This window comes from Hoeflea phototrophica DFL-43, assembly GCF_000154705.2.
Classification (GTDB): domain Bacteria; phylum Pseudomonadota; class Alphaproteobacteria; order Rhizobiales; family Rhizobiaceae; genus Hoeflea; species Hoeflea phototrophica.
The window spans coordinates 1,035,191-1,092,257 of record NZ_CM002917.1 but is presented as its reverse complement, the minus strand read 5'-3'; the positions used below and the strand labels follow the sequence as shown (position 1 = coordinate 1,092,257).

The window sequence follows — 57,067 nt, the reverse complement described above, 5'->3', positions numbered from 1 at the left end:
CAGGATGGAGCTCGAACCGAACACCAGGTCGACGCGCGATGCGGTCCACTTGACGGCGTTGGTCTTGCGGTCACGGATCTCGTAAGAGCCATTGCCTGCAGGAGCCCACTTGTTGGCCATGTCGGTGAGGTTGACGAAGAAGTCCGTCGTGAGCGCACCTTCACGGTCGGTGAAGACCCCATGCTTGGTACCGCCATAATTGGTGCCAATGACGCGCATGCCGCCGACCAGTACAGTCATTTCCGGCGCGGTCAGACCCATCAGCTGGGTGCGGTCGAGCATCATCTCTTCCGCGCTGACAACGTAGTCCTTCTTGAGCCAGTTGCGGTAACCGTCCGCGAGCGGCTCGAGCACGTCGAAGGACGCCGCGTCGGTCATTTCATCCGTTGCATCACCACGGCCCGGAGAAAAAGGAACCGAGACGTCAAAGCCGGCTGCCTTGGCGGCCTTTTCGACACCGACATTGCCGGCAAGCACGATCACGTCGGCCAGGCTTGCACCGGCGTCAGCGGCGATCGGCTCAAGTACAGCAAGAACCTTGGCGAGACGTGCCGGTTCATTGCCTTCCCAGTCCTTCTGCGGAGCGAGACGGATGCGGGCCCCGTTCGCGCCTCCGCGCAGGTCCGACTGGCGGAAGGTACGGGCGCTGTCCCAGGCCGTCGCCACCATTTCGGAGACAGACAAGCCGGACGTGGCGATCTTCGCCTTGACCGCATCGACATCATAGCCGGTGGGTCCTGCCGGGATCATGTCCTGCCAGATCAGATCCTCCTGAGGCACATCAGGGCCGAGGTAGCGGATCTTCGGACCCATGTCGCGATGGGTCAGCTTGAACCAGGCGCGGGCAAAGGTGTCCTTGAAGTACTCCGGATCAGCCATGAACTTCTCGCAGATGGCGCGGTAGGTCGGATCCATCTTCATGGCCATGTCGGCATCGGTCATCATCGGCATGCGGCGAACCGACGGATCGGTCGCGTCGACCGGCTTATGCTCTTCCTTGATGCCGATCGGCTGCCACTGGTTTGCACCGGCAGGGCTCTTGGTCAGTTCCCACTCATAGCCGAACAGCAGCTCGAAATAGCCCATGTCGAACTTGGTCGGATGGGTTGTCCAGGCGCCTTCGATGCCGGAGGTGACGGCATTGGTTGCCTTGCCCGCCAGGCTTGGATTGATCCAGCCCAGGCCCTGGTTCTCGATGTCGGCGGCTTCCGGCTCAGCACCCAGCGCATTCGCATCGCCATTGCCGTGTGCCTTGCCGACGGTGTGACCACCAGCAGCGAGGGCAGCGGTTTCCTCATCGTTCATGGCCATGCGGGCGAAGGTTTCGCGGACCTGGGCGGCAGTCTTCAGCGGGTCAGGCTGACCGTTGACGCCTTCCGGGTTGACGTAGATCAGACCCATCTGAACCGCAGCCAGTGGATTTTCCATCGTGTCGGGCTTGGCCACGTCCTGATAGCGTGTATCGGATGGCGCAAGCCATTCCTTTTCGGCACCCCAATAGGTGTCGGTTTCGGGATGCCAGATATCCTCGCGGCCGAAGCCGAAGCCAAAGGTCTTCAGGCCCATGGATTCATAGGCAATGTTGCCTGCGAGCAGGATAAGGTCTGCCCAGGACAGCTTGTTTCCGTACTTCTTCTTGATCGGCCACAAAAGGCGGCGCGCCTTGTCCAGGTTGCCGTTGTCCGGCCAGGAGTTGAGCGGAGCGAAACGGATATTGCCGCCGCCGCCGCCGCCACGGCCATCAGCCAGACGGTAGGAACCGGCAGAGTGCCAAGCCAGACGGATCATCAAGCCACCGTAGTGACCATAGTCTGCCGGCCACCAGTCCTGGCTCTCGGTCATCAGGGCATGGAGGTCTTTCTTCAGGGCGTCGAAATCCAGCTTCTTGAGCTCTTCACGGTAGTTGAAGGCCTTGCCCAGCGGATCGGTCTTGGTGTCGTGCTGATGCAGTATGTCAAGGTTCAGGGCCTTGGGCCACCAGTCAGTCACAGTCGTGCCAGTCGCCGTCATACCGCCGTGCATGACGGGGCACTTCCCAGCGCTGTCATTGAGGTCTTTCATGTGTGTTCCCATGTCCCGTCTCCAGTCGAATTGCAGGGTTTTGTAGGTTGGGGGCACACTTCGAAGGGATCTCTGTCACAAGACCGCTTCGCGCGCCGCTCCCCGCGGATCATAAATATTAGCGCATGTTCACGCTGTCAGGTTTGATGGTGGTCAATCATGAAGTGCTCGATCTGGGGCGACCAACGCACCATCCTCCCGGCAGGTGTTGTTTTGAACGATTCCAATCTGGCCGACTCTGGCGATAATTTCCAATTGTATTTTCAAGTTTTAATGATAATTTTTTCCTATGATAACGCTGAAGCAATTGACCTATTTCGAAGCCCTCGCCCACACGCTCCATTTCGGCCGAGCGGCGGAACGCGCCAATGTCTCCCAGCCGGCCCTTTCGGCGCAGATAGCCGAACTCGAGAACCGTCTTGGCTGCCGTCTTGTGGAGCGCACCCGCGGCGCAATCGTGCTGAGCGAGAGCGGCCAGCGGCTGCTGCCGGCGTTCCGCAGGGTTCTCGCCGAGGTCCGTTCGATCGAGGAACAGGTACAGCAGACCACCGGACTGCTGACCGGGCGAATGCGGATCGGAATGATCCCGACGATTGCGCCCTATCTGCTTCCAGCGCTGGCGCCCGAATTGACAAAGCGTTTTCCGCAGCTTGATTTCGGGGTACGTGAAGCGATCACGGAAACGCTGGTCTCACAGCTGCGCAATGGTGATCTCGATGCGGTGATCGCCGCACTTCCGATCAAGGAAACCGGCCTAAGCCACCGGGTGTTATTTGAGGACCGATTCGTCATGGCCGTGTCGAACAATGACCGGGACATTCTCGATTCACCGCTCAACCGCCACAAGGCTGCCTTCGACCGGCTGCTGCTGTTGGAGGAAGGCCACTGCCTGCGTGATCAGGCGCTGTCGGTCTGCCAGGAGCACAGCGATGTGGCACTGGTCAATTTCGGCGCGACATCGCTGACGACGTTGCTGCAGATGGTGGCGCACGGGATGGGCCGCACGCTGTTGCCGGAAATCGCACTCTCCGCTGAAAGTCCGCGGCTCGGCGACATCCGCTTCGTGCCCTTTGCGCCGCCGGCGCCATCGCGCGAGATTGCCGTGTTCTTTCGCAGCGCCAGCGAACGCCAGGCAGACTACGAGGCGTTTGCGGATGTTGCCGCCGAGATCGGCAACGATATCCTGAAAGCCGGAAGGCCGGGCATGAGACTGACGGCCTGATGCTTCAGGCGATGTGGACCGCCAGCAGCACCCATTGCGCCAGATTGATCAGCAGGCTGACAATGAACAGGCGTCGCCGGATGCCGACCCGGTTTGAGGTGACATGGACATAGGCATGGGCGGCACGGGACAGAACGAATGCCCAGGCCACAACCACCGCTGCCGTACCTGCGCCGCCGGTCAGAAAGAGCGAGATGCAGGCCACATAGAACAGCACCGGCAGTTCGAACTGGTTGGCAAGATTGCGGGCAACCGAGGCGCTCGGTTCCGGCTCGACAAACGGCACCTTGAAATCCGACGCCTTGGCGGTACCGGCCTTGACCGCACCCACACGGCGCACAGACACCAGCACATAGATGGCGTAGGTGAGAAGAACCTGGGCCATGATCGGCCAGAAAATTGCGGTGGATGTGGTCATCGGGCTTTACCAGTTTTATTGGATATCAAAGCCGCTTGGTACTTGGCCGAGCACCTCATGGCAAATCACAACAATGATGCGCCTGTGCCGGCTCAGGAAAATGTGGTCGAGCATGGTGTCGCTCAGGGTGACCTGAGCTGATCTCGCCAGCGCTTCCCGCGACCGATCCAAATCGCTGCGATCAAGATGGAAGCGATTGCGATGGTGAGATACTTGCCGATGGTCAACCAGCGCAGAACCGGCACCAGTTCTGCGTTCAGAGCGAACTCGAGCGCGGCCGGACCAAACATCGTGTCGGCAACGGCGTTTTCCACATAATCAAAGCCCAGATAGCCCAACGCCAAGGCGAAAACCAGGCGAAGCCCGATGCGCGTCAGGCGTGGCGGAGTTGTTTCGCCGCTGGATGTTTTCAACCCCGCAAAGCCGAGAAACACAAGACTTGCTGCCAGCATCGGCGGGAACAGCAAATCCGAACCTTGATGCATCGACAGATAGGCGGTTGATGCACTTTTTTCGCCATCCGCAATGGCCTCAGCCTGTTGCGCCTTGAAGGCAGCATGCAGCGCTTGCGCGCCCCCAAGGTCATAGCCGAGCACCACCACGTCCGGCAGATCCATATTGTTGATCTCACGGCTGATGCCCGGGGCTTCAACCACTGCCATATGGACAAACAGAATGGCCGTCAGCCCACACAGAAGCCAGCCGGGCCATAGACGTTTCATTAGATGGAGCCGGGGTAATTCGGACTTTCGCGGGTGATCGTGACATCATGAGTGTGGCTTTCGCGCAGGCTTGCACCCGAAATGCGAACAAAAGTCGCGCGATCATGGAAGGCCTTGAGATCGGCAGCGCCGACATAGCCCATGGCAGCCTTCAAACCGCCGGCGAGCTGATGCAGAACACCCGAAACCGGCCCCTTGTAAGGCACCTGCCCCTCGATGCCTTCGGGCACCAGCTTCAAGGTGTCACGAACCTCGGCCTGAAAGTAACGGTCCGCAGATCCGCGCGCCATGGCGCCGACAGATCCCATGCCGCGATAGGCCTTGAACGAGCGGCCCTGGTGCAGATAGACCTCGCCCGGGCTTTCATCCGTGCCTGCGAGCAGCGAACCGATCATCGAGGCCGAGGCGCCGGCGGCAATCGCCTTGGCCAGGTCGCCCGAATACTTGATGCCGCCATCGGCGATCACCGGGATGTCATGCTTTTGCGCCTCTTCGACCGCGCTCATGATGGCGCTGAGCTGCGGCACCCCAACGCCGGCCACAATGCGGGTGGTGCAGATCGAACCCGGCCCGATGCCGACCTTGACCGCATCTGCACCTGCATCAATCAGCGCCCTTGTTCCTTCGGCCGTTGCCACATTGCCGGCCATGATGCGCACCGAGTTGGAGAGCTTCTTGGCACGGGTCACGGCATCGAGCACGCGCTGGGAATGGCCGTGCGCGGTGTCAATCACCAAGAGGTCGACGCCAGCAGCAATGAGGCGTTCGGCGCGCTCGAAACCGTCCTCGCCGACGGAAGTGGCCGCGGCGGCGCGCAAGCGGCCCTGGCTGTCCTTGGACGCGTGCGGATTGAGCTGCGACTTTTCGATGTCCTTGACCGTGATCAGGCCGACACAGCGTCCGTCGCCATCTACCACCACGAGCTTCTCGATGCGGTGGCTGTGCAACAAGCGCTTGGCTTCGGTCTGCTCGACGCTCTCCGTGACGGTGACCAGATTCTCATGGGTCATCAACTCACGGATTTTCTGTTTCGGGTCGGATGCAAAGCGGACATCCCGGTTGGTCAGGATACCGACCAGGTGACCGGGACCCGAGCTGTCGCCACCGCGGTGCTCGACCACGGGGATGCCCGAGATGCCATGGGCTTTCATCAGCGCCAACGCTTCCGACAGGGCCGCATCCGGACTGATGGTGACCGGATTGACGACCATGCCGCTTTCGAACTTCTTGACCTGATGAACCTGCTCGGCCTGCTCTTCCGGCGTGAGATTGCGGTGAATGACGCCGATGCCGCCGGCCTGCGCCATGGCGATGGCCAGCCGCGCCTCGGTTACCGTATCCATGGCCGATGAGATGATCGGCAGATTGAGTTCGAAATCACGGGCAATGCGGGTCGCGATGTTGACCTGCCCGGGCATGACTTCGGAATGGCCGGGCTGCAGCAGCACGTCGTCAAAGGTTAGTGCTTCCGCACCGGTAATGGATTGAATGATGGTCGCCATCGCCTGTCGTTTCCGTATGTTCGGGGCTGCGAAAACAGGCAGCCCGGGGCTTTTCGGTATCATGCGTTGGCAGCGGCAGGTACCACGCTTCCATGTCACTTGAAAGACCCTGATTGGATTTGGTCACCGAAATCCGCTGCAGTGCACATGGCAACCGGGCCGGAAGCAAAAAACCCGGACATTGCTGCCCGGGTTTTGAGGTTTTGGGTTTTGGTCTGCGGCTCTTACAGATCGAGCTGATAGGTTTCCGGGATGAAGCGGTAGCCTTCGCCGATCTTCTCGATGTAGCCGACAGACGGGAAAGGCATGTGGTACCCGACAAAGGCGAGCCGGTCCGCGGCGATCATGTCGAACACTGCTTTGCGGGTGCCGGCGGCACCGGCCTTGTCCATGTCGAAACGGACTTCCCAGTCGGGCCGCTGCAGCGAGAGCACAAAATGGTTGGCGGTGTCGGCGGTCAGCATCAGCTTGCGTCCGCCCGATTCAAGACCATAGATCATGTGACCGGGGGTATGACCGAAGGCCGCCATCGCGGTGATGCCGGGCACAACCGAACCGCCATCGCCAAGAAAAGTCATCTTCTCGGCCATCGGGACGACCTTGCTGACCACATTCTTGTGCGTGTTTTCCGCCGGTGTGCCGACGCGGTCCTCGGACGACCAGAAATCATACTCGGTCTGACCGGTGACATAACGTGCATTGGGATAGGCCGGAGCGCCGGCTTCCATCAGGCCGTTGACGTGGTCGCCATGCATATGGGTGATCACCACAATGGTGACCTGGTCAGGCGTGTAACCGGAGGCCTGCAGGTTCGCGAAGGTCTGGCCAACGCCACCTTCCCGACCGCCTTCACCATTGCCGGTGTCGAACAGGATCAGGTCGGTTCCGGTGTTAACCAGCGTCGGTGCAAAGCTGAACTGCATCTTGTCGACGGGCAGATAGGTCTCGGTCAGCAGCGCCTCGACATCGGACTGGGATGTATTCATGCCGAAAATGCCGTGTGGATTCTCAACGATGCGATGGCCATCGGAGAGCACGGTGACCTCGAAATCACCCAGCGAAAACCGTTTGAAGGCAGCAGGCTGGGCAGCAGCCATAGCAACCTGTGCCTGGGCAGCGCGAACCATGATTTGCGGTGCGGCAAGGGCACCCGCTCCCAGGGCGGTTGCCTTGAACAGCGAGCGGCGGGAAAGACGTGATGTAAACGACATTATTTGATCCTCCAGATCCGGAATGGTAGCACGGAGATGGCGCGCAAAGCACGAAGAACAAGCTCTGGGCGGTCGTTATTTGATGACGCAGTGTCAATTCAGCGTGGACAATGGCGACAACACAGCTTCAAATCCGCCACTCAAAAGAACCGCGATCCGGCGTGTCTCAGTCCGCGTCCGGACCCGACTCCTGGTCTGCGTCCGCCCGCGCGGCTGCCGCTCCGTGCCGCCCCTTGAAGCCCTTTGCCAGCACGAACATTTCAACCGATTCCGCCCGTGAGGACGGCGGCTTGATGTGGATGACCGACTTGAAGTTCTTCTTGAGCATGACCAGCAGGTCGTTCTCCGACCCGCCCTGGAAGGTCTTGGCCAGAAAATGCCCGCCGGGCGCAAGAACCTCTACGGCAAAATGCGCAGCCACTTCGCACAGGTGCATGGTGCGCAGGTGATCCGTCCGGCGATGGCCGGTGGTCGGTGCCGCCATATCGGACAGCACCACATCAGGCGCGCCGCCAAGCGCGTCCATCAGCGCTCTGGGAGCTGCATCATCGAGAAAGTCCATCTGCAGGAACCTGACCCCGGGAAGGCCATCCATTTCGAGAAAGTCGATGGCCACCACTTTCGGATCTGCATCGGTGGAATCGGTAACCTTGGCGGAGATCTGCGACCAGCCGCCCGGTGCAGCGCCGAGATCGATAATGCGGCGCGCCTTGTCGAGGATCTTGTGCTTGGTGTCGATCTCCAGAAGCTTGTAGACCGCGCGCGAGCGGTAGCCCTCCTGCCTGGCCTGCTGCACATAGGGATCATTGAGATGCCGCTCGACCCAACGCCGCGACGAGGCCTTGAGCTTGCCCTTCTTGACCTTCTGTCCAAGCTTGCGGCCGGTCGGCCCTGTTGGCGGTTTGGTCATGATTTCGCTCCGGGGTGCGGACGCTGCTTGCGGTTGCGGAAATTGCGGCCACGGCCGCGCCAGGCACCGTCGGCAGCCATCATTTCGTTCAGCAAACCTTCGCGCAGGCCCCGGTCGGCGACACGCATGCGCTGGGACGGCCAGCGCTTGCGGATCGACTGCAGGATCGCGCAACCGGCCAGCACCAGATCGGCCCGGTCCGCCCCGATGCAGGGATTGGCGGCACGCGCATCAAAGTCCCAGGACAGCAACATGTCGAGCATCCGGTCGACCTCGGAGTTGGACAGCCAAAGACCATCAACCTTGCGCCGGTCATAGCGCGGCAATTCCAGATGCAGGCCGGCCAGCGTGGTCACGGTTCCCGAAGTGCCGAGCAGATGCATGCGATCATCGCCAAGTCCCGAAAAGGCCGGCAATGGCGGCGCAACGAAGGCGGATAGCAGGTCGTCGACTTCAGCGACCATGGCTTCGAAGACCTCACGGGTGACCATGCAGCCGCCATGGCGTTCGGACAGGGTGACGACACCCACCGGCAGCGAGGTCCACGCCTTGATGTGGTTGGCGAGCCGGTTGGAGCGGTTTTCGGTCAGATCGATCATGGCGATCTCGGAGGAGCCGCCGCCAATGTCAAACAGCACCAGCCCGTCGGTATCCCGTTCAACCAGCGAGGAGCAGCCCGCGACAGCCAGCCGGGCCTCGGTTTCCCGGGTGACGATCTCGAGCTGCAGGCCGGTCTCGCGCTCGACGCGTTCAAGAAACTCCGTGCCGTTGCGTGCCGAGCGGCAGGCTTCGGTGGCAATCAGCCGCTGACGCCGCACCGGGCGGCTCTTGAGTTTGCTGGCGCAGATCTTGAGGGCCTCGACCGCACGGTCCATGGCACCGGCGGACAATTCACCGGTGGCGTCCAGCCCCTCGCCCAGCCGGACGATGCGGGAGAACGCATCGACCACGCGAAACTGACCCGGGCGGGTCGGCTGAGCGACAAGCAGGCGGCAATTGTTGGTGCCCAGGTCCAGCGCAGCGTAGAGATCATCATATTGACGGCGCGGTTGCGCGGCCGCGTGCGCTGCGCCATTGCCGAGCGACCGTTCTCCGGCCTGAACCTGAACCGGCTTGCCGACCGGGCTTGCATCCTCGGGCTGGCCCGGAGCCGTCTGCCTGGCCAGTGGCCGCCCCTGGATTGCGCGTCCGGGTTTTCTGCGCCTGCGGCGGCTCTTGCCCGTTGATGGCTTTCCGGACTCTGGAGCTGATGCAGCTGTCTTTGGTGCCGGGACTTCGGTGACAGAGCCGCCGTCAGCCTGTGCGGGCGTCGCCACCACGGCAGCTTTGGCCGCAGTTTTGCGACGGCGGCGCCTGCGGCGGCGGCCTGGCGCAGCGTGTTTGGATGTCTCGGCGGATTCACCGGCTGAGGCACCGCCCGACGGCGAAACGCCGGGTTTGGAGCCTGAAGTCGCGGTTTCCCCGCGCCCCTGTTCCACGCCTTCCGTCGCTGCCTTCTGGGCGCGTCCGGACGGGCTTTCACCTGCCAGTGATACCCCCGCGTTTGGCTTGTCGCCGTCCCGAAGGTCTTTCACGGTCTGTCCTGTCGTGCGCGGCAGACGAAAAGCCCGCATCGCGCGTCACGATTTGTTGTTGGGCAAAGACTATCAAAGCGGGCGCAAGAACGCAAAAGCCTTTTTGGCCATTGCGCCTCAACCGGATTGACCAAGCGGGCTGCGGCCTGAAATGCCATGAGGTCCAGAAGGGGCTGCGACGCGGCCTGCGGGAATCGAGAAAGTTTCACGACAGTGTTTGCATCCGCACCGATTATTGTTATACACCGCCGCGCTGACCGGTTCGCCGGTCCCGGCCATCGTTGGGGAATAGGTTAACGGTAGACCCACGGACTCTGACTCCGTTAGTCCTGGTTCGAATCCAGGTTCCCCAGCCACTCTTTCCAAGCTTTTGATCTGATTTACTTTCTCGCTCGGATTGCGGCTATATTTCATTGGCTTGCAAGCGCACTCGTGTGACTGAGACCGGATATGTGGCTTTTCCCGGCCCCTGAAACGCCGAAAGTCTCAGTCGGCCAATTTGGGGCTGACAGTTTGCCGAAAGAGCATCACCAGGCCATCGGGGTATTTGGGGTTTGGTGCTCAATCAGAGAGTCGCAACTATGCGCCGTTGTGCCTGCCAGTCCGATGGCATTGGATTGATGCCAAGCCATTTTGCGGTGAGGCCTAAGGGTTGATCGCCTTGGACGATCAGCTTGACGATGTCCGGGGCCAGGAATGCCAGGTCAATCACCTGCATGATCCGCCGCTTGGAGAGGTTTTCGCTCTCCGCGATGTCCTCGAATGTCTGGCCGTTCTTGATCGCGTCGTAGTACTGATGCGCCTTGGCTATGCTGCTGATCAGCGTGGTGTCGATCGGTTTCGCATGGTCAGTTCCGATCGTGAGCTTTGTCTCGACACCACGCTTTCTGAACTGGAACGGCAGCGTGAACATCAAAGCACCCGGGTTCAGTTCATCTTCCGAGATCTCGAGTGTGTCAGCGAGCGTTTCGGGACCGAGACTAATCTCAATTGCGCCGGGCCTGATGGTTCCCCTTTCGATGCAGGGGAGGATAGCGATCGGACTTTTCGTGCGCGATAGCACATCCAGTAGATCGAGGTTGCTGCCAATCTTTGAAATTATATCGGCTGCAGGATTGATCAGCAGATCGACGGGAAGCCGGTTGAGCAGATGGGACAGGATTGCGTTGGCAATCTGATCCTCAAGCGCCTTGGCTGGCAGCCTCCAGCCACCGGTCTTCCTGTTGCTATCGTCTTTCCCGGCAGTGTTGAGCAGGCGGTTCGAGACATAATAACGATAGCGCTTGCCCTTCTTGTTGGCTTGGCTCGGTGTAAGCATGTCGCCGACCTCATCAACAAGCTTACTGGCAAGCGGACTGATGATGACCCCATCCTTGCCCTGTCCCCGCTTTCGAGCAGCTCCTTCCTGCAGATGTTCCTGGACCTTATTCCAGACATTCTGATCGACGATTGGCGGATGCTGCCCTTCGTGGATTATGCCTTTGTGCCGGATGCGACCGGCATATACCGGGTTGGTCAGCAGGTAGTGAAGTGCTGCGCGCTCGAAAGGGACACTATAAGCATGAGGGTCGGTTGAAGGCGTTGTGGCGTCGCTTCCGTTTTCGTCAGGCCACATGTTAGCCTTCTTCTGCTTCCTCAACTTTACCTTGCCGCGCAGCCCCAGCCGGTTGGCGTGATCCACCACCGCCAGGATCGAGCGATGCTGAAGGTAGAGGTCATAGAGCGTTCTGACCGTCTCGGCCTCTCCCGGTACAATCTTCAATGTTCGTCCATCCGGCTCGTAGCCCAACGGGATGGCGCCTCCCATCCAAAGCCCCTTCTTCTTGGAAGCTGCGATCTTGTCCCTGATCCGCTCCGCTGTGACTTCGCGTTCAAACTGGGCGAAGGAGAGAAGCACATTGAGGGTTAGTCTGCCCATGCTGGTCGCGGTATTGAAGGATTGCGTCACCGACACGAACGACGCATCGGCTGCATCCAGCCGGTCGACCAGCTTGGCGAAATCCGCAAGCGATCTCGTGAGCCGGTCGATCTTGTAGACGACGATCTGGTCGACCAGCCCTTCATCCACATGCTGGAGCAGTTTCTTGAGTCCTGCCCTTTCCAGAGTACCACCGGAGATGCCGCCATCATCATAATGCTCGGGCAAAGCCACCCAACCTTCATGCTTCTGGCTGGCGATATAGGCGGCACAGGCCTCCCGCTGGGCATGGAGGGAATTGAACTCCTGGTCCAGCCCCTCCTCCGATGATTTCCGTGTATAAATGGCACAGCGGATCTTCTTCATTGTCTACCCCAATCCGAAGAAGCGTGGCCCGGACCAGTGGGCGCCGGTGATCTTCCGCGCAATGGCGCTCAGAGAGCGATATCGTTTGCCGTCCATCTGGAAGCCATCATCCAAGACCTCGATTTGGTAGGTTCTGCCATTCCACTCCCGGACCAGATGGGTTCCGGGCCTGAGAGAGGATTGGAGAGCCGGCTTTTGCCGTCCTCCTGCTTCAGATGATCTTTGTTCGGCCTTCAAAGCGGTTTTGAGAGCCCTTCGAACCGCGTTTGAATGACCGCCATACGCTTTGATCTGTGCTTCATAGGCCAATGCACTGCGCATGAACTGCACCGAGACATACTTGAGCGACTGACCTCCCATCGTACGCCGCCATTCGTCGATGCAGTCCTCGCGGGACATCGCTTCAAAGCGAGCGACATCCTGGACCTCCCCTGTCCTCACCATCCGGTTCATGACGATGCCTCGGCAGCTTCGGCTTCAATCTCCTCAACTGCGGCATTAATGGCATAGACCATTTCGCCTGTTTTCTGGGACTTCGACGTCACGATCTCATACCCACGCTTGCGCAGGCCTGAAATCGCAGCTCGCACCGTATGGGCTTGCCATCCCAGTCGGTCCGAGATCACCGAAATGCGGACTCCATTGGGCTTGGACAGCAGGGCCACCAACTGATCTTGCTTACTCTTGGAGCCTTTGTTGCCCGACTTCGCTGGAGTGGCGCCGCGCTTCCTTTTCGACGCATTTGCTGTCGCCGTGCCCGGACGCGCATTCTGGTCTGCTTCATTCTCGATGTTCTGGGTATTCATCTTGATCTCCACTCAGTTTTCGGAGCCGGATTATCCGGCCCCGCACTGAGTGAAGCCCGCACTGCGGGCAGGATCAGCATCGACACTCATTCCGCTGACCCGACAGCAGGAATGCTTGCCTTGACGGGGAAGTCCAGCAGGAGTTTGGAGACGTTACGGGACGTCGGTTGCCAAGCCTAAACATCGACTTCAGAGCGACCGCTTTGCGCCCCCAAGACGGTCGTTCGCGATCTTGGACCAAGCTCCCCTAAGCAGCCATTCGCTGCGCTCCGTATCCAGGTCTTAACAGGGCGCGAAGCTGCCGTTCACTGTTTCAGGAATGGGCGATTAAATGGCTCTGTTCGCGGGATCGCCACTTTCGGAACAGAACGCTTCTGCTCTCTTGTTGTTGCTGCTTCGGTTACGCGTTACAAAAATCTGCTTCAGGCCGCCTACCCTGCCAATCCTTTCAAGGTGTCAGTAAATGCCCCCGCTCGCTCGGCGAGCTCTTCCAGATCATAATCCGGTTTGAAAAGAGACGAGCCAAGACCGAACGCACGTGCGCCGGCTTCGTGGTATTGCGGTAGCGTTTGAGGGGTGATGCTTCCAACGGCTGCAATGATCGCATGTTCTGGCAACACTGCGCGCAGGGCGGCGATTGCGGCGGGCGGCACCATTTCCGCGGGGAAGATCTTGAGCAGCGACGCTCCAAGGTCGAGAGCGGCAAACGCTTCCGTCGGGGTCAGGACACCGGGACACCAGTAGAGCCCGCGTTCGATCGCGGCACGGCCAACATCCGCATTTAGGTTGGGCGAGACGATCGCCCGCCCTCCGGCCTGAGCGACGGCTTCGACATCGGCGATACTGAGAACCGTGCCCGCGCCGACAATCGCCTTGTTGCCGCACAATCTGGCGATGCGAGAGATCGAATCGAGTGGCTGTGGCGAGTTGAGCGGCACTTCGATGATGCGGAAACCCGCTGCGAGCAGCAGATTGGCGACGGGTTCCGCATTGTCAGGCTCAAGGCCCCGTAAAATCGCGATAAGCGGCATCGCCGCCAATGCTGCATCGAGATCCATCATGCGACAAGGCCCGCCGCCCGTGCGATGAGGAAGTGCCCTTTGGCGACAATGTCATCCGGCGCCCGGCGGCTCTCAAGTCCGGCTGCGCGCAGAGCGATCTCATAGCGGTCTGAGAGATCACTGCGCCCGACGATGGTGATCTTTTCCGCGCCATCCAGGCCACGGGTCGCCGCCGCAATTTCGGTTCCGATCAGCAATCCGGACAAATAGTCGGCCGTAACATTGCCCTCGATCTTGCCCATCAGAGGCAGGGTTCGCACATGAAACAAGTCGTGTAACAGATTGGCCCCGGCATCCAGCGCTGCGGCAACACCCTGCTCAAAGCCTTCGACGTTGAAGCTGCCGTTCTCCATCAGTCGTCCCAGGATCGTATGCCCCTTCAGCGCCGCGAAGACTTCTCCGGTCATATATGTGTTGAAATCCTCGATCCGCCCGGCGCTGACATGGACCCATTTGCTGTGAGTGCCCGGCATGACGAAAACGCCATCGGCCAGGTCAAGGGCGGAGGCTCCCACAATCTGCGTCTCCTCGCCCCGCATCACATCGGGCCTGCCAAGATGCTCGGTCATGGCGCCCGTGACAAAGTGGATCCGGGCTCCGCTTTTCGTCTCATGGAAGACCAATGACTGCGCAAGCGTGTCCGCTCCTGTCGGAATCCGCACATAGGGCGTCTCGACCCAGCCATTGCGGCTGGTGATCATGCCCGAGGCGAGGATCGGCAGGGTCTTGCCACCGGCCAGCGTTCGCACCATGGCATCGAACACGGCATCGAAATCCATGTCGGACACATGCATGATCCCCTCGCAGGAGGAAGCGCTGTGAAGCACCTCGCCGCTGGCGCTGATCAGAAAGGCCCGCAGCGACGAGCTCCCCCAATCAATGCCGATCAACGCAGGCTCAGATTCGACCGAACTCATTGAGCAGATCCTCTACAGTCTTGCCCTTTGCGACCCATTTGCGGGTTTGCTCTTCACGGTCGGCCTGCTCCTGTGCGAGGGCCACGATCTCTTCGGCCTTGTCGAGCGGAATTACGACGACGCCCATTAGGTCGGCCACGATGAAATCACCGGGATTGACGACGACGCCACCACAGGCAATTGGCACATTGATCGACAGCTCTTCCTTGCGACCGGAGAACATTGTGTGGGTGCCGCGCGGAGTGATCGCGCGGGTCCAGATCGGCCAGTTGATGTCTTCCAGTTCGTCGGTGTCGCGGCCCGCACCGTCGACGATCATGCCGCGAATGCCGCGGTTCTGCGCCAGTCCGCCCATCAACCCTCCGCAGACCGAAGTGTTCAGGTCGCCGCCAGCGTCGACCACGATGACGTCGCCGGGCTGTCCCATCTCGAGGGCCTTGAGCGGGTCGACCAGATCGCCCTTGGAGAGTTGAACCGTGACCGCCTGACCAGTGATCTTGGCACGGAATGCAGGTTTGATGCCGCTGTCCATCACGCCTGTCCTGTACTGGACGTCGGCGAAAACGGCCGCGGCGGAATAGCAGGTCACCACCTTGTCGAATTTCTCCAAAAGGTCCGGCTTGCGGGTGAAGTCGTTGTAAACCTTGAGCACTCTCATCTCCCTTATTGCGTGGACAGCGCCAAAGCGGCGGCATTCACGGTGTAGTCTGGTTCTTGTCCGGTCAGCACTTTGGCCACCTGCGTCGCTGCGGTGACCCGCGCCGCAAGAATGGATTCCTCCGAATAGTAGGCGACATGCGGTGTCACCAGCACGTTGGGCAAGGTGAAGATCGGGTTGTCGTCTGGTGACCAATTCGCCCGCTTGGCAGGCTCCTCTTCGGGATCATCGAGACCTGCGGCACCCAGATTCCCTTCCGTCAGAGCCCGGAACAGCGCCTTGTTGTCGACGGTCGGACCACGCCCGGTGTTGACCAGAATTGCGCCGGGCTTAATCGCGGCAAATTCCGCATCTGACAGGAAGTGCCGTGTCTGCGACGTCATCGGTGCCTGCATCAGGATATAGTCCGACCGCGCCAGAAGATCCGCTTTGGACACAAGCTCGACATTCAGCGACGCCGCAGCCTCGGCTGGCAGGAAGGGATCATAGGCAATCACCTCAACTCCGAAAGCCCTGGCGCGGGACGCGATGGCCTGTCCGATCTTGCCAAGCGACACAACGCCCATCGTCCGCCCACGCAGGCGATAGACCGGCTGACCGCTCTGCCATCGCCAGATGCCCGCATGTGTCGCACGGTCATAGGCGGGCAGTTTACGGGCAAGGGTCAGCCAGAGCGAAATCGCATGGTCCGCCACTTCCTCGGTGCAGTAATTCTGCACATTGGTCACCAGAATACCCCGTTCGGTCGCCGCGTCGACATCGACAATGTCGACCCCAACGCCATAGCGCGCGATCACCTCACAAGACTTCATGCGCAAGATGGTTTCGCGGCCGACCCGCGCGTATTGGTTGATCATCGCCGCGCAATGGGGTGCCACGTCGAAAAGATCCTCTTCCCGCTTGGCCTGAAGCGCGATCACCTCAGCGCCTGCGGCTTCGAGGATCTCTTTTTCGACGCTGACATTGCCAAAGTCGTAATCGGTGATGACAACCTTGGGCTTATCCGTGCGTGGTGTGAAAGCCCCCTGGTCAATCATAAGCGCCCGCCGAGTAGGTCAACTCATAGGAGTGGCTGTAGAGCTCGAAGACGTTGCCGAAGGGGTCTTCCATATAGACCATGCGATAGGGCTTTTCGCCGGGATAGTATTTGCGGACCTGTTGCATACGCTGGCGGCCGCCGAGCGCTTCGATGATTTTGACCCGCCCTTCCAGATCGGCGTCCTGCACGCAGAAATGAAACAGACCGCGACGCCAATATTCGAACGGGCGATCCTCTTCGATGGTCTTGGGAAATTCGAACAGCTCGATCCCGATCCCGTCGCCCATCGACAGGTGCGCGATGCGGAATTTGCCCCAGCCTTCGCCAAAAACATCATCACACATCTGACCGATGGCGCTGTCGTCATGAAGGATTTCCGTAGGAGGCATCAACACGTAGAGATCGAAGGCTTTGGAATAGAACTCGACCGCCTTCTCAAGGTCAGGAACCGTGATGCCGATGTGAGAGAATGTAAGTGCAACCATGGGAGATTCCTTTTCTGTATGTCAGAGAATGCTGCGGATTATGCCGCCCTCGATCCGGTGCGCAGCGCCGTTCGAGGCGGTACTGGCCGATATCGTGACGATCATGCGAGCGACTTCATCCGGCCGGACAAAGCGCTGAATGAGAGAGGTCGGCTCGTCGCTCTTGAAGTAGTTGTCGACAATGGTGTCGAGATTTTCGCCCTTCTGTTCGGCCAGTCCGTCAAAATAGGCTTCGACCCCTTCGGTCCAGGTCGGCCCGGGAAGGATCGCGTTGACCCGAACCCCTGTCCCCTTGGTCAGTTCCGCCATGCCCCTGGTCAAGCCAAGCATAGCGGTCTTGGTGACCGAGTAGTGAACCATCTGGGGCAATGGCTTGACCCCGGCTTCGCTGGCCATGTTGATGATCGATCCGCTGCCACGCCTGAGCATGGACGGCAGGAATATCCTGCTCATGCGCACGGCCGACATGACATTGATATCGAAGTAGCGCATCCAGTCTTCGTCGGTCAGATCCTCGAACGGCTTGACCGAAAAGATGCCGACATTGTTGACCAGAATATCAATCGGGCCCTGCGCCTGGGCAAAGTCTGCGATGGCTGTTGCATCGGAGGTTTTGGTAAGGTCACCGGCCAGGCCCTGCACATTGCCGAGTGGCGAAAGGTCATGGATGCATGCCGCCACTTCTTCGCCGGTCAGACCGTGTACGATCACATCTGCACCTTCCTCCAGATAGACGCGAGCCGTTGCCTTGCCTATGCCGGAACCCGATCCGGTTACCAGAACACGTTTGCTTTTGAGTCCCAGATCCACCTCAGGCTCCCTTTTTCAAAGGACGTTTTGGGGTTTCCGCACCACCCCCGAAAGCGCGCGCCATGAGTGCCGATATCTCGGTTCGCCACATGTCAATGCCAACCGCGAGCAGGATGATCAGGCCGAGCACGATGTTCTGTACCGACGAGGGTGCCGCGTTCAGATTGAGCCCGTTCTGAACGATCACGATGGTCATCGCACCCATCAGGGTCGCGAGGATGTTTCCGCGGCCGCCAGCCAGGCTGGCCCCACCAACCACAGCGGCAGCGATCGCCTGAAGCTCCAATGTCTGTCCGTAATTGGGCGAACCGGAATTCAGCCGGGCAGACATCAGGATTGCGCCAACGGCGGTCATGAAGCCTGCGATCACAAATGTCGTGGTCTGCACCTTCTTGACATCGATGCCTGTCAGGATAGCGGCTGCAGGGTTGCCGCCAACGGCGTAGATCTCACGGCCCAGCTTGGTGAAATTCATCGCGAAGGCGGCGAACGCGTAAAAGAAAACCAGATAGAAGAACGGCAGGGGGATCCCGAGCAGTTTGCCGTAGAATATCGGCTCAAGCGCCGGATCAAGCGAAAAGATGGGCGACCCGTTGTTGAAGGTCAGCGCGAGACCGCGAAACGCTATCAGTGCCGCCAGCGTCGTTATAAACGAGGGTATTCGCCCATAGGCGGTGATCAAACCGATCAACAGGCCGAGCAGACCACCGAAGACCAGGATCAAGGGCAATGCCAGCACAAGCGGGATGCCTGCGAATTTGAGCATCTGGGCGAGGATCATTGTCAGCAGGGCCACCATTGAGCCCGAGCTGAGGTCGATGCCCGCTGCAAAAATCACGATGGTTGATCCGATCGCTATGAGCGCCACGATGCTCACTTGAAGAAACAGGTTCGACAGATTGCCGGGATTGAGAAACCGGTCCGTTGTCAACGCCACGATCAGGGCCACGATCACCATGGCGGCAAAAGGTCCGATCAACTGGGTGTCGAAGATACGTCTCATGCAAAGACCTCCTCTGTGCGGGTCGAAATTGGCTCTGCGGACGCACGCACGAGGTCATCATGCGACAATTCCGACGCTTCAACGGTTCTCTTGATCGCTCCATGCTGAACAACCGCGATGCGGTCACTCATGGCCAACAGTTCGTCATGATCAGAGCTGATGAGAATGATCGATTTGCCTGCGCCGGTGAGCTTGTTGATCAACCTGTACACCGCAATCTTGGCGCCGATATCGATGCCCTGGGTCGGCTCGTCGAGGATCAGGATATCCGCATCCGAGAACAGCCAGCGGGCGATGACGATCTTCTGCTGATTGCCGCCTGAGAGAAAGTTCACGGTTTTTTCTTCCGCCTGTGTCGAGATCTCAAGATCGCGGATCAGATCCTGCGTAGCACGCTCTTCCGCTCGAAGGTTCAGGACGCCAAATCGCGCCAGGCCACCGAGTGCAGCGGCAGTTATGTTTCCGCTGGCACGAAAGTTGAAAAACAGGCCGTCGGACTTTCGGTTCTCCGGAACCAGCCCAAGCCCTGCGCGGATTGCGTCAATCTCACGGCGGAATTTCACCGGCTCGCCCCTCAGCAGGATCTGTCCGGCAGTCAAATTATCGGTGCCAAACAGGGCGCGTGCAATCTCCGTGCGGCCACTGCCAAGCACTCCTCCAAGGCCGAGAACCTCGCCGCGGCGCAGGGTGAACGATGTGTCTGTGACACCTGCCCTGGTGGCAAGACCTTGTGCTTCAAGAACCACTTCGCTGCTGGCGTTGCGTTCCTTGGGGTAGTGGTCGCTGATGTCCTCGCCGACCATGGCGCTGACGATCTCGGACACATTGATCCCGGTTTCGCCGCTGGCGCGCACGACTCGACCGTTGCGCAGGATCGTCACCTCATCGACGATCCGTTCAACCTCATCGAGGCGATGCGAGACATAGAGGATTGCAGTGCCGCGGTCGCGCATCGCACGCAAGAGCTGATGCAGACGCTCGATCTCATCTTCTCCCAAAGCCGCGGTCGGCTCATCGAGAATGATCATGCGGGCGTTCATCGCGATGGCCTTGGCGATCTCGACAAGCTGTTGTTCGCCGACGGAAAGTGTTCCGGTGATCGCATCCGGCGAGATGTCGACGTCCATCTCGGTCAGGACGGCGGCGGCATCGTTTTGCACTTTTGCCCAATCGATTACGCCAAAGCGGGATCGGGGCATGTTGCCAAGAAAAATGTTCTCCCCGACTGAAAGCGTGGGGACGATCGAGAACTCCTGGAAAACGGTCGCGATCCCGAAATCCCGCGCGGCCTGCGGATCGGCGATCTGAACCGCCTTCCCGTTGTATAGGATCTCACCACTGTCAGGCTGCTGTACTCCTGAGAGCGTCTTGATCATCGTCGATTTGCCGCAGCCGTTCTCACCCAGGAGCCCGTGTATGGAGCCGGGCAGAAGCTTGATGCACACCCTGTCGTTCGCCAGAACGCCGGGATAGGTCTTGCTAACATCGACAAATTCCCAAAGGGGTGTCGCGGCTTCCATCGTCATAGCCTCGCCAGGATTGCGGATTTCGGAAAGTGGTTTGCTCCCCGGCGACGCAGATGCGCGCCGCCAGGGAGCCGGGAGAACGGATCAGTACTGTTTCGAGGGCTGCGGGAAGAGCTTTTCAGGTTCCTGCAGGACGCGGACCGCGCCGTCCTTGTCCTCGATCGATGTCGGGGTTTCGATCCAGCCGCCGGGATATGTGCCATTGAGCGCATCGATCGTGGCGTGCATCGCAGCCTTGCCCATGAGGAATGGCGAGGTGTTGACGGTTGCCGTCACACTGCCGGCCGCAATTTCCTCAAGTCCGGAGGTGTCTCCATCGTTGCCCAGAAGCACGATGTCAGACCGACCCAGCGCCTTGGCCGCGAAGGACGCGCCGATGATCATGTAATCGTTGGCGGCAAAGATCATATCAAGATCCGGGTGCGACTGCAGGATATCCATCCCGGCCGTGTTTCCGCCTTCGACGTTCCACTTGCCGTCGATCGATACGACCACGTCGAAGTTTTCGTTGCCTTTGATGCCGTCGAGGAAACCGCCAACACGCTCAGTCGAGTGGTAGCCCGGCTGACCTTCGATGATGCCAACGTTTAGCGGTTTGCTGCCATAGGTTTCGATGGCCCACTCTGCGAGCTTGTGGGTGCCGTTGCGCTGCGAGTAGCCAACCACGCCATGAATCGGGGTCGGGAAATTCGCGATGTCGGAGTTGATCATGACGACCGCCATGCCCTTGTCGACAGCCTGCTTGAGCAGCGGCGCGGCAGCGAATTCATCATGCGTGCCAAAGATGATCGCGTCCACATCCTGGGTCAGCACATCCTGGATCATGCCCATCTGACCGTTGATATCTGCCCCCGATTGCGGGGCCAGCATAAAGACCTCAACGCCCTCTTCAGCGGCGACGGCTTTGATGCCCTCTCCGATTGCGATGTAGTAGTTGAATTCCGTCGCGGGCGGCATGTAGGCCACACGGAATTTTTCGTTCTTCGGCTTGATGGCCTCAATCGGCGCCTGGGCTCCGTCAGCCAGTGGTACTGGCTTGGGGTAGTCTTGCGCCCAGGCCGTTGTTGCGAGCGCGGAAAAGCCCAACGCCAGCATCGTGTTCGTCAGTTGTTTCAACATTGTATTCTCCTCCTGAAATGGGTTGCTATCCGTTAAACGGAGCGTCGATCACTCCGCGGTTGCCAGGCTTCACGGCAAAAAGACCGCCTGAGTCCGGTTCCTTTTTGAGAACTTCCTCGTCGCTCATGAGGCGCGAGGTGGTGATGAACAAAATATCGAGGTCGGGTCCGCCAAATGCGCAACAGGTGGGTTTCCAGACCGGAACCTCGACGATCCGGTCGATCTTTCCGTCGGGCGCGACACGCACTACCCTGCGCCCCTCCCATTCAGCGTTCCAAACCCCTCCTTCGGCGTCCACACAGGATCCGTCGGGCAGGCCGGGTTCGTCGTTGAAGGATGCATGGAGTCGGCGGTTCGAAACCTGACCGGTGCCGATGTCATAATCGAACGCGAAGATTTGACGATCCGGCGTGTCGGCAAAAAACATCGTCGCTCCATCGGGCGAGAAGCAGGTCGAATTGGCGCATGAAACACCCTCCAGGAGAGTGCGGACCGTAAGGTCGGTGTCGATGCACAGAACTGACGAATTGGCCTTGCCGGACACCTCGTTCATGCCGCCCACGATCAATCGCCCCGCACGGTCAGTTCGCCCGTCATTGAGGCGGGTTTCCGGATTGTCGGGTTCAAACAGCGTGACGAGCTTTTCCTGAGCGGTGGCGGGATCGAACAACACGACACGATCTGCGTAGGCAACAATCAAACCGCCTGCAGCGCGGGGTGCGAAGCAGCAGACGCGTTCCGACATGCCGTGGCGGGCACTGTTTCCTGTCACAGGATCGAAGGACCACAATGCGCGCCCTTCGATATCCGTCCACCAAACCAGAGCATCGGCGGGATTCCAGAAGATCCCCTCACCGTGCTGGTTTTTGCAGTCGACGACCAACTCTGCCTGCATGGTAAATTGTCCTCCCAACAATCAACCTGATATCTGATATTCCAGCTTGTTTAATCTGGTGTATCAGATAATTTGGATATCGCAAATTCTTTTTTGGAGAATGCAAGATGGTTCTGGAGAGACCGAAATCGCTGCGCGAACTTGCCCTGGTGCATTTGCGAAACAGCATCATCGACGGCTCCTTGAAAATGGGCCAGACTCTTTCAGAACGCAGCATTTCGGAGGAACTTGGCGTTTCCAAATCACCGGTACGCGAGGCGTTGGCACAGCTTCGCGACGAGGGGTTGGTGAGCATTGAGCCGCAAAAAGGCGCACGCGTCTTTTCCCTCACCGATGAAGAGGTCACTCAGATCTGTGATTTCCGGCAGGCCATAGAAACCGCCGCCTTCGAGCTGGCCCTGTCGCGGGATCCCGAAGGTCTCGCCAAGTCGATGCAACGCGTGGTCGACAACATGGCGAGGGAGCGTGCGGCCGGCAACGAGAAAGCCTATCTCGCCCTCGACACCGCCTTTCACCAAATGATTTTCGAACATGCCGGCAACGATTATCTGACGGCAAGCTACACCCGCTATGTCGGCAAGATCGCGGCCTTGCGCACCCATCTGGCCAGACTCCCCCAGCACACCGAATTGTCCTTTGAAGAGCATCAGTGCATCGCCAGAGCCGTGCGCGAGGGCGACATGCAGGTCATCCGGTCGCTGCTGGCCGAACATATCGACCGCACGCGTCAGGCCTATAAAAGCGCGACCATCGTTCTGGAGGGCACCGTCGCCCAGTGAGCCAAAGTCCCCTTGGCTTGATTTCAGGCGGCCCCTTAGGGGCCGTTTTTTTTGGCCGGTATCTCGCGGCACCAAATTGTTCCATTCGCAAACTTATCGATTGACATCTGATATCTTAGACGCCAATTTTGCGGCGGGAGGAAGAACTGTGACAGCTGCATCGGATCTCGACGCTCTGGCGGTGCAATCGCTCATCCGGCTGGAGGGCGTGTGCAAGAGCTTTGGCTCAAATGTCGTTCTGGATGGCGTCGACTTCGCGCTGCATCCGGGCGAGATCCATGCGCTTTGCGGCGAGAATGGCGCGGGCAAATCCACATGCCTCGGCCTGCTCTACGGTCTGCATCAACCTTCGGGCGGCAAGATCTTCTGCGGCGGACTCGAGACGCGTATCGACACCCCATCGCATGCGCAGGCGCTCGGAATCAGCTGCGTGTTTCAGGAACTCAGCCTTGCCGGGGCGCTGTCGGTTGCCGAGAACATCTATGCGGGGCGCGCGCCATCCCGTTTCGGTGTGGTGGACTGGGCCAAACTGCGGCGCAGGGCCACGGCGCTGTTGTCTGAATTTGGTCTGGATCTTGACGTGTCGCGTCCCGTGGACAGTCTGCCGATCAGTTCCCGGCAGATTGTCGAAATCGCCAAGGCGCTGTCTCTCAATTCCCGAATTCTGCTTCTCGATGAACCCACGTCGGCTCTTGCGCCCGACGAAGTGGAGGCGCTGTTCGAAGTGTTGCGGAAACTGACCCGCAAGGGCATCGGCATCGTCTATGTCAGCCACCATATGGACGAGATTTTTCGCATTGCGGACCGGGTCACCGTCCTGCGCGACGGCTACAGGATCAGCACGTTGCCGACGTCCCAGACTTCGCAGAAGCGAGTTGTTGCGGAAATGATCGGCGGCGCGCATCCCGGCGATGTCAGCCGCTCAGGCGATACCGGCGGAACGGAAGTGCTCGCCGTGACCGCCCTCACCCATCCAGGCCAATTCGAGGATGTTTCCTTTGCCATCAAGGCCGGCGAGATCGTCGGAATGGCCGGTCTGATGGGTGCCCGGCGCAGTGAGATCGTGCGCTCTCTCGTCGGTCTGATGCCCGGGGCATCGGGTAGCGTGAGGCTGCACAGCCGGCCTGTCCAGTTCCATTCTCTGCGGGAGGCCATGCGCGCCGGGATCGGCTTCGTGCCAGAAGAGCGCAAGACCGAAGGGCTCTTTCTCGATCAAACGCTGAGCGACAATCTTATCGCTGCCAGCCTTCCCGAGCACGCAAGACTGGGGGTCATGCACGCGGCATCCATCCGGAAAGCCGGCCGCTCCGCCATCAGCGCCTTCGGCATCAAGACCCGCGGATTGGGCGAGCGTATCGGTGCGCTGTCCGGCGGCAACCAGCAGAAGGTCATGCTGGCCAAGTGGCTCAAGCGCGCACCCCAGCTTCTGATCATCGAAGAGCCTACCAAGGGCGTCGATGTCGGCGCCAAATTCCAGATCCATACAGAACTGCTGCGCTGCGCCGCTGAGGGAATGGCGATCCTGATCGTGTCTTCGGACTTCCCCGAACTGGTCTCCCTGGCAACGCGTATCCTGGTTGTCCACGAAGGCAGGATCATGGGCGACATCGCTGCAAATGACGCAACGGAAGCTGCTTTGCTGCAGATGGCCGCCGGCCACAAGCTCGGCGTGCCGACCGGTTCGACCCATCATGCAGGAGCCACATTGTGACTTTGTCCGCCCAATCCAGCACGCCTGAGCGTATGCCGCTCTTTCGTCGCGGCCTCAAGGCATTTGTCGACATCCGGGAACTCACCCTGATTGCTCTGATCGTGACCATCATCATCGTGATGGCAAACCTGAACCCGTATTTCCTCAGCTTTTCCAATTTCAGGGCGGTTGCGGTGGGCATGGCTCCCACGGCGATCATCGTGATCGGCATGGCCATCCTGCTCGCGTCCGGAGGGTTCGATCTTTCGGTGGGATCGGTTATGGCGCTGTCATCGACCGTGGTCGCGATGCTGCTCCTGGCAGGCGTGCCGATACCTGTAGCGGTCCTGGGCGGCCTCATTCTCGGCGCCATCATCGGCGTTCTCAACGGATTGCTGGTCACCGGGCTTGGAATAAACCCCTTGATTGCGACGCTCGGAACGATGTCCATCGCGCGCGGCATCGCCCTTGTGCTCACAGAAGGGTTTTCCGTCTCCAGCCTGCCGGCCTCATTTGCCTGGATAGGCAAGGCCGATATCGGCGGTTTTCCGGTGATCGTTCTCGTCACGATCCTGCTGGTGGTGTTTTTCGATCTCGCCGTGCGCCACACGCGCTTTTTCCGCCAGGCCTATTTCATCGGAGCCAATGAGAAGGCAGCGATGCTTTCAGGCATTCATGTCACCCACGTGCGGATCATCCTTTACGGCCTGACCGGGGTTCTGGCCGCCCTGGCCGGCGTGTTGCTGGCCTCTCGACTGATGAGCGGCACTCCCACGGCGGGCAACGGAATCGAGCTGCAGGTTCTGGCCGCGGCGGTGATCGGGGGCGCTTCCCTCAGAGGCGGCGAAGGCACGATACTGGGCGCCTTCCTTGGCGTGGTGTTCGTTGCCCTGATCAACAACACGATGACGATGCTGGCCGTGTCGATCTACTGGCAGATGATCGTCATCGGCGGCGTCCTGATCTGCGCCGTTGCTCTGGACATGCTGATCCGGAGCAAACGGAGCTGAGCAAAACAGCCTACCCACACATCCAACGATCCAAGGAGGAGATCAAGATGACCGATGTAAATGTTAACAGGCGCAAGCTGCTGACTGCCGGCGCCACGGCCGGTCTGGCCGCAGCCTTCGGGCTTCCGGCGTTGTCCACAGAAGCGATGGCGCAGGCAGCAGGCAAGGAGTACGTGTTTCTATCGATCGTCACCCAAGTGCCATTCTGGGTGGACTACCGCAATGCCATGAAAGATCTCGAAGAGCTGATGGGGATCAAGGCCACCTTTACCGGACCGCTGGATTTCGACACCGCTGCGCAGGCGCGTCAGCTCGACGAACTGATCGCACGCCGGCCAGCCGGCATTCTCATCTTCCCGGGCGATCCGGCCACACTGGCCCCCGGGGTGGAGCGCGCGGTTGAGGCCGGCATCCCGGTGACCTGCTGCATCGGCGACATTCCCAACAGCCCGCGCTCGACATTCCTGGGCATCAACGGCGTCCAGGCCGGACGCGTGGGCGGAGAAATGCTTGCGCAGGCCATTGGCGGCAAAGGCAAGGTTATTCTCGGCACTTTCCCGGCCCCGTCCACGCTAGAACGGGTCGAGGGCTATAAACAGATCTTCGCCGAAAAATATCCCGAGATCGAAGTCGTCGATGTGGTCAACGACAAGGCGGACCCATCCTATGCGCCGACCGCCTATTTGCAGTCCATTCAGGCCAACCCGGACATCGTGGGTATTGGCGGAACCGATGGCGACAGCGGCAAGGGGGCAGCGATCGCTGTAAACGAGGCCGGACGCAAGGATATCAAAATCGTTGCCATGGACCGCAATGACGACATGCTTCCCTATATCGAGGACGGCACGATCTATGGCGCGGTGGCCCAGAAATCCTATCTTGAGATATTCTTGGCCTTCCACATGATGCACTGGCAGAACACCGATGCGCTCAAGATCTTGCCCGATTGGAAGGCTGCCGGAATCAACCCGCTGCCGGAGCGAGTGGAGACCGGCGTGATGGCGATCACGGCCGAAAACGTTGCGCAGTTCAAACACGCATGATCATGGCGCCGGCGCAGGAGACCTGCGCCGGACCGCCTCGGGGATGACGTCATGACGGATCGGTGGAACATTCTAAGTCTGAAATGCGGGGATCTCGAACTGCTTATGTTGCCTGGTGTAGGCGGGCGACTTTGGGATGTTCGGTTCCAGGGGCGCTCGCTGCTCTTCCAGAACCCGGATCTGAGGGCCGTCGCCATCGACCTCACGCAATTGACCTTGCTGCCCACCCGTTCGCCTCAGTTCGGCTTTCCTCTGTGGGGCGGAGAAAAGACATGGATCGCGCCGGATAGCGCATGGGTGGCCGGAGCCCCATTTCCCGAACTTGATAGCGGGGACTATGCCGTTCTGTCAGAGGACGATCGTCATATTCTGATGGAAAGCAAGGCCTGCCCGGTATCGCAGTTCTCGGTGAGGCGGTGCATTGCAATAAGGTCTGCGCATGAATGGACCATAGAGCATTCCGTGACCAACAAGGGCACTCGCATGAAAGATGCCGGCATCTGGTCGGTGATGATGATCGACACACCGGCAAAGATCGCCGTTGCAATGGAGACTGCCGGTTTTCAACCGGTCTTCGGAGACGCGACCGCGCTTGTGTCAAAGCATGCGGCGGGCGTGGTCGCCAATTGCATCAGGATGCAAGAATTCAAGATCAGCCTGCCAAATCCGGATCATCAAACGCTTATCAAGTGTGGCGATGGCGGACCGTGGTTGCTGTGTTCCCTGCCGGAGGCCCGGGAGCAGGATGTCTTTGCACATGGGCATCCGGTGGAGGTCTTCAATTCCGGTGATTATCCCTATTGCGAGGCTGAATGGCATTCCCCGATGAAAACCCTCGCGCCGGGAGAAACACTCAATTTCGTCCAGACTTTCCATATCTGGGCAAATGGCAGTCCAGCGCCCGCCCCGATATTCGAGGTTTGGGCAAACGCGTTTGATGAGGAAGCCAAATCATGCATGTCTTGATCACCGGGGCCGGGGGCCATCTGGGGCGAAAGCTCTTCGATGCGCTCGAGCAGGACGACGGTTATCGTGTGTCGGGGATCGATATCCGACCGGTGGATCACCCGAATATCCACGCTGCCGATCTGGCTGATGGAGCCGACTGGGCCGAATTGCTCAATGGGGTGGATGTAATAGTGCACCTGGCTGGGGACAGGGAGCCTGCTGCCAGCTGGGTCTCTGCGGTTGAGCACAACATGGACGCGACGCTGGAACTGTATCACCACGCGGCCAAGAGGGGCGTAAGCCGGGTCGTGCTGGCAAGTTCGAACTGGATCCATGGCGACAAGCGGTTCACGGATGACATGCTCGACAGCAACACACCGCCCGGCCCGATCAATGCCTATGGCATGTCAAAACTCTTTTGCGAACGCACTGGCGCATTCTTCGCCAGGCATCATGACCTTTCGGTTATTTGCCTGAGAATTGGCTGGACCCAGTGGACCCATGATAACCGGCCCGGCCCGCATATGGCAATGGGTCGCTGGGGGCAGGAAATGTGGTTAAGCGACCGGGATTTCCTGAACGGGACGCGCTGCGCCATCAACGCCAAGGACGTCTCCTTCGCGGCACTGAACCTGATGTCCGACAACCCGGGCATGCGCTGGGATATCGATGAGACCAGAAGCGTGATCGGTTATTCGCCTCAGGACGGCAGCCGTGCCCGCATCACGCCGAGAATTGCGTTGACGTCATGGCTCAAAAATACGCTGACGGTATCGGTTCCCAAGATTATCGAAAGGCGTTTTCCAAGCTGGTAGATTTGCTTTCTTTAGGGTTGCCGGCGGCACTGTTTGGGGCTGCACAGGCGGCCATAGGCTCTCACGTACCAAAGCCAGAGCTCATCGCGGGGTATGAACCGAAGTCAGCTTGCAAAGCTAAAGCCTCGTGCCCGCCCGCGCGCGGCTATCTACATTTGTCTACATTTTCGAACGGCGTGAATCAGTGGCTGGCATCCGCCGATCTTGTAAGACGAACGAGCCTACCTGTTTAGTCCAGGCTTTTGGTGGACCAGTAGCTTGAGCCTTCCTTTAGCCTCTGCTCCTTACAGCGCTTCGATTGGATCGTCAGGCGCAGGTAGCTGCCGCCCCCAACCTCAATCGGTGCTGCATAGATCCAGTCCATGTCCGCGCCCGTGACCTTCTCATCCGGGAAGTCGACGCGGACGCCGAGCGGCTGGAGTGGCACGAGACCCTTCATTAGCAGATCGGTCGCGGTCTCCTAGCGGAAGTTACGGGTAAGACGACGGTCGCGCTCAGGGAGTTGAGCAAGGTAACGCGGAAAGCGGTTTGCAAACTCACAAAGCATCAGTCGCTAACCCTTCCCACCGAGAGCAATTGGCTACACCCAAAAGCCTATCTGATGCGGATTGGCAATATGGGGAAATAGATCGACTAGCTCAAACTGGATATCTCCTTGCCAGTTCTCAGATGTACTGCACCGTAGTAGCCCACTTTCCTGTCCGCGCACCAATGGCTCTGCCGAGCAGCTAACGCCCTCGGCCCTGGCGCTTGGCGAGACTGAAAAAACGGAAGGTTTTGGGTGGTGTTGGAAGAACCCAAACGACGACAATGGGTCGACGTTGCCGCAACGGCGGCTTCCTGAGGTTTTCCGCCAGAACCGGACAGGCAGCAGACGGCCCCAATCAAGCCGTGCACCTTTGCGCCGCCAATGTCCTCGTCTAGCCAGCTGACATCGTTGCCCAAAGCTGCCGTTTATACGGATCGCGGTTCTCTTCCGTTTTTCCCCTAGCCGCCGGGCCACGCCCTGGCTATCGTGAAGGCAATCAATGGAGCGACTATGGCTAAAAACGTTGACGACGAAATCGAAGTAGAAGGCGACGACGAAGAGGAAGAAATTGGCACGCATGTTGAGTTCGACATCGCGACCTATCCATCCGACCTGACCTTGGGCGTTATCCACGAATTGTGGAAAGATAAGGATATCACAGTCCCGTCTTTTCAGCGTAGCTTTGTTTGGAACATCAAACAGTCTAGCCTCCTTATTGAGAGCTTCCTGCTCGGCCTGCCTGTCCCTCAAGTATTTTTCTACATTGATAACGAAAGCAAAAATCTCGTTATTGACGGTCAACAGCGTATTATGAGCGTCATATACTTTTTTGAAGGCTATTTCGGTCCCGAGAACATGCAAGGCCGGCGCGCGGTATTCCGACTGACTGGATTATCGGAGGGAAGTCCATATGTAGGCAAAAGGTTTACCGATCTCTCCTCGCAAGACCAGCGCCGATTAAAGGGTGCAGTGCTGCGCGCGGTGAACATCAAACAACTTGCTCCGGCGAACCAAAGTACCAGCATGTTTCACATCTTTGAGCGCCTGAACACCGGGGGCACCCCACTCCGACCTCAAGAAATCCGCAACTGTGTTTTCCATGGGCAACTGGTGGAGGTGCTGCACGAACTAAACGAAGATGTGGACTGGCGCACAATCCTGGCTCGTAAGCCACTCGACAAGCACCAGCGCGATGTCGAAATGATCCTCCGCATATTCGCGATGACCGAACGCGGTGACGACTACGAGAAGCCCATGAAGGAGTTCCTCAATAAGCAGATGAAGATTCATGCCAAGAGCAAAGGATCGTCGAAGATCGAGAGGTTCGTAGAACGGTTTGGCGAGGTGACCTCCATCATAGTTAAACAGCTAAACCCCAAACCCTTCCATGTTCGCGGCCCCCTGAACCTTGCCGCGATGGACTCGGTGATGTCGGTTCTGATCCGCCAGCCGAACAAGATACCAAAGGACCTCAAGGCTCGATTCGAAAAACTTCTCGTGGACGACAAATACAGAAACGCAATATTTTTCAACACAAGTGACGCATCAGTTGTGAAGGAGCGACTGGCTCTCGCAGAAAAGTATTTGATGTCCTGATGAGCTACAGTGACCGCTTTGCACTAGTCGAGGACTATCTCGCTCATGTTGATCCGATGATGGCCGCCCTAGAGGATCCGTTCGTGGAGGGCCGCTATACTGGCTTCATCGCCATTTCGGCGGTGACCGCCTACGAGCTGGCGATTAAAGATATCTTTTACGATTTCGCGGACAAGAAGCACACGGTCCTCGGCGACATGACACGAGCGCGCTTTTTCAGATTGAACGGAAAGATCAAGTTAGATGACTTGAAGAAGGAGCACATCAAGATGTTTGGTGACAAATATTTGGATCGCTTCAAGCGAAATTTAGAGAAAGCCGAGAATGATTATGTGCGCGCTTACAGTAAAAGCCCCAAGACTGCCTACAACAATGTCATCACATGGCGTCATCAGTTCGTCCATGAAGGCACCATGCCGAACACAACAAACTATGCCGAGATAAAGGAACAATACACTGCGGGCAAAGAAGTGGTCCATTGCCTCTTCAAGAGTATGGTGAGGTGATCATCGATTCCCGCACGATTACCAGTTCACATGCCTTAAAACGGGCGCGGTTAAAACATCCCCAGCGCCAGATCGCATAACGCACGTTCCGGAACGCTCGTTATGCGATCTGGAGCTGCGGCACCTTCTCTGACGTTCTAGAACGGCTGAACTGGGGCCGACTGCCGACAGTCTGGTCCTAGTGGTCTGACTCCGACACTTCGAACCGCCACTTGAGCAAAGTTTGGATGACCGCAATGCGGACAAAACCGACCTTGTTTTTATGCGCTTCGCTGACGCAGCATCACTTTGTTTCTGCGGCACATCTGTTGCTGTTGCGCGGCACAAATCGTAGTTCCGGTCATTCGGGGTTAGCGTCAATATTTGTCAGCACGGCGGGCAGGTCTTGCTTGAGGAAGTCCAGAAACGTCTCCACCACCGGTAGCATTCCTCGCTTTGACGGCATGAGGAGGCTGATCTGCGGGGTGCCTGCGGTCCAGTCCGGCAAAACGCGCACCAACGTTCCCGCCTCCACCTCTGGCCTGCAAACGTAGGATGGCAGCGCGACAAGTCCCAACGACGCCGACGCCGCGTTCTTGAGTGTTGACATATCGTCGCTCGCGAACCGGACGGCGCAAGGCACGGAGGCAGTTTGCCCACCTTCATCTGTCAGCAACCATTGATGTGTTTCGCGAGGACGGCCCAGGACCATCGCAGGATGATTTGCCAGTTCAGGAGGATCTTTTACCGAACCTAGGCTGGTAAGGTAGTCGGGGGACCCGAACAAGTGCCACTCGACGCGCGCCAGTCGCGTCTGGATCAGGCTCGAGTCCGGCAGCGTGTCCATATGCCCCCGTATGGCGACGTCGATCCCGCCCTTGATCAAATCCTCCATCTGGTTCGAGGCCCGCTGCACGACCGTCACGCCGGGATTGTCCTGCAAGAAGCGCGGCAGGATCTGAGCGAGGCCGAATTGCGCCATGCCCACGGAACAGGACACCGTGACGGTCCCTTCAATGGTGTTGGTTTTGCACCGCACGGCGGTTTCGGCGATCTCGAACCGGGCCAAGGCGTCCCTCGCGTGGCGATAGTATTCCTCGCCAATCTCCGTCGTAGTGACGATGCGCGATGTGCGCTGCAACAGGCGCACGCCAAGGTGATCCTCAAGCTGTCGCACGCGGCGGCTGAGGCGTGACTTCGGGATATCGAGCGCGCGCGCCGCGGCAGAAAAGCCGCCCTTTTCAACAACCTGAACAAAATAGAATGCGTCGTTAAGATCCATCCAGACACCCCTCATCGTTCCACTGATAGAACGTTAGGTTCTGATATTGACCGATTTTCGTTCAATTGTCTCGCTCATACTATCAATGCAACACAAAGCGAGAGACTGACATGACCACGCAACATATCGACAAGCTCGCAGGCGTCCCCTGCGAAACCCACGCCCAGAGCGAGGGTCGCCCGCTCAGGATCGGCGACGGTTTTGAGGCCCAAAGCTATCAGCATGCGGAGTTCAGCGGGCTGATGGACCCGCTGATCATGGTGGATCACTTCACCATGACCAAGCCCACCTTCGGGACACATGCCCATGCCGGGCTGTCCGCAGTGACGGTTTTGTTCGAGGACAGCGAAGGCGCGTTTCACAACCGCGATTCCCTTGGCAATGATCTCGATCTGGCGCCCGGTGATCTGTATTGGTTCAAGGCAGCGCGCGGGGCGCTTCACAACGAAGAGACCCGCCCCGGTGCCAGAACCCATGCGCTTCAGGTCTTCGTCAATCTGGGGGCAGAGCACAGGCATGACGAACCATCCGCCTTTCACGTAGCAGCAGCGGACATCCCACAGCTTACGGGCGACCGGGCCACGGCGCGGCTGGTCCTTGGAGAAGCGGGCGGCTTTCGAGGGGCGGTTGCACCGGATAACCCGCTGACGCTGCTTGATATCGACATAAAGGCCGGTGGCCAGTTCACACACAACGGCCGAAAGGACCACTACGCCTGGATTATCGCCATCAAAGGCGCGTCTCGCGTGACGTGGAACACAGGCTCCGCCAATCTGCGGCCTGGCAAGGCTATAGCCTTCGCTGATGCCACCAACATCTCATTTTCTTCGGAAGAGGGCGCCCATGTCGTCCTGTTCCGAGGCCAACCCCTTCGCCAGGCTTTTGTCCAGCGCGGCCCCTACGCCATGGGCACCGCAGAAGAGCTTGACGCAGTCGAAGCGGCTTATCGTTCTGGCCGCCTCGGATCACTTGACTGAAATCAACAACACTGAAGACCTATCCAGAAAGGAAGACTCATGACCGAAGTATACAACCCCGAACCGCTAACCCGTGATAACGCTGCCGTCGTGTTTGTCGACAATCAGGTCGGGCTGATGACCGGGATACGCGACTATTCCATCGCAGATCTCAAACACAACATCGTAGGCCTTGCCAAAGCTGCAAAGGCGCTTGGCTTACCGATTGTGACAACCACCACCTCGTCCCAGACGCTTTGGGGTCCTGCGATTCCTGAACTGCAAGAGGCCTTGCCCGATCAGACCTTCATCGACCGGACAACGGTCAACGCATGGGATGACCCACGAGTGGAAGAGGCCATTCGCGCGACCGGTCGGAACAAGCTGATCTTTGCGGGTCTTTCCCTCGAAGTCTGCGCCGCCTTCCCAGCAATGCGAGCCGTGCGTGAAGGGTTCGAGGCTTACGTCGCCGTCGATGCCAGCGGGACCTTCAACATGACCAAGCGCGAAACCGCTTTGGTTCGGCTGACCCAGGCCGGTGTTGTTGTGGCCGATGGCGCGAGCCTGATGATTGAGATCCTGGCAGACAACGCCAGCAATCAGGCAGGCGAGGTTTATGGCGCTTTGGGCATGGATTGGTCGATCCTCGTCGGCCAAGTCCGTGAGAGTGCGTAGCCATGCATCGCTCTCCCTATGCGCCCCGTAGCAGGTACTCGCACCGGGGCATGCAAATCCAATTTTACCGCATCTACTTCACATCGCTGTTCTGTTTGATCGCGATGGGATGGGCGGCGGCCCTGATTCTTTAAAGGCCGCAGCCACCACACCAGCACTTCAGCAACCAAGAAATCAGGGTGGGCCCACGGCTCACCACAGGAGAAAGCTATGTCTAACGAACCTATCCTCGTCATCGGCGCCACTGGCAAAACCGGCTCTCGCGTTGCAGCAAAACTGGAAGCTAAAGGCTTCTCTGTCCGGCGCGGCGCACGGCGATCCGAAACCCCATTTGATTGGGAAGATCAAAGCACCTGGGTCCCAATCCTGACCGGTGTCTCCAAGGCCTACGTCACCTATTTCCCTGACCTGGCCTTCCCCGGCGCAATCGAAAAGCTGGAGGCTTTCGCGAAGGTCGCCCTCGACAGCGGCCTACAGCACATCGTGCTCTTGTCCGGCCGGGGGGAACACTTCGCAAGCATGGGCGAAGAGGTGATCCGCAATTCCGGCCTTGGCTATACCATCGTGCGGTCCGCCTGGTTTGCTCAGAACTTCAGCGAAGGCTACCTTCGCGATCCTATCCTTGGCGGCGTGTTGCCCATGCCGGGCGGCGCTATCGCGGAGCCGATCATCGACATTGATGACATCGCCGATGTGGTCGTCGCAGCACTGACCGAAGAGGGGCATCTGGGCGAACGGTACGAAGTCACCGGCCCGCGCCTGATGACATTCGCTGAGATGGCGGAGGTCCTGACCACCACCCTGGACCGTCCGATCCAGCACATCCCCATCAGTTTTGAGGACTTCCACGCCAACGTGGCCGCCTCTGGCGACACCTTCGTCGCCGATGTCTTCACTGCAATCGCGCGCGAAACACTGGACGGGCGCAATGCCCACACCGCGGACGGGGTCGAGCGCGCCCTGGGCCGCAGGCCTCGCGATTTCGCAGACTTCGCCCAAACCGCCATGACCGCAGGCGCTTGGCCAAGCGCAGCCTAACCCACACACACCGGGAGGTGGGTGGCGCAGGCCACTTGCCGGCCTTGTCACGGTAAGCACCGCCAGCCGTACAAGACCGATGCGTACTCTTCGATCATATGATAGCCGCCGCTGACTGCCACGTAGCCATTGCATCGCCGCGGAACTTTCGAAGTGTCTTGCGGGAGATGAGAGGGCGTTGGACGTTGAAGGTGTTGTAGACGGCGGCATGGGTTGAAAGAAATCTCTGTGCAGATCCAGCCGACTTGAAGTGCTGCATTCGTCGCTCCCTCAACCTGACCGGCAGGTGTGAATTTTCCGCTCGGTTGTTGCTGCGCCAGACAGTGACGTGTTTCGCCTTCATGCCGAGATTTCCGAGGGCGGCGGAATAGGATGGCAGTTTGTCTGTCACAACGGCATCCGGCGAGTATCCCTGCTTCTTCAACAGTTTGCGCATCAGCTTTAGCGCAGCTTTCCTGTTTCGACGTGCCTGGACCAGGATATCAAGCACTTCCCCTTCGCTGTCGACGGCGCGCCACAGGTACATGCGCTTGCCATTGATCAAGACGAAAACCTCGTCGAGATGCCAGCATGTACCAGGCGTTGGCCGTGCACGTCTGAGTTTGGCGGCGAAAACCAGCCCGAACTTCAAGGACCAACGCCGAACGGTCTCATAGGAAGTGTCAATGCCGCGCTCTGCGAGCAGGTCCTCCACATCGCGGAAGCTCAGCGGAAATCGGAAGTACAGCCAGACGGCAAGCTGAATGATTTCGGGCGGAAACCGATGGCGGCGATAATTGGGTTGTTTCATTCTTTAAGACTACCGTCCGTCGGGGGAAAAAGCAGCTGGTTTTTATGTGACAATGCTACCTGGCATCTGCGCAACGATGGCCATCTGGTGAACGAGAAACGGATACGCCGGTTGATGCGCCTGATGGGGTTGATGCCGATCTATCAGAAACCCAATACCAGCAGGCCGGCGAAAGGGCACAAGACCTATCCCTACCTGCTGAAAGGACTGCGCGTGGATCGACCGAACCAGGTCTGGTGCTCGGACATCACCTACCTGCCCATGCGGCGTGGCTTTCTCTACCTCGTCGCCATCATGGACTGGCACACCCGTAAGGTTCTGGCCTGGCGCGTCTCGAATACGCTGGAGGCCGACTTCTGTGTCGAGGCGCTGAATGAGGCCATCCACAAGTTCGGCCAGCCGGAGATCATGAATACGGACCAGGGCAGCCAGTTCACATCCTTCGCCTGGACGGACCGCTTGCGCCGGACCGGCGTGCGCATCTCGATGGATGGAAAGGGGCGGTTCCTCGACAATATTTTCATCGAGCGCCTGTGGCGGACGCTGAAATATGAATGTGTCTACCTGCATGCCTGGGAGACCGGATCAGAAGCGAAGGCGGGCATCAGCAAATGGATGACGTTCTACAACCATCAACGCCCACACTCAGCCCTTGGTGGAAGACCACCTGCCGTGGTCTATTGGCTGGGAAAAGACGAAACCCAACCCGATCAGCAGGTGCAAAGAGTAGCTTAATTTAGCCCAGAAACTGTCCAAGGGATGGGGAGCAGCTCACACCGGGCGCTTACCTCTAAACTGCGCTGGCGCGGCATCAACACAAGCTGTCCCCGATAGTGTTCAGCGTGCAGTACATACCCTGCACCGTGCGGTCATGGCCCGCCCCAAGGCTGTCCGGAGCCGGAAGAGGCCTACCTACTTCATTCAGCAATGCTGCGGTAATCCCCCCGTTTTTAACGGGGCTCGGCGGTAGAATTCACGCGGCCATTTTGAGTTTCTGTGCGGGAGTTATGCCGCCGATGCCCATATTGGGCCGTTCGTTGTTATAGGTCCATAGCCATTGCGTGGCGAACTCCTGTGCCTCCTCGATGCTTTCGATGATGTATTGGTCGAGCCATTCATGCCGGACTGTGCGGTTGTAGCGCTCGACATAGGCATTTTGCTGCGGCTTGCCGGGCTGAATGTGGCTCAACGCGATGCCTTGTGTTTCGGCCCACTCCATCAGTTTACCACTGACATATTCGGGGCCGTTATCGACTCGTATCGACATCGGTTTGCCGCGCCATTCGATGATCTGGTTCAGACTGCGGATGACGCGCTCGGCGGGAAGCGAGAAATCCACTTCGATGCCGAGCCCTTCGCGGTTGAAGTCGTCAAGGACATTCAACAGCCGGAACTGCCTTCCATCCTCCAGACGGTCCGCCATGAAGTCCATGGACCAGACCAGGTTTGGCTGATCCGGGACGGCCAGTGCATCCGGTTTGTCCCGCTTCAAACGCTTACGCGGCTTGATCCGCAGGTTCAGTTCCAGTTTGCGGTAGATGCGATAGACACGCTTGTGGTTCCAACGATGTCCCTGGACGTTGCGCAGATACAGGAAGCACAGGCCAAAACCCCAGGTCTTCTTGGCCCTCGTCAGTCCGATCAGGAGATCGGCAATATGCTCATTCTCGTCGTTCAGCTTTGCACTGTAACGATAACAGGTCTCGCTGACCTCGAAGGTGCGGCAGGCAAGCGCAATACTCACCCCTCGCAACGCCACTGCTTTCCCGGCCATCTCCCGGCGTTGAGATGGCCGCGTCATTTTTTTCCAAGAGCCTCTTTCAGAAGTTCGGCCTGCATGCTCATCTCGGCATACATTTTCTTCAGCCGGCGGTTCTCGTCTTCCAGAGCCTTCATCTGGCTGATCATCGAGGCGTCCATGCCGCCGTACTTGGCCCGCCATTTGTAAAATGAGGCCGTGCTCATCCCATGCTCCCGGCACAACTCTGGCACCGGGACGCCGCCTTCTGCCTGGCGCAGGATCGCCAGGATTTGTGGTTCGCTAAATCTGCTCGTCTTCATCGAAATCTCCTCGATCATATTGCCGAGAAAATTCTACTTTTGAAGCCCGTTATTTTGAGGGGGGATTACCCTGCGACCAAGTATCAGGTCGCTGGCTTTTTCGGCCACCATAGCTGTCGGCGCGTTGGTATTGGAGCCAATCAGACTTGGAAAAACGCTGCTGTCACAGATGCGCAAAGATTCAAACCCCCGAAGCTTGAGGTCAGTATCAACGACCGAGGCAGCATCCGACCCCATTCGGCAAGTTCCGACCGGATGATAAGATGTTCGGGCATGATTACGAACGAATTCCGAAAGCTCGTCGTCCGTCGAAAGGCTATCGTCAGGCAAGATCACACGCTGGATATGCTTTGCCAGTGCAGGCTGCGAAAATATCTTCCGGCCGAGCTTCAACCCCTTAACCGTGATTGACAGATCCTCGGAATCGCCGAAGAAGTTCGGATCAATTTTGGGTGCGGCCGATGGATCAGCAGAGGCAAGGCGAACAGTGCCGCGGGCTTTTGGTCTTAGCCCATAGCAATTCAGGGTGATGCCCGAGCGCTCAGGAGCGACGCTGCCAACCCCATCTTCAGCACCAGCCCCGGCAAGGAAGTGGAATTGTAAGTCAGGCACACCTCGGTCCTTGCCAGAATGCCAAAAGAGCCCGCCTTCAACAACATTGCTTGCTACCGGCCCACTTCTAAACAGCAAGTACTGAAGTCCGGCCCAAGCGGCCCAATGTAATTTCTTATATTTGTCGAGGCTAAGATGGTTGTGAAGTTCAGCAACAAGGTCGATATTAACATGGTCCGCCAAGTTTGCACCCACTTCCGCCATATCGGCGCGCACCTCAATACCCAATTCACGCAGATGATCCGCCGGACCAATTCCCGATAGCATAAGAAGTTTGGGGGAGCCGATGGCACCGGCGGTCAACAGGACTTCGCTGCTGGCCATAGCCTGGTGAACCTTACCTTTGCGTCGGTATTCAATGCCCGTCGCGCGGTTTCCATCAAACAAAATGCGCTGAGTGTTGGCCTCGGTAACAACGGTCAAATTGTTGCGTTTACGCGCTGGGTCAAGATAGCCCCGAGCTGCCGAGCAACGTCGCCCGTCCACAACGTTGACCTGGTAGTAGCCCGCGCCTTCCTGCCGAGCGCCATTGAAGTCATGATTGTAAGGGATCCCAAACTGCTGGCATGCCATTACGAATTGGCGCGTCAGCGGTTGCGGGTTGGCTACATTTGAAACTCCGAGCTGTCCATCAGTCCCGTGCCAGTCATCCGCCAGCGCGGTATTGCGCTCCGAGCGCAGAAAACAAGGCTGGATCTCCTTGAACGACCAGCCTCGACACCCCTCTTCGTTCGCCCAGCGATCATAGTCCTCTGGCACCCCCCTGGTAAACACCTCAGCATTGACCGAGCTACCACCGCCCAGAACGCGACCTTGGGCATATGGAATACGCCGCCCGCCTGCATGTTGCTGAGGTTCAGTAGAGTAACCCCACGTCAGATTGCTCGCAGTGATTTTCGCAAACCCAACGGGCATATGGATGTAGGGATGCCAATCCCGAGAACCAGCTTCCAGTAAAAGAACTTTAAGTTTTGGATCTGCACTTAACCGAGCAGCAAGAACGCATCCGGCCGTACCGCCGCCAACGATGATATGAGTATAGCTGCGATCCGACATTGCAAAATCAATCCTTCGAGGTGCCTTGCTGCTTTGGGAGCGAAACGAAACGCATCATGATATCGACGATGAACGCCCGTCGGGCCTCCAACGCTGCGGGCGTCATATGGTCAAAACTGTACAGTTCGGTGTTGGTGAACCGGTTGTTGAGGTAGTAGAAGCCCAATCCCGCAATCGAATGATTCAACTGCATGGGGTCAATGCCGGGACGGATCGAGCCTTCTTTGACACCACGATCAAGAACCTCTTTCACCGCTTTGAGCAAAGTACTGGTTCTCCGTTTCACAATGCCCGATTTCTTCAAGTATTGTGCACGAAGCAGGTTTTCCTGATTGACGAGAGCCAGAAATTCGGGATTGTTCAAGTAGTATTCCCAAGTGGCTTCGACTAGTTTCTGAATCGCGTCGAGCGGAGCAAGGTGCCTCAAATCAAGGTTTTTCTCCATATTTCGAATTCCAACATACACATCTTCAAGAACAGCAATGTACAGCCCCTCTTTCGACCCGAAATAGTGATAAATCATTTTCTTGTTGAGGCCGGTGGATTCAGCGATTGCCTCAATACCAGCCAACGCAAACCCATTCTTCGCGAACTCGGTTCTAGCCGAGGCTATGAGATCGGCTTTCGCAGTTTCAGCATTCCGTCCGATTCGCTTGGTGGGGTTTTTTACCTTGGCACCTGTCTTCAGATTTGAGTTCATTGCAATAACTCCAGCATCCATCGCCCTCATTTGGGCCTTAACCCTTGCTCGCCCCCAGGGTTAATCCTGCAATGAAATGACGCTGCATTGCAAAGAACATCATGACCGGCGGCAAAGCAGCGATCAGGGACCCGGCGGCCAAGAGATTGAATGAAGAGATGTACTGACCTTTCAGCGTTGTCAAACCCAGTGTGATCGGGCGTATTTCATCAGACTGGATCAGGATTAGCGGCCAGAAGAAGTCGTTCCAGACAAAGGTGAATTCCAGCACCGCCAGCGCTGCCAGAGCGGGACGAACCAATGGCACAATAATGTGGATCAGAATTTTCCATTCACTAACCCCCTCTGAGCGTGCGGATTCCACCAACTCAAAAGGCAATTCGGCGATGAAATTCCGCATGAAGAAGGTGCAGAACCCCGTCTGAAAAGCCATCTGAAACAGGATCACGGCCCAGTAGGTGTCGTAAATGCCCAAGTTTACCGTCAAGTGCCGAACCGGGATCATCAAGATCTGATAGGGCACGAAGTTACCGGCGATAAAAATAGCAAAGATGACGAAATGGCCTTTGAATTTGTAAAGCGCCAGCCCAGCACCTGCGAGCGTTGACAAGAACAGCGTGCCTATAATGGCAGGGACTGTGATGATGACGCTGTTCACCAGGTACCACAGGATTGGCGATGAATTGAAAACAGCGCTGAAGTTGTCAACAAAGGCCCACTCACTGGGGATCCCCCAGTAATTTCCGTAGTTGATATCGGACAAGGACCGGCCGGCGGTGGCGATAATTGCGATCATCGGTAACAGCCAGATCACGAGCGAGATCGGAAGGCCAATTTTGTAAAGCAACTGTCGCGAAGCGCTCGCTTCTTGGATTGGGCGCGGGAACATCAGCGTGTACCTTTCTCGTTTTTCAGAAGCCTCATGAGAAACCAGACGATGTAGATATCCATGATCAGGAAGAGGATTGTCGCGATGGCTGCCGCGTAGCCCACGCGATATCGAAAGATTGCGTTGTCATACATGTAGAATGCCAACACATTCGATGAGTTGTAGGGGCCACCCTCTGTCATTATCGCGACCAAATCGAATGATCTCAGCGCACCAATGACGGTCACAACAATGGCAATGAACGTCGCGGCACGAAGCTGCGGCAGGACGATTTTGACGAGCAGATTCCACCCCTTCGCACCATCCAGACGCGCCGCCTCGACCATTTCCGGGTTCACGCTGTTCAAACCGGTGAGGTAGAGGATCATGCAATAGGCTGTTTGCGGCCATAGCCCAGCAGTTATCACACCAAATGTCGCCCAATCCTCACTGGCAAGAATGGAGGGCAACTGAAGTCCAAGTGGCTTTAATATCGTTGCAATCAGACCAAATGCTGGGTCATAAAACCATGTGAACACCAGGCCCACGACGACTTGCGAAACCACGAACGGGAAAAAGAAAAGTGACTTTATCAGCCTGATGCCAAAAACTTTTTGGTTCAGATACAAAGCCACGAATAAGCCGATCACTGGAGCCAGCAGGAACAAGACCAGCCAGTAAATGTTGTTGACCAGCGATTTCCAGAACACTGGATCGTTGAACAACATGATGTAGTTCTGAAAGCCAATCCATTTCTTGGGGCCGATGCCCTGCCATTCGATGAATGAGAGAGCGATGGATTGCGCGATCGGGTAGATCACAAAAAGCGAGAACATCCCAAAGGCCGGCGCAATGAACAAAAGCGGCATAATGACGAGCCTGTTCCGCCGAAAAAAGCTGTTACGGGGCCGGGCAGCCGGGAATGCGATGTCGGTCATTGTGATCTCCCCTGTTTTGCGTTGGACCCGGCAGCATCCTCCCGCCGGGTCCAATTGGCTCATGGCGACTTAGAGTGCGCCGTAGATGCGCTCACGTTCAGCTTCGATGCGCGCAAGAATGTCATCGATGCGATCGGGATTTTGCATGAACTCCTGGAAACCCTGCATGCCCACTTTGGCCAACGCCGGATCCGTGTCACGGTCATAGAATTGCATGATGCCTGATGCCCGGCTCAATTGAGCAAAACCACCTTTGGCAAATCGATCATCCTTCACCGTCGCGTTGATGTTTGGCGGAAGCATATCGAGTGTGCCAGCGGTCTTTGTCTGCACATCTGCTTGAGCCACAAACCTCAAGAACAGGCGCGCATCTTCCTTGTTCTTTGCGTTGACCGGAATGTGGAAGCTGTCGGTAGGCGCGTCTTCATAGATCCCGACACTTTCGTCGATGATCGGGAATGGGAACCATTCTACGTTCTTGCGTACATCTTCGGGGAACATCGACACGATAAAGGGTGCCAGCAGATACATTGCCGCATCGCCCTGGTTCATGAAAGGCAGCGCTTCCTGGAACGAGTAGGCCGGATGATTTTTGACAAAGAAGTCGCCCTCAACCAGCTCTGCCCAAGTGGCAAATACCTTCTTTACGCGATCATCCGTGTATTTGACTTGCCCATCCATCAGCTCAGCATGGAAATCCACCCCATTGATACGCAGATTCAGGAAATCGAACCACCCGGCCGAAGGCCACAAGTTTTTGGTTCCGATTGTGACTGGGGTAATGCCGGCGGTCTTGAGTTGCTCGCCCATCGTTTTGAACTCTTCCCAATTGGTGGGCGTTTGCGTGATGCCCGCCTTTTCGAAGAGATCTTTGCGATAATAGAAGCCCCAAGCGTAGTAGGCGTAAGGCACGCCATATTGTTTTCCGTCTACCGACGAAGCGCCAACAACTGCAGGCATTTTTTCATAGAGGTTCTCAGACTCCCAAACATCCGAAACGTCTTCAAAAAGCCCAAGGTCGACGAACACCTTCATTCTGTTTCCAGCGTTCCAGGTGATCAGGTCCGGTGCGTCGGAAGTCAGAAAATTCCGCATCGCAACCTTGAAGGCTTCATGATCATACAGGTTGAATTTAACATCGACGTCAGGATAGGCGGCCTCAAAATCATTAATCAGATTTTCCATGGCCAGCTTTTGCGCCGGGTCAGACGTGTTTGCATTGATAACCAAATCGCGCGCAAAACCAGTTGTCGCGATCGCCGTAAGCGCTGTTGCAAGCAGTAATCTTTTAAGTTGCTTCATCGTTCTTCCTCCACTTGTTTTCCAACCGCTCACGCGGTTCGGGTCATGCCACTCGATCTTTCGACCGGTTTCTTGCCTAGGTTTTTAGGCAATTCACTTTCCGCAAACCTAAGTAACTCACTGAAGAGTTATCAAGGTGTCACGAAAAACACTCTGTTTTCCTTGTGCGTATCAGCAGCGAGTTTCGTCCTGTCTGCACCAAAACGCCGTCTTGATTGACCACGTTAAAAACCAGCTCAACAATGCCTCGGTCGCCTTTTGAGGTCATCCGCATACTATCTGTCGTGATGGTGGCGCCGATACTATCACCTGCTACGATAGGTGCTTTGAAAGCCCAATCCTTCCATCCAAGCGAGGCGACGGCCTGCAGCTGAACCTCTGACCGATTCTTAAGCCCATCGACGAGACACAGTCCTAACAACCCATGTGCTATCCGCTTGGGGAAGCCTTGAGCTTGCGCAAAGGCGTCATCCATATGCAGATCAAAAAAATCGCCCGAAATGCCGGCAAAATTCACGATGTGAGTTTCCGTCACCACGATCCTGCCAGTCTGGAAAAAGCTCCCGATCGACAGGTCTTCGTAATAACACTTGCCCGGCAGCAAGGCCCCCCCCTGCTCCATGATCATGCCACCAATTCCTTTGAGCGAGCTGCGCCCGCCGCTGCGCTGATCGTGTTGCCAGCCTGATCAAACAGATGGCAATACACATCATTGAGCGCAGCCGTGACCAAGGTTCCGAAATCTGGCGGGACCTCACTGTCAGCCTTCAAGATGATGTCCTGACCATTGAGCGTTTTGCCATAGGCAAATGCAGTGCCGCCCAGATTTTCGACAACATCAATCCTTGCTTCAACACCCTTCCCAGACGGAGTGGCTAGGAAATGCTCGGGCCGGATTCCAATCATGACTCTGTCGCCAGGCTTAACCGACGCGCCCGACCGGAGCGGAATCCGAACGATATGCTTCGACGCAGCACTTGCCGAAACAGTCGCGGTCGACCCATTGATTGCGGTTACCGCCGCATCCAGAAAATTCATCTGCGGCGAGCCTATGAAACCGGCAACGAACCTGTTGTTCGGGGCCGAATAGAGATTAAGGGGCGAACCGATCTGTTCAACCAGACCATCCCGCAGCACAACGATCCTGTCGGCCATTGTCATCGCCTCTACCTGATCGTGGGTCACATAAATCATTGTCGCCCCGATTTCGTGGTGCAGCTTGGACAGTTCCACCCGCATCTGCACGCGCAGTTCCGCGTCCAGGTTGGACAGCGGCTCATCGAACAAGAACACCTTGGGTTCACGAACAATCGCCCTGCCTATGGCTACGCGCTGACGCTGACCGCCCGACATTGCCTTCGGTTTTCGGTCCAAAAGGTGACGGATCTGAAGAATGTCGGCAGCCTTGTTGACCCGCGCCTCGATCTCGTTCTTCGGCACCTTGGCCATTCTGAGACCAAAGCTCATATTTTCCGCGACCGTCATGTGCGGGTAAAGCGCGTAGGACTGGAACACCATCGCGGTGCCACGATCACACGCTTCCACATCGCTCATATCGGTTCCGCCAATAAACAAATTGCCCGACGAGATGCTCTCTAAGCCGCAGATCATTCGAAGCAGAGTAGATTTCCCGCAGCCAGACGGGCCTACAAAAACGACAAACTCACCGTGGTTGGCTTCCAGATTGAGGCCTTTGATAACATCAATCGATCCGAAGGACTTTCGCACGTCTTTTAGTACTACATCAGCCATCTTATTAGCCGGGGCAAACCCCGCTCCTCCTCAAAACTACAGATCAGACATCCGTTACCCAGCGCTCACTTTGCAGGCCCATATGCATATGGACCGTCTTCAATTCAGTGTATTCCTCGATGCCATATCGCCCGGTCTCACGTCCGTTGCCTGACCGTTTGAAGCCACCCAGAGGCAGCTCCGGAAAACCGTCCAGCGCAGAGTTAATCCACACCCGTCCAGCCTGGATATGCCTCGAGCAGAAGAGCGCGTTGGAAATGTCATTGGTCCAGATGTAAGCAGCGAGACCATAGTCGGTTGAGTTGGCCAACTTGATGGCCTCATCCCGATCCTTGAACGTCATCACAGTCAGAACTGGCCCGAAGATTTCTTCCTGCGCTATACGCATTTCCGGACGCACGTCGGCAAGGATAGTTGGCGGGAAAAACAACCCTTCGTAACCTGTCAGATCGCCACCGCAGACCAGACTTGCGCCTTCATGAATGCCGACCGCGACATAGGATTTGATCTGGTCGAATTGACGCTGGTTGATGATCGCCCCAATCCGGGATGCAGGATCAAATGGATCGCCGACTTTCAGATCTTTCAGCCGTTCCGCCAATCGCTGATTAAAGGCGTCGGCGATGCTTTCTTCAACAAGAAGCCGCGACCCTGCGATGCAGCACTCGCCCATGTTGACATTTGCCGCTTTGAGCACGCCGTCCACCGCGGCATTCATATCGCAGTCAGCAAAGACAACCGATGGCGACTTGCCGCCAAGTTCGAGTGACAGCTTTTTGATATTGCCTGCCGAGGCCGCGATCGCGCGGCGGCCAACACCGGTCGATCCGGTAAACGCCACCATGTCGACCTTATCGCTATCCAGGATGGCCTGCCCAACCGGATCGCCGTAACCAGCGAGGATGTTGCAAACACCTGCGGGCAACCCAGCGGCCTTAAGATATTCGCCAAGCTTCAGCGACGTACCCGAGGTAAATTCACTTGGCTTGACGACCACTGAACAGCCTGCCGCCAGCGCAAAGGGCAAACGCTCAGACAGAATCAGAAGCGGAAAATTCCATGGCGCTATGATGCCGACCACACCAATCGGCTCGCGCAGAATCATAGCCATCATCTGCGGGCCAAGATTGTTGTGACTGTCACCATGCAAGGTCCGCGCAGCACCGGCGGCATAGTCCCAAAGACTGGCGGCGAAAAGGATTTCACCACTCGATACAGTCAAAGGCTTTGATGTCTCCAATGTCTCAATCAGAGCCAATTCCTCGACATTCTCGCGGATCATCTGCGCCACTGTGCTGAGCAACGTGGCGCGCTCGCCGCCATAGCGAAAAGCCCACTCCCCGGCATCGAAACTCTGGCGCGCTGCCTCAATGGCAGCCTCGACATCCGACGTCGAAGACTGCGGATAGATGCTGACAACTGCACCGTGCGCAGGGCTCTCGCGCTCGATAACCGAACCATCCTGCGCATCGCGCAATTCGCCTGCGATATAGTTCTTGAACCGCTTTGGATTGGCGACGATTTTGTTCAACATATCAAGCATTGTTAAGCCTCATTTTGATGTCTGAGGCCTGCGCGGGCGAACCAGCGGCAGATCCAAAGCAATGCAGCGGCATGTGCCCCAATGTCTGAGAAATCTGAGGACGGAAGGCCATCCGTGCCAGCACGTCCCGCTCGAGATCAACTCCGGGCGCTATCTCGATGAGCTCGATGCCGTTATTTGTCAGCTGAAACACTGCTCGTTCAGTAATGTATTTCACCGATTTGCCAATGGCAGCCGCGTTGGGTCCGCTGAAAGTGACTTCGCGCACACGCTCGACAAACTTTCCGATACGGCCGTACTGAAGGATTTTGAGCGACTGGTTCGCGCTTTCGATCGACAATCCGCTCGCCTCGAACGTGCCGCAGAAAATCACCGACTTCGCGCCTTGCGAGATGTCGACAAACCCGCCGGGGCCCACAACATCCTGTCCGAGCTGAGAAACATTCACATTGCCCTGAGCGTCAATCTCACCAGCGCCAAGAAACGCGATACTGGCACCGCCGCCGCTGTAATAGTCAAACTGGTCAGTCGAGCGCATGATCGCTTTTGGGAACATCGCAGCGCCAAACAGCGCACCATCGATCAACTGTCCATTGTGGATCCCCTGCTCGACCGTTACCCAGATATCCTGCATGCGGCCTTGCTCAGTCAGGATCGACGCAATGCCACCAGGTATGCCAAAGCCGAAATTCACAGACTTATGGCCCTGAATTTCGTCCGCTGCACGCCGCGCGATGATGGCGCGGGCTCCCTTCGGAGAGGAGAGGCCACCAAAAGCCTCAGGGGTAGGCGCACGCGCCCCTGGCAGACCCGCCAGACAGGCTTCGTACTCGCCCACATGTGTTTGTGGCTGATCGGGTACCAGGGCGACATAGTCCACCATTATACCGGGAACCTGCACCAAACGGGCGTGGCAGTCTTTGGACTTCCGGCGCTCTCGAACTTGCACCAGCACCTTGCCGCCGGCGTTATGCGCTGACAGCGCCACCGCGTGGATGTCCAGATCTCCCGCTTCTTCCGCGCAGGAGATGTTGCCAAACTCATCCGCATAAGTGCCACGCACGATGGCGACATCAGGCCTCAGGGGGAGGTAGCGGATGTAATCCCGTCCATCGATCGTAATTATCTCACTAACAGGCTTCGCAGCCCGCGCCGCTGCATTCGCGGCACCGCCGCCCTCGCGCGGGTCGTAGAAAGTTCCCAGCCCGACATGGGTTATCAAGCCCGGTCGCCCGGCTCCGCTTTCACGCATCAAAGTCGAGATAACGCCCGAGGGAAGCGTGAATGCTTCAATCTCGTTCTCTCGGGCCAGTTTTTGCATACGGGGTGACCAGGACCAGTGCCCACCGATGACACGGCGCACCATGTCTTTGTGAGCAAATCTGCTTATTCCACGGCTCTCCCCGTCGCCAACTCCCAACGCATGGATAATCGTCAGATTGCGCGGGTGCCCCGTCGCCAGAAAGCGCGCTTCCAAAGCAGCAAATATCGCATCCGGCTCCAGCATCCCGCCGCCATTTCCGGTAACGGCAATTGTGTCGCCATCCTTCACAATGTCAGCGCACTGGCCCAACGAAATTTCGTTCAAAACCATTCTCCTTGGAGCCGCCAGTGCGGTGGATCATTAATTCACTCACTAGAGAGTTATGGTATTTGCGAAATATGTCAAGCAGTGTTTTCAACCATGCTCAGAAAGTCGTTGAGCGCTGTGGGATCAATCAGTCCCAGGTCGGTGCATACGGCACGACATCCGCGTTGCTAATGCGATATCCCGCGACCGTCAGCGCATCAATTCGAGCCGTGTCTGCCAAGGACAATGTGAAATCCATGATATTAAAATTCGCCTCTATATTTGCCCGCCTGGTCGATGTTGTGTTCACGGACAAACCCTTTTGCAGGATCCACCGTAGCGCAACCTGTGCGCCACTTTTTCCATGCGCCTCACCAATCTCGTCAAAAAGCGGAAATCTAAAAATCTCTCCGCGTGCTAGCGGGCAATAGGACGAGAGCGGTATTCCGGTCTTGGCTGAAGCGTTCAGCAGTTTGTCTTGATTGAGCAATGGGTGAAACTCCACTTGGTTCGTCACCAACGGCACATCCAACAAACCAACAGCTTCACGCATCATCTTGGATGTGTAATTCGATATACCAATGTTCTTGGCGTAGCCCCTGTAATGCGCCTCTTGTAGCAATGTCAGCGACGGTTCCACCGGGCCGTCATTTGGCGGCCAGTGCAATAGCAAGACGTCAACCGAGTCTAAGTTCAGATCACGCAGGCTTTGCTCGACAGAAGACATGAATCGGTCTTCGCCCATGTTATCCGGATGCACTTTCGTCGTGATCAGCAGCTCGTCACCTGCCACACCCAATTCCGGCAACACCTCACCCAAGGCCGCTTCGTTCCCATACCACTGTGCTGTGTCAAACGCCCTGTACCCCACCTCCGCCGCCTTTCGCACAGCAGCCTTCATATCGCCGCCTTGCAGCGGATAGGTCCCAAATGACCGCTGATAAACACCATCAAAATAGATCGTCATTGGTTCACCTCGCTTGGGGCAACGCAGTGCCTGAGGGGGAAAATTTTATGGGCTTGTTAATTCACTCTATAGTGAGTTACTGTTTGGTCAACCATTTTTGATAACCGGGAGGCACACATGATCAAGCACCTCGTTTTTCTGAGATATGCGAGCGATACCGGGCAAGACGTCAAAGATGCCATCATCAGGGATCTCGGCGCTCTTCAGGGCGAGATAGACGGTATCCTGGCGTTTGGCCATGGACCAAACCTATCGCCAGAAGTCCCGGTGGTGCACGGTTTTCTCGACATGTTCTGGTTTGATTTCAAAGAGATCTCGGCCCGCGACGCGTATCTGGAAAACGAGACCCACAAAGCAATAGGTAGTCGAATAAATGCCGCCGCTGAAGGCGGTATTGCGGGCGTGTTCGTATGCGACATTCAAGTCTGATGCGACACCGAAACCTGTTGGAAAGCGCCTTTAACGCGGTAATTTCCGCGGCACAGCCAAAATTCTTGCGAGACGAACATTTCCCAAAACCTCCCAAAGGTCGGGTCGTGGTTTTGTGGGCAGGAAAGGGCGTAGCCCAAGTTGCCCGCGCGTTTGAAAGGGTCTGGGACGGCCCGTTAGAGGGCCTGGTTGTGACCCGTTGTGGATACGCTGTCCCCTGTGAGCCGATAGAAGTTGTGGAAGCCGCTCACCCCATTCCGGACAGGACAGGATTGAACGCTGCACACAGAATGCTGATGCTGGCAGAAAGCTTAACTGCATATGATCTTTTGATCGCATTGATCACCGGTGGTGGGTCTGCATTTCTGCCCGCTCATCCCGTTGGCCTAAGCCTGCGGGATGAACAAGCACTTTGTTCCGCGCTTCTTTCTTCCGGTGCACCGATTTCCGATATGAATTGCGTGAGGAAACACTTCAGCGAGATCAAGGGCGGACGCCTGGCACTTGCGGCCTATCCGGCAAAAATAGTCAGCTACATCGTTTCAGACATACCGGGAGACGATCTCTCGCTGGTCCCTTCGGGTCCTACCATTCCAAATTCATCGACCCGTCAAGATGCGCTGAAAATGGTAAATCAATATGGCCTGAAACTCCCCGCCGCCGTATTGCAACATCTTAACACCGCAACGGCAGACGCCGCTGACCCTACGGATGCACGGTTTAAAAATAACTTAGTCAATCTTCTGGCCTCTCCACAAAGCTCGCTGGATGCGGCAAGCGAAATTGTTCGATCGAACGATATTCAGCCTTGGATCCTGTCCGATGCCATCGAAGGCGAGGCGCGCGAAATCGGCAAGATGCATACCGCGATGGCAAAGCACATTTTAGGCCGCGATCAGCCGATGCATAAGCCCGTATGCCTGATTTCTGGCGGCGAAACCACAGTAACGCTGAAGGGCTCCGGACGTGGCGGTCCCAACACTGAATTTCTGCTGAGCCTGACAATCGCTATCGATGGCACACAGGGGATCGATGCCTTTGCTGCCGATACTGATGGCATTGATGGGTCCGGCAATAATGCGGGCGCATTCGCCGACGGCACGACTTGCGCGCGCCCTTGCAGAATGGGCCTGAATGCCAAGGACTTTCTGCTCAACAACGATGCTTACTCGGCTTTCGAACATCTCAATGACCTCTTTGTTCCGGGTTCTACCGGGACGAACGTCAATGATTTTCGTGCCGTGATTGTTCAGTAAACACCCCGGATCGGAGGAAAAATGGAAAAGCAAGTTGCCCTGGTTACCGGTTCAAGCCAAGGGATCGGACGTGCGATAGCTGAAAAGCTATCAGATAGCGGTTTCGCAATCGCGTTGAACGATATCTCCAATATCGATGCGTTGAACAGCGCCCTGTTAGATTTCAAAGCCAGAGGTCGCAGCGTGTGTGCGGCTGCGTTTGATGTCGCAGACATCGCCCGACACGAAGAGAAACTCGACAGAATTGAAGCCGAGTTGGGGCCGATAACGACACTGGTCAATAACGCCGGCGTTGGTGTTTTGAGCCGAGGCGACCTGTTGGACGTCACCGAAGAGAGTTTTGATCGCTGCATGAATATAAACGCCAAGGCCGTTTTCTTTTTGACCCAAGCCTTTGCGAAAAGGGTTTTGGCACGCAAGCGCCAACCGGAGCTTTTCTATTCGGTCATAAACGTCACGTCGTCGAATGCCTCAGCGGTTGCCGTTGCGCGGGCCGAATACTGCGCATCAAAGGCGGCCGCGTCGATGATCTCGAAAAGCTTTGCTGTGCGGCTGGGTGCCGCGAACATCCCGGTATTCGATATTCAACCGGGTTTGATTGACACACCCATGACCGAAGCAGTCATTGACAGTTATTCAGCGCGCGCCGCCGATGGCCTGTGCCTTATGCCTCGGGTTGGGAAACCGGAAGAAGTCGGAAGGGTGGTCGCAACACTAGCAATCAACGGCCTGCCTTACACAACAGGGCATGTCATTTCCGTTGACGGCGGCATGCTCGTTCCGCGTTATTAGGAGGCCATCACCATGAGAATTTTACTTCCGAATTCAGATGGTCATCTGTCCAACTACGAAGTGACAGGTACACCTATTGCCAAGGCATCTTTGGCTCACGACAGCGCAAGGCGCGTCTATTCGGCGGCACATGTTGTGTGCGATCCCTTCGCGGAAGCGGGCTCCTCGGGCACAGGGGCCATTGACTGGAACAAAACCATGGGGTTCCGTGCCCACCTTGTGGATCTGGGGCTTGGCATTGCCGAGGCGATGGATACCGCTCAGCGCGGTATGGGGCTGAATTGGTTCGGTGCACTGGAATTGATCCGTCAGACCAAGGCTACCTTTCCCAATGCTCTTGTGGCCAATGGCTGTGGTACCGATCACCTGGACCCAGCGGAGGCTACATCACTGGACGATGTACGCCGCGCCTATCTTGAGCAGGTCGAAGCCATTCAGGACGTTGGCGGGCGCATAATTCTCATGGCCAGTCGCGCATTGGCAAAAGTCGCAAAGACGCCGGACGATTACATAAAAATATACAATGACGTTCTCGCCGCATGCGACCAACCCGTCATCCTTCATTGGCTGGGCGAGATGTTTGACCCGGCTTTGGCTGGCTATTGGGGTGCCGACAGCTTTGAGGGTACTCTACCGACTGTTATTTCGGTTATCCGCGACAACGAGACAAAGATTGATGGGATCAAGATATCGCTGCTTGACGCGCAAAAGGAGATCGTAATGCGCAGGCAGCTTCCCGGCTCTGTACGGATGTATACCGGCGATGATTTCAACTATCCCGAACTCATCGCTGGAGACGAGCAAGGCTTCAGCCATGCTCTACTCGGGATTTTCGACCCGATTGCCGCACATGCTGCGACAGCGATTTCCAAGTTGAACTCAGGGGACAAGGACGGCTTCCACGCGGTTCTCGATCCTACGGTACCGCTTGCACGCCACATTTTCCAGGCGCCAACCCAACACTACAAGACCGGCGTGGTTTTTCTGGCCTGGCTGAATGGGCATCAAGATCACTTCACGATGCTGGCTGGCGCACAAGCATTGCGTTCCCTGCCGCACTTCGTCGAATGCTTCAAATTGGCTGACGCCTGTGGCGCACTCAGCCGACCGGAACTTGCCGTTGAACGCATGGAGCTGCTGCTCAAACTCTATGGGGTTCGATAGTATGCGCGATTTCTCCAACGACACCCGAGCCCTTGCGCTGAACACAGCAACATTGGGCCATAATCTGGACGGTCAAGGCGCGGGCTGGCCTGTCGAACGAGTGGTGGACGCCTGTGCGGAGCGCGGGCTCGGCGGCATCGTGTTCTGGCGACGGGAAATTGGAATGCAAGCCGTCGAAATCGGCGAGCGTGTGCGCGCTGCCGGAATGCAGGTTGTTGGCTTGTGCCGCACACCCTACCTCGTCGGCTCCGAACGGCCGGAGGCTTGGATGGATGAAGCCAAAAAATCCATCGATATGGCAGCGGGCTTGCAAACAAACGTCCTCACCATAGTGACTGGCGGTACTGAACCCGGCACAAAGGGCGTAATCGAGACCCAAAAAATACTCGCCGACCGCGTTGCGGCTATCGCACCCTATGCGGCGGACCGAAATGTGAACCTCGCCTTGGAACCTCTTAACCCGATGTTTGGCGGCAATCGAACCTGTCTGATGACCGTGCAGGACGCCCTGCACGTTTGCCATATGGTGCAAGCAGACAATGTCGGGATCGCGGTCGATGTCTACCATGTCTGGTGGGACAGAGAACTCGCCGCGGGTTGCGCAGCGGCAGCAGACCGGATCTTGGGCTATCACGTCTGCGACTGGCTGGAGAACACATCTCATATGCTTTTAGACCGAGGCATGATGGGTGATGGAGTGGCAGACCTAAAGGCAGTTCGCGCCGCTGTTGAAGATGCCGGTTATCTCGGCCCATGCGAGGTCGAGGTTTTCTCCGCAGCAAACTGGTGGGCGCGCGACCCTAGTGAAGTCATAGATGTAATCATCGAACGCTTCAAAACTGTCTGTTGAACAAACGGAGTTGCCAGGTTTTGGGCACTACCGCCGTCAGACTGGAGTTTCCCTATCTCTCTGTTCCAGCGTCAACGCGTGCGAACCAAATCTCAAGAAGCTGTTCATTGCTGAGTGGATCTCGACAATGCGCTCAATGACGGCGTTGTCGATCTGGATAGCCCCGAGTTTTTTAGAAACCCTCCGGTTCGCATTATCCATTGCAAGACCTCATGATTAATAACAGCCGACGGAGTTGCTGGTCGGCTCACCGCCGCAGCATCTCGCCCAACCTCTCCGCGATATCCCGCTCGCTGATGAGCGTACCCGCCCTCATCTGGCCAAGGACGTCGTGGAGGACACGCATCATGTGCTCAACCCGCGGACCGGCTTCGCTCCAGGGCGGCAGGATCGTGCCTCGGGGTAAGGGCTGGCCAATCGCGGCCCAGGCGAGGCGCGTTGTCTTGAGCAGTTCGCGCTTGGTCAGCCGCTGGTAACGCATGGTCTCGAATAAAAATCCGGTGACCGTCAGTTGGAACCGCTGCGGCAGGTTGTCATTGAGCAAGGTCGCGAAGACCTGTGAAGTGCTGCCCGCAGTTTCTACTGCTGGCGCATCGGACTCTCCCAGTCGAGGAGCGTCAGAGAGTCGCTCCTCGAGCACCGACTGCAGCAGAAAGATGTTTCGCATCGTGACGCGGCGGCGGATCGGTTTCAAATCCTCCTCATCCATCGGACCCGTCATGGTCCAGCCCTCGTCTTCATCAATGACAATGTCGTCAGGATGGGGAACGATCCAGACCGGGTCAGCTCCTTCAAGGACAGCCTGATCGAGGCGGTTTTGCAGCCGCTGTTTGATCCGCTCGCCCTCTGCCACTTTCTCGCGGATCAACGCCTGATTGAGAGCTTGTGCGTCATTGAGGTTTCGCAAGACGTGGCCGAGCGCATGCGGCGAACCACTGGTTGCGACCTGGAACAATCTGCGGATAACGGCTTCCGAAAGGGTCGCTTCCTGGGCGTGGCCGTCGCTTCGCAGCGTGATCGTGCGGTTGGCCTCCTTGAGCAGGGACTTTTGGAACTGCGTCAGTTCCCGGTTATCACCATTCTTGCCGGTGGCGGGTCGGTTGCCTCTTTTTCTGGCCATCACTGATCTCCTCCGGCCGCGTTGACCGATGAACTGCAAGAACCCGACAACTCAGAGGCGCCGATCTCTGTGGAAGCGCACAGGTCAGAGCCATTACCGCTATCGTGGGCGTCCATCCGCGCGATCGCCACCTTCGCAAACGATGTTCTGGTTTCCGTCAGCCGCGCTGGCTCTCCGGTGATCCGCTCAAACCTTCGAATGATGGTGTCGCAGTAGAGCGGATCGATCTCGATCAGACGGGCCGCACGGCCGCACTGGTCAGCGGCGATAAGCGTCGAGCCGGATCCGCCGAACACGTCGAGGACAGTGTCGCCCCGCTTCGAGCAATCCCGTATTGCATCGGCAATCAGTGCCACAGACTTGACAGTCGGGTGCATCGCCAGTTCTTCATCCCGGTTGGCGCCGAGAGAACTGATGCCCGGATAGTCCCAGACATTGGTTCGATAGCGTCCGGTATCCCCAAGGCCAAAATTGTTGATGTGAGCTGCGGTTCCCTTCTTGAATACGAAGACCAGCTCATGCTTGGAGCGGTAGAACGACCCCATGCCGCCATTGGTCTTGTTCCAGACGCAAAGGTTCTTCAGTTCATCAAAGACCGCATGGCCTGCTTCAAGCAGTTCACGCATGTGCCGCCAGTCCATGCAGACATAGGCAATGGCGCCGTCCTTCAATTGTGAGGCTGCTGCACCCAGGGATTCCTTCAGGAAAGCCGCAAACGTAGTTTCGTCCATCTCGCCCGACGCCAGCGCAAACTCGCGATGTTTGATCCTGCCCAGACCACTGACATGGCCATCAATGGCTACATTGTAAGGCGGATCGGTGAACAGCAGAGCTGCCGGCTTTCCCTCGCACAGGCGTGCAATATCCTCATGAGATCGGGCATCGCCGCACAGAAGACGGTGCGGCCCAAGTTGCCAGAGGTCCCCTGCGCGCGTCACTGCAGGTCCTGGTCCCACCGGCTCGATCGCATCGAGCAAACGATCGGGTTCGCTGGCGCCGCTGATCTCTCCACCAATGGTCAGGTCAATCTCTGTGGTGGAGAAACCGAGATCCTCGATATCAAAATCAAGATCCATGAGGCCCTGCATTTCGATCGCGAGCAGATCGCGGTCCCAGCCGGCATTCTCGGCCAACTTGTTGTCCGCCAGGATATAGGCCCGCACCTCATCCCGCGACAAATGCGAGAGTTTGCGCACAGGCACTTCTGTCATCCCGATCAGCTTTGCGGCTTCGACCCGCCCATGACCCGCGATGATTGTATGGTCGTCGGCGATCAGAACCGGATTGCAAAAACCAAACCGCCTGATGCTGTCGGCGATCTGTCTGATCTGTTTCTTCGAATGGGTCCGGGCATTGTTAGCATAGGGCACGAGACTATCGATTGGGCATATTTGTTCAAGACATGAGTCTTCGCTTGGCGGATGCATCTGCATTCTCCATGTTCTCCACCACACGGCGGATAAGGTGTTTGGGATTCTGGCAACTCGGGAACTGAGTAAACAATACCGGAACGCGAGCTGACGTCGCAACAGGGGGTAGTGCAGAACGCAAAACTGTTTCCGTTATGCGGAGCACCCAACAGGCTGCCAGATCAAACGGCCGCCTACGGACTTTGAAGCCGTTTCAAATTTGATTTGTTTTGAGGTTGACAGTTTCGGGACAAACCAGAACAAACAAAATTAGAATGGTTTTCCAAAACACAGCGTTTTGAAGTCCGTTTTTGGAACGAAGTGATTTCTTGTTCTCCACACGAACTGGATCAAAATCCCATTTTGTTATGCCGCGCGGATTTGATCCCGTTCCCGGACCAATGGTCTGCCAGCACCTGATCCCGCCTGGTCGCTGTCCGCAGTGGCGACGTCTCGATCAAAAGTGGAGATAAGTGCGAAACCGAGGGTGAAGCCGCTTGCCAAATGACAATTCGAAATCACCAACCTGCAATCCGCGCCAAATCCGCCTGCGTAACGCCATGGTATTCCCGGGAACGGGAACACCAATCCCGCCCAACGACAATGTGATCCCACCTAACTGCAATCCTATCCCACGTAACGGCAATCTGGTCCCATTCAACAGCAATGTCATCCCGCGTAACTGCAAGGATTTCACCGTAACTTCCCGCTCTACAGCACACAAAACGCGAGATTCGAAGGCGAAATTGCAACCCGAGACGCCGAGGATGACTGCTCGCAACCCCACCAAGCCATTGAATTTTCGATGATTTCAACGAC

At 57.4% G+C, this 57,067-nt stretch carries 52 protein-coding genes, 1 tRNA gene and 2 pseudogenes (1 of these 55 only partly in view); 19 read left to right on the top strand and 36 right to left on the bottom strand.

Features of this window, described 5'->3' with window-relative positions:
- Positions 1–2,061 carry the 5' portion of a catalase/peroxidase HPI gene (gene katG / locus HPDFL43_RS05130; protein WP_007196206.1) on the bottom strand. 111 nt of this gene lie to the left of the window's left edge, so 2,061 of the gene's 2,172 nt are visible here — the first part of the coding sequence; its start codon is at positions 2,059–2,061; its stop codon lies beyond the left edge, outside the window.
- 289 nt (positions 2,062–2,350) lie between these two features.
- Here katG and HPDFL43_RS05125 point away from each other — a divergent pair, with 289 nt between their 5' ends.
- Complete coding sequence (locus tag HPDFL43_RS05125; RefSeq protein ID WP_007196205.1) at positions 2,351–3,283, top strand: hydrogen peroxide-inducible genes activator; 933 nt, start codon at positions 2,351–2,353, stop codon at positions 3,281–3,283.
- Between the two features lie 4 nt (positions 3,284–3,287).
- Here the strand turns inward: HPDFL43_RS05125 and HPDFL43_RS05120 are convergent, their stop codons facing one another.
- The 6 genes from HPDFL43_RS05120 to HPDFL43_RS05095 all read right to left on the bottom strand — a co-directional run bounded on the left by HPDFL43_RS05120 (position 3,288) and on the right by HPDFL43_RS05095 (position 9,659).
- Positions 3,288–3,701, bottom strand: a complete 414-nt coding sequence (locus HPDFL43_RS05120; protein WP_007196204.1) for an MAPEG family protein — start codon at positions 3,699–3,701, stop codon at positions 3,288–3,290.
- Positions 3,702–3,823: 122 nt separating this feature from the next.
- The gene (locus HPDFL43_RS05115) at positions 3,824–4,423 is read right to left on the bottom strand and encodes a hypothetical protein (RefSeq protein WP_007196203.1); all 600 of its coding nucleotides are present in this window, start codon (positions 4,421–4,423) and stop codon (positions 3,824–3,826) included.
- On the bottom strand, positions 4,423–5,925 hold the full coding sequence (gene guaB, locus HPDFL43_RS05110) for an IMP dehydrogenase (RefSeq protein WP_007196202.1): 1,503 nt from the start codon (positions 5,923–5,925) through the stop codon (positions 4,423–4,425). The genes HPDFL43_RS05115 and guaB overlap by 1 nt, the downstream gene beginning before the upstream one ends.
- A 224-nt stretch (positions 5,926–6,149) precedes the next feature.
- On the bottom strand, positions 6,150–7,136 hold the full coding sequence (locus HPDFL43_RS05105) for an MBL fold metallo-hydrolase (RefSeq protein ID WP_007196201.1): 987 nt from the start codon (positions 7,134–7,136) through the stop codon (positions 6,150–6,152).
- 166 nt (positions 7,137–7,302) lie between these two features.
- A complete protein-coding gene (locus HPDFL43_RS05100; protein ID WP_007196200.1) occupies positions 7,303–8,046 on the bottom strand; it encodes an RlmE family RNA methyltransferase in 744 nt (247 codons plus the stop codon).
- The gene (locus HPDFL43_RS05095) at positions 8,043–9,659 is read right to left on the bottom strand and encodes a Ppx/GppA phosphatase family protein (protein WP_007196199.1); all 1,617 of its coding nucleotides are present in this window, start codon (positions 9,657–9,659) and stop codon (positions 8,043–8,045) included. The genes HPDFL43_RS05100 and HPDFL43_RS05095 overlap by 4 nt, the downstream gene beginning before the upstream one ends.
- Positions 9,660–9,902: 243 nt before the next feature.
- Between HPDFL43_RS05095 and HPDFL43_RS05090 the strand changes: the two genes are divergently transcribed.
- A tRNA-Gln gene (locus HPDFL43_RS05090) sits at positions 9,903–9,976 on the top strand.
- 209 nt (positions 9,977–10,185) lie between these two features.
- Here the strand turns inward: HPDFL43_RS05090 and HPDFL43_RS05085 are convergent.
- The 13 genes from HPDFL43_RS05085 to HPDFL43_RS05025 form a co-directional block, all read right to left on the bottom strand.
- Positions 10,186–11,904, bottom strand: a complete 1,719-nt coding sequence (locus tag HPDFL43_RS05085) for a recombinase family protein (protein WP_007196197.1) — start codon at positions 11,902–11,904, stop codon at positions 10,186–10,188.
- A 3-nt stretch (positions 11,905–11,907) separates the two neighbouring features.
- A complete protein-coding gene (locus tag HPDFL43_RS05080; RefSeq protein WP_007196196.1) occupies positions 11,908–12,357 on the bottom strand; it encodes a DUF2924 domain-containing protein in 450 nt (149 codons plus the stop codon).
- Positions 12,354–12,710 carry a DUF3489 domain-containing protein gene (locus HPDFL43_RS21275; protein ID WP_156970201.1) on the bottom strand — a complete coding sequence of 119 codons (357 nt, stop codon included), beginning with the start codon at positions 12,708–12,710 and terminating at the stop codon, positions 12,354–12,356. Before HPDFL43_RS21275 ends, HPDFL43_RS05080 begins: the two co-directional genes overlap by 4 nt.
- Before the next feature lie 431 nt (positions 12,711–13,141).
- The gene (locus HPDFL43_RS05070) at positions 13,142–13,771 is read right to left on the bottom strand and encodes a 2-dehydro-3-deoxy-6-phosphogalactonate aldolase (protein WP_040449081.1); all 630 of its coding nucleotides are present in this window, start codon (positions 13,769–13,771) and stop codon (positions 13,142–13,144) included.
- Positions 13,768–14,688, bottom strand: a complete 921-nt coding sequence (locus tag HPDFL43_RS05065; protein ID WP_007196193.1) for a 2-dehydro-3-deoxygalactonokinase — start codon at positions 14,686–14,688, stop codon at positions 13,768–13,770. Before HPDFL43_RS05065 ends, HPDFL43_RS05070 begins: the two co-directional genes overlap by 4 nt.
- Positions 14,669–15,346, bottom strand: coding sequence for an RraA family protein (locus tag HPDFL43_RS05060; RefSeq protein ID WP_007196192.1), 678 nt, complete (start codon positions 15,344–15,346; stop codon positions 14,669–14,671). The genes HPDFL43_RS05065 and HPDFL43_RS05060 overlap by 20 nt, the downstream gene beginning before the upstream one ends.
- A 5-nt stretch (positions 15,347–15,351) precedes the next feature.
- Positions 15,352–16,383 (bottom strand): C-terminal binding protein, encoded by a 1,032-nt coding sequence (locus HPDFL43_RS05055; RefSeq protein WP_007196191.1) that lies wholly within the window; start codon positions 16,381–16,383, stop codon positions 15,352–15,354.
- Positions 16,376–16,870 (bottom strand): lactoylglutathione lyase family protein, encoded by a 495-nt coding sequence (locus HPDFL43_RS05050; protein ID WP_007196190.1) that lies wholly within the window; start codon positions 16,868–16,870, stop codon positions 16,376–16,378. Before HPDFL43_RS05050 ends, HPDFL43_RS05055 begins: the two co-directional genes overlap by 8 nt.
- A gap of 21 nt (positions 16,871–16,891) precedes the next feature.
- Complete coding sequence (locus tag HPDFL43_RS05045) at positions 16,892–17,680, bottom strand: SDR family NAD(P)-dependent oxidoreductase (protein ID WP_007196189.1); 789 nt, start codon at positions 17,678–17,680, stop codon at positions 16,892–16,894.
- 1 nt (position 17,681) lies between these two features.
- Positions 17,682–18,683: an ABC transporter permease gene (locus tag HPDFL43_RS05040; RefSeq protein WP_052093159.1), complete on the bottom strand. Its 1,002-nt coding sequence runs from the start codon at positions 18,681–18,683 to the stop codon at positions 17,682–17,684.
- Positions 18,680–20,209 (bottom strand): sugar ABC transporter ATP-binding protein, encoded by a 1,530-nt coding sequence (locus HPDFL43_RS05035; RefSeq protein WP_210165622.1) that lies wholly within the window; start codon positions 20,207–20,209, stop codon positions 18,680–18,682. Before HPDFL43_RS05035 ends, HPDFL43_RS05040 begins: the two co-directional genes overlap by 4 nt.
- 84 nt (positions 20,210–20,293) lie before the next feature.
- Positions 20,294–21,328 carry a sugar ABC transporter substrate-binding protein gene (locus HPDFL43_RS05030; RefSeq protein WP_007196187.1) on the bottom strand — a complete coding sequence of 345 codons (1,035 nt, stop codon included), beginning with the start codon at positions 21,326–21,328 and terminating at the stop codon, positions 20,294–20,296.
- A 25-nt stretch (positions 21,329–21,353) separates the two neighbouring features.
- Positions 21,354–22,223 carry an SMP-30/gluconolactonase/LRE family protein gene (locus HPDFL43_RS05025; RefSeq protein WP_007196186.1) on the bottom strand — a complete coding sequence of 290 codons (870 nt, stop codon included), beginning with the start codon at positions 22,221–22,223 and terminating at the stop codon, positions 21,354–21,356.
- A 107-nt stretch (positions 22,224–22,330) separates the two neighbouring features.
- On the opposite strand from HPDFL43_RS05025, the gene HPDFL43_RS05020 reads away from it, so the two are divergent.
- From HPDFL43_RS05020 to HPDFL43_RS04995, 6 genes are all read left to right on the top strand, one after another.
- The gene (locus HPDFL43_RS05020; protein ID WP_007196185.1) at positions 22,331–23,002 is read left to right on the top strand and encodes a GntR family transcriptional regulator; all 672 of its coding nucleotides are present in this window, start codon (positions 22,331–22,333) and stop codon (positions 23,000–23,002) included.
- Between the two features lie 148 nt (positions 23,003–23,150).
- Positions 23,151–24,713, top strand: coding sequence for a sugar ABC transporter ATP-binding protein (locus tag HPDFL43_RS05015; RefSeq protein ID WP_007196184.1), 1,563 nt, complete (start codon positions 23,151–23,153; stop codon positions 24,711–24,713).
- Positions 24,710–25,702, top strand: a complete 993-nt coding sequence (locus tag HPDFL43_RS05010) for an ABC transporter permease (protein WP_156970200.1) — start codon at positions 24,710–24,712, stop codon at positions 25,700–25,702. The genes HPDFL43_RS05015 and HPDFL43_RS05010 overlap by 4 nt, the downstream gene beginning before the upstream one ends.
- A gap of 47 nt (positions 25,703–25,749) precedes the next feature.
- A complete protein-coding gene (locus HPDFL43_RS05005; RefSeq protein ID WP_007196182.1) occupies positions 25,750–26,745 on the top strand; it encodes a substrate-binding domain-containing protein in 996 nt (331 codons plus the stop codon).
- Between the two features lie 51 nt (positions 26,746–26,796).
- Entirely contained in the window at positions 26,797–27,711 is a 915-nt protein-coding gene (locus tag HPDFL43_RS05000) for a hypothetical protein (protein WP_156970199.1), read from the top strand.
- Entirely contained in the window at positions 27,699–28,508 is an 810-nt protein-coding gene (locus HPDFL43_RS04995) for an NAD-dependent epimerase/dehydratase family protein (RefSeq protein WP_007196180.1), read from the top strand. The genes HPDFL43_RS05000 and HPDFL43_RS04995 overlap by 13 nt, the downstream gene beginning before the upstream one ends.
- Before the next feature lie 229 nt (positions 28,509–28,737).
- Here the strand turns inward: HPDFL43_RS04995 and HPDFL43_RS04990 are convergent.
- Positions 28,738–29,055, bottom strand: a pseudogene (locus HPDFL43_RS04990) (DUF6615 family protein).
- 492 nt (positions 29,056–29,547) lie between these two features.
- On the opposite strand from HPDFL43_RS04990, the gene HPDFL43_RS04985 reads away from it, so the two are divergent.
- Both HPDFL43_RS04985 and HPDFL43_RS04980 read left to right on the top strand, forming a co-directional pair.
- Positions 29,548–30,633: a DUF262 domain-containing protein gene (locus HPDFL43_RS04985; RefSeq protein WP_040449079.1), complete on the top strand. Its 1,086-nt coding sequence runs from the start codon at positions 29,548–29,550 to the stop codon at positions 30,631–30,633.
- Entirely contained in the window at positions 30,633–31,139 is a 507-nt protein-coding gene (locus HPDFL43_RS04980) for a HEPN domain-containing protein (RefSeq protein ID WP_007196177.1), read from the top strand. The genes HPDFL43_RS04985 and HPDFL43_RS04980 overlap by 1 nt, the downstream gene beginning before the upstream one ends.
- Before the next feature lie 340 nt (positions 31,140–31,479).
- Here the strand turns inward: HPDFL43_RS04980 and HPDFL43_RS04975 are convergent, their stop codons facing one another.
- Positions 31,480–32,400, bottom strand: coding sequence for a LysR substrate-binding domain-containing protein (locus HPDFL43_RS04975; protein WP_040449673.1), 921 nt, complete (start codon positions 32,398–32,400; stop codon positions 31,480–31,482).
- A gap of 110 nt (positions 32,401–32,510) precedes the next feature.
- On the opposite strand from HPDFL43_RS04975, the gene HPDFL43_RS04970 reads away from it, so the two are divergent.
- The 3 genes from HPDFL43_RS04970 (at position 32,511) to HPDFL43_RS04960 (ending at position 35,069) form a co-directional block, all read left to right on the top strand.
- The gene (locus HPDFL43_RS04970; protein WP_007196175.1) at positions 32,511–33,377 is read left to right on the top strand and encodes a pirin family protein; all 867 of its coding nucleotides are present in this window, start codon (positions 32,511–32,513) and stop codon (positions 33,375–33,377) included.
- 39 nt (positions 33,378–33,416) lie between these two features.
- Complete coding sequence (locus HPDFL43_RS04965) at positions 33,417–34,031, top strand: isochorismatase family protein (RefSeq protein WP_007196174.1); 615 nt, start codon at positions 33,417–33,419, stop codon at positions 34,029–34,031.
- Positions 34,032–34,241: 210 nt separating this feature from the next.
- On the top strand, positions 34,242–35,069 hold the full coding sequence (locus tag HPDFL43_RS04960; RefSeq protein ID WP_007196172.1) for a Rossmann-fold NAD(P)-binding domain-containing protein: 828 nt from the start codon (positions 34,242–34,244) through the stop codon (positions 35,067–35,069).
- Between the two features lie 94 nt (positions 35,070–35,163).
- On the opposite strand, the gene HPDFL43_RS04955 is transcribed toward HPDFL43_RS04960, so the two are convergent.
- A complete protein-coding gene (locus HPDFL43_RS04955; RefSeq protein ID WP_007196171.1) occupies positions 35,164–35,859 on the bottom strand; it encodes an IS6 family transposase in 696 nt (231 codons plus the stop codon).
- A gap of 36 nt (positions 35,860–35,895) precedes the next feature.
- On the opposite strand from HPDFL43_RS04955, the pseudogene HPDFL43_RS04950 reads away from it, so the two are divergent.
- Positions 35,896–36,594, top strand: a pseudogene (locus HPDFL43_RS04950) (IS3 family transposase); the annotation flags it as partial.
- A 238-nt stretch (positions 36,595–36,832) separates the two neighbouring features.
- On the opposite strand, the gene HPDFL43_RS04945 reads toward HPDFL43_RS04950, so the two are convergent.
- The 11 genes from HPDFL43_RS04945 to HPDFL43_RS04890 form a co-directional block, all read right to left on the bottom strand.
- Positions 36,833–37,920 (bottom strand): IS3 family transposase gene (locus HPDFL43_RS04945; protein WP_156970198.1). Its coding sequence is split into 2 segments (ribosomal slippage): positions 36,833–37,665 and positions 37,665–37,920, totalling 1,089 coding nucleotides; the frame shifts between segments, so codons are not numbered across the junction.
- Positions 37,921–37,953: 33 nt separating this feature from the next.
- Entirely contained in the window at positions 37,954–39,588 is a 1,635-nt protein-coding gene (locus tag HPDFL43_RS04935; RefSeq protein WP_052093158.1) for a GMC family oxidoreductase, read from the bottom strand.
- Between the two features lie 7 nt (positions 39,589–39,595).
- Positions 39,596–40,288, bottom strand: a complete 693-nt coding sequence (locus HPDFL43_RS04930) for a TetR/AcrR family transcriptional regulator (RefSeq protein WP_052093157.1) — start codon at positions 40,286–40,288, stop codon at positions 39,596–39,598.
- A gap of 37 nt (positions 40,289–40,325) precedes the next feature.
- Complete coding sequence (locus HPDFL43_RS04925; RefSeq protein ID WP_007196165.1) at positions 40,326–41,177, bottom strand: carbohydrate ABC transporter permease; 852 nt, start codon at positions 41,175–41,177, stop codon at positions 40,326–40,328.
- Positions 41,177–42,094 carry a carbohydrate ABC transporter permease gene (locus HPDFL43_RS04920; RefSeq protein WP_040449077.1) on the bottom strand — a complete coding sequence of 306 codons (918 nt, stop codon included), beginning with the start codon at positions 42,092–42,094 and terminating at the stop codon, positions 41,177–41,179. Before HPDFL43_RS04920 ends, HPDFL43_RS04925 begins: the two co-directional genes overlap by 1 nt.
- A 69-nt stretch (positions 42,095–42,163) precedes the next feature.
- On the bottom strand, positions 42,164–43,396 hold the full coding sequence (locus HPDFL43_RS04915; protein WP_007196163.1) for an ABC transporter substrate-binding protein: 1,233 nt from the start codon (positions 43,394–43,396) through the stop codon (positions 42,164–42,166).
- Positions 43,397–43,535: 139 nt separating this feature from the next.
- Positions 43,536–44,024, bottom strand: coding sequence for a MaoC family dehydratase (locus tag HPDFL43_RS04910; RefSeq protein ID WP_007196162.1), 489 nt, complete (start codon positions 44,022–44,024; stop codon positions 43,536–43,538).
- Positions 44,021–45,148 (bottom strand): ABC transporter ATP-binding protein, encoded by a 1,128-nt coding sequence (locus tag HPDFL43_RS04905; RefSeq protein WP_040449075.1) that lies wholly within the window; start codon positions 45,146–45,148, stop codon positions 44,021–44,023. Before HPDFL43_RS04905 ends, HPDFL43_RS04910 begins: the two co-directional genes overlap by 4 nt.
- A gap of 43 nt (positions 45,149–45,191) precedes the next feature.
- Positions 45,192–46,691 (bottom strand): aldehyde dehydrogenase family protein, encoded by a 1,500-nt coding sequence (locus HPDFL43_RS04900; protein ID WP_007196160.1) that lies wholly within the window; start codon positions 46,689–46,691, stop codon positions 45,192–45,194.
- Positions 46,684–48,285 carry a CoA-transferase gene (locus HPDFL43_RS04895; protein WP_007196159.1) on the bottom strand — a complete coding sequence of 534 codons (1,602 nt, stop codon included), beginning with the start codon at positions 48,283–48,285 and terminating at the stop codon, positions 46,684–46,686. Before HPDFL43_RS04895 ends, HPDFL43_RS04900 begins: the two co-directional genes overlap by 8 nt.
- Before the next feature lie 124 nt (positions 48,286–48,409).
- Positions 48,410–49,228, bottom strand: coding sequence for an aldo/keto reductase (locus HPDFL43_RS04890; RefSeq protein ID WP_007196158.1), 819 nt, complete (start codon positions 49,226–49,228; stop codon positions 48,410–48,412).
- 117 nt (positions 49,229–49,345) lie between these two features.
- Here HPDFL43_RS04890 and HPDFL43_RS04885 point away from each other — a divergent pair, with 117 nt between their 5' ends.
- The 5 genes from HPDFL43_RS04885 to HPDFL43_RS04865 are packed head-to-tail and all read left to right on the top strand — an operon-like array spanning position 49,346 to position 53,719.
- Entirely contained in the window at positions 49,346–49,657 is a 312-nt protein-coding gene (locus tag HPDFL43_RS04885) for a Dabb family protein (protein WP_007196157.1), read from the top strand.
- Positions 49,639–50,913 carry a glycerate kinase type-2 family protein gene (locus HPDFL43_RS04880; protein WP_169743227.1) on the top strand — a complete coding sequence of 425 codons (1,275 nt, stop codon included), beginning with the start codon at positions 49,639–49,641 and terminating at the stop codon, positions 50,911–50,913. The genes HPDFL43_RS04885 and HPDFL43_RS04880 overlap by 19 nt, the downstream gene beginning before the upstream one ends.
- Before the next feature lie 21 nt (positions 50,914–50,934).
- Positions 50,935–51,705 carry a 3-ketoacyl-ACP reductase gene (locus HPDFL43_RS04875; RefSeq protein ID WP_007196155.1) on the top strand — a complete coding sequence of 257 codons (771 nt, stop codon included), beginning with the start codon at positions 50,935–50,937 and terminating at the stop codon, positions 51,703–51,705.
- A gap of 12 nt (positions 51,706–51,717) precedes the next feature.
- On the top strand, positions 51,718–52,869 hold the full coding sequence (locus tag HPDFL43_RS04870) for a dihydrodipicolinate synthase family protein (RefSeq protein WP_007196154.1): 1,152 nt from the start codon (positions 51,718–51,720) through the stop codon (positions 52,867–52,869).
- Position 52,870: 1 nt separating this feature from the next.
- A complete protein-coding gene (locus HPDFL43_RS04865) occupies positions 52,871–53,719 on the top strand; it encodes a sugar phosphate isomerase/epimerase family protein (protein WP_040449665.1) in 849 nt (282 codons plus the stop codon).
- A 247-nt stretch (positions 53,720–53,966) separates the two neighbouring features.
- Here the strand turns inward: HPDFL43_RS04865 and HPDFL43_RS04860 are convergent, their stop codons facing one another.
- Both HPDFL43_RS04860 and HPDFL43_RS04855 read right to left on the bottom strand, forming a co-directional pair.
- Positions 53,967–54,842 carry a hypothetical protein gene (locus HPDFL43_RS04860; protein WP_156970197.1) on the bottom strand — a complete coding sequence of 292 codons (876 nt, stop codon included), beginning with the start codon at positions 54,840–54,842 and terminating at the stop codon, positions 53,967–53,969.
- Entirely contained in the window at positions 54,839–56,266 is a 1,428-nt protein-coding gene (locus tag HPDFL43_RS04855) for a site-specific DNA-methyltransferase (RefSeq protein ID WP_052093263.1), read from the bottom strand. The genes HPDFL43_RS04860 and HPDFL43_RS04855 overlap by 4 nt, the downstream gene beginning before the upstream one ends.
- Between the last annotated feature and the right edge of the window lie 801 nt (positions 56,267–57,067).

Excerpts from the sequence above, each read along its gene's own strand:
- HPDFL43_RS04920 (WP_040449077.1), bottom strand. The coding sequence starts at position 42,094 with ATGACCGACATCGCATTCCCGGCTGCCCGGCCCCGTAACAGCTTTTTT.
- HPDFL43_RS05105 (WP_007196201.1), bottom strand. The coding sequence starts at position 7,136 with ATGTCGTTTACATCACGTCTTTCCCGCCGCTCGCTGTTCAAGGCAACC.
- HPDFL43_RS04865 (WP_040449665.1), top strand. The coding sequence starts at position 52,871 with ATGCGCGATTTCTCCAACGACACCCGAGCCCTTGCGCTGAACACAGCA.
- HPDFL43_RS05115 (WP_007196203.1), bottom strand. The coding sequence starts at position 4,423 with ATGAAACGTCTATGGCCCGGCTGGCTTCTGTGTGGGCTGACGGCCATT.
- HPDFL43_RS04995 (WP_007196180.1), top strand. The coding sequence starts at position 27,699 with ATGCATGTCTTGATCACCGGGGCCGGGGGCCATCTGGGGCGAAAGCTC.
- HPDFL43_RS05005 (WP_007196182.1), top strand. The coding sequence starts at position 25,750 with ATGACCGATGTAAATGTTAACAGGCGCAAGCTGCTGACTGCCGGCGCC.
- HPDFL43_RS04930 (WP_052093157.1), bottom strand. The coding sequence starts at position 40,288 with ATGAACTCAAATCTGAAGACAGGTGCCAAGGTAAAAAACCCCACCAAG.
- HPDFL43_RS05040 (WP_052093159.1), bottom strand. The coding sequence starts at position 18,683 with ATGAGACGTATCTTCGACACCCAGTTGATCGGACCTTTTGCCGCCATG.
- HPDFL43_RS04915 (WP_007196163.1), bottom strand. The coding sequence starts at position 43,396 with ATGAAGCAACTTAAAAGATTACTGCTTGCAACAGCGCTTACGGCGATC.
- HPDFL43_RS04895 (WP_007196159.1), bottom strand. The coding sequence starts at position 48,285 with ATGGTTTTGAACGAAATTTCGTTGGGCCAGTGCGCTGACATTGTGAAG.
- HPDFL43_RS05055 (WP_007196191.1), bottom strand. The coding sequence starts at position 16,383 with ATGATTGACCAGGGGGCTTTCACACCACGCACGGATAAGCCCAAGGTT.
- HPDFL43_RS05035 (WP_210165622.1), bottom strand. The coding sequence starts at position 20,209 with ATGACGATGGAAGCCGCGACACCCCTTTGGGAATTTGTCGATGTTAGC.
- HPDFL43_RS04870 (WP_007196154.1), top strand. The coding sequence starts at position 51,718 with ATGAGAATTTTACTTCCGAATTCAGATGGTCATCTGTCCAACTACGAA.
- HPDFL43_RS05085 (WP_007196197.1), bottom strand. The coding sequence starts at position 11,904 with ATGAAGAAGATCCGCTGTGCCATTTATACACGGAAATCATCGGAGGAG.
- HPDFL43_RS04975 (WP_040449673.1), bottom strand. The coding sequence starts at position 32,400 with ATGGATCTTAACGACGCATTCTATTTTGTTCAGGTTGTTGAAAAGGGC.
- HPDFL43_RS04905 (WP_040449075.1), bottom strand. The coding sequence starts at position 45,148 with ATGGCTGATGTAGTACTAAAAGACGTGCGAAAGTCCTTCGGATCGATT.
- HPDFL43_RS04960 (WP_007196172.1), top strand. The coding sequence starts at position 34,242 with ATGTCTAACGAACCTATCCTCGTCATCGGCGCCACTGGCAAAACCGGC.
- HPDFL43_RS04965 (WP_007196174.1), top strand. The coding sequence starts at position 33,417 with ATGACCGAAGTATACAACCCCGAACCGCTAACCCGTGATAACGCTGCC.
- HPDFL43_RS04910 (WP_007196162.1), bottom strand. The coding sequence starts at position 44,024 with ATGATCATGGAGCAGGGGGGGGCCTTGCTGCCGGGCAAGTGTTATTAC.
- HPDFL43_RS05070 (WP_040449081.1), bottom strand. The coding sequence starts at position 13,771 with ATGATGGATCTCGATGCAGCATTGGCGGCGATGCCGCTTATCGCGATT.
- HPDFL43_RS05080 (WP_007196196.1), bottom strand. The coding sequence starts at position 12,357 with ATGAACCGGATGGTGAGGACAGGGGAGGTCCAGGATGTCGCTCGCTTT.
- HPDFL43_RS05095 (WP_007196199.1), bottom strand. The coding sequence starts at position 9,659 with ATGCGGGCTTTTCGTCTGCCGCGCACGACAGGACAGACCGTGAAAGAC.
- HPDFL43_RS05000 (WP_156970199.1), top strand. The coding sequence starts at position 26,797 with ATGACGGATCGGTGGAACATTCTAAGTCTGAAATGCGGGGATCTCGAA.
- HPDFL43_RS04875 (WP_007196155.1), top strand. The coding sequence starts at position 50,935 with ATGGAAAAGCAAGTTGCCCTGGTTACCGGTTCAAGCCAAGGGATCGGA.
- HPDFL43_RS05050 (WP_007196190.1), bottom strand. The coding sequence starts at position 16,870 with ATGGTTGCACTTACATTCTCTCACATCGGCATCACGGTTCCTGACCTT.
- HPDFL43_RS04885 (WP_007196157.1), top strand. The coding sequence starts at position 49,346 with ATGATCAAGCACCTCGTTTTTCTGAGATATGCGAGCGATACCGGGCAA.
- HPDFL43_RS05020 (WP_007196185.1), top strand. The coding sequence starts at position 22,331 with ATGGTTCTGGAGAGACCGAAATCGCTGCGCGAACTTGCCCTGGTGCAT.
- HPDFL43_RS04970 (WP_007196175.1), top strand. The coding sequence starts at position 32,511 with ATGACCACGCAACATATCGACAAGCTCGCAGGCGTCCCCTGCGAAACC.
- HPDFL43_RS21275 (WP_156970201.1), bottom strand. The coding sequence starts at position 12,710 with ATGAATACCCAGAACATCGAGAATGAAGCAGACCAGAATGCGCGTCCG.
- HPDFL43_RS04900 (WP_007196160.1), bottom strand. The coding sequence starts at position 46,691 with ATGCTTGATATGTTGAACAAAATCGTCGCCAATCCAAAGCGGTTCAAG.
- HPDFL43_RS04880 (WP_169743227.1), top strand. The coding sequence starts at position 49,639 with ATGCGACATTCAAGTCTGATGCGACACCGAAACCTGTTGGAAAGCGCC.
- HPDFL43_RS05120 (WP_007196204.1), bottom strand. The coding sequence starts at position 3,701 with ATGACCACATCCACCGCAATTTTCTGGCCGATCATGGCCCAGGTTCTT.
- HPDFL43_RS04985 (WP_040449079.1), top strand. The coding sequence starts at position 29,548 with ATGGCTAAAAACGTTGACGACGAAATCGAAGTAGAAGGCGACGACGAA.
- HPDFL43_RS04855 (WP_052093263.1), bottom strand. The coding sequence starts at position 56,266 with ATGCATCCGCCAAGCGAAGACTCATGTCTTGAACAAATATGCCCAATC.
- HPDFL43_RS04955 (WP_007196171.1), bottom strand. The coding sequence starts at position 35,859 with ATGAAACAACCCAATTATCGCCGCCATCGGTTTCCGCCCGAAATCATT.
- HPDFL43_RS05060 (WP_007196192.1), bottom strand. The coding sequence starts at position 15,346 with ATGAGAGTGCTCAAGGTTTACAACGACTTCACCCGCAAGCCGGACCTT.
- HPDFL43_RS05065 (WP_007196193.1), bottom strand. The coding sequence starts at position 14,688 with ATGAGTTCGGTCGAATCTGAGCCTGCGTTGATCGGCATTGATTGGGGG.
- HPDFL43_RS04925 (WP_007196165.1), bottom strand. The coding sequence starts at position 41,177 with ATGTTCCCGCGCCCAATCCAAGAAGCGAGCGCTTCGCGACAGTTGCTT.
- HPDFL43_RS05025 (WP_007196186.1), bottom strand. The coding sequence starts at position 22,223 with ATGCAGGCAGAGTTGGTCGTCGACTGCAAAAACCAGCACGGTGAGGGG.
- HPDFL43_RS05030 (WP_007196187.1), bottom strand. The coding sequence starts at position 21,328 with ATGTTGAAACAACTGACGAACACGATGCTGGCGTTGGGCTTTTCCGCG.
- HPDFL43_RS05125 (WP_007196205.1), top strand. The coding sequence starts at position 2,351 with ATGATAACGCTGAAGCAATTGACCTATTTCGAAGCCCTCGCCCACACG.
- guaB (WP_007196202.1), bottom strand. The coding sequence starts at position 5,925 with ATGGCGACCATCATTCAATCCATTACCGGTGCGGAAGCACTAACCTTT.
- HPDFL43_RS04935 (WP_052093158.1), bottom strand. The coding sequence starts at position 39,588 with ATGTCGGATCGCAGCTATACTCATATCATCGTTGGCGGCGGTACGGCC.
- HPDFL43_RS04890 (WP_007196158.1), bottom strand. The coding sequence starts at position 49,228 with ATGACGATCTATTTTGATGGTGTTTATCAGCGGTCATTTGGGACCTAT.
- HPDFL43_RS05100 (WP_007196200.1), bottom strand. The coding sequence starts at position 8,046 with ATGACCAAACCGCCAACAGGGCCGACCGGCCGCAAGCTTGGACAGAAG.
- HPDFL43_RS04980 (WP_007196177.1), top strand. The coding sequence starts at position 30,633 with ATGAGCTACAGTGACCGCTTTGCACTAGTCGAGGACTATCTCGCTCAT.